The sequence below is a fragment of the Azospirillum brasilense genome (genome assembly GCF_005222205.1).
In the GTDB taxonomy this organism is placed as follows: domain Bacteria; phylum Pseudomonadota; class Alphaproteobacteria; order Azospirillales; family Azospirillaceae; genus Azospirillum; species Azospirillum brasilense_G.
Map to the genome: position 1 here is coordinate 2,433,407 of NZ_CP032345.1, position 57,671 is coordinate 2,491,077.

Sequence of the window (57,671 nt, forward strand, 5' to 3'; positions counted from 1 at the left end):
CACGCGGGCGACGGCAACCTGCACCCGCTGATCCTCTACGACGCCAACAAGCCGGGCGAACTGGAGCGGGCGGAGGCCTTCGGCAACGACATCCTGCGCCTGTGCGTCGAGGTCGGCGGCGTGCTGACCGGCGAGCATGGCGTGGGGGTGGAGAAGCGCGACCTGATGACCGACCAGTTCGACGAGGTCGACCTCGACCAGCAGCAGCGCATCAAATGCGCCTTCGACCCCGACGGGCTGCTCAATCCCGGCAAGGTCTTCCCCAAGCTGCACCGCTGCGCCGAGCTGGGCCGCGTGCACATCCACAAGGGGGAGCTGCGCTTCCCCGACATTCCCCGTTTCTGAGCCCCCGCTTCTGAGGCCACCCGCATGACCGTGACCACCATCAAGCCCGACTCGGCGGCCCAGGCCGCCGACGCGGTGCGCTGGGCCTTATCGGAAGGGACGCCGCTGGACGTCGCCGGTTCGGGGTCCAAGCGCGGCCTCGGGCGTCCGATCCAGACCGCCTGCACCCTCGACCTCTCCGGCCTGTCCGGTGTCATCGCCTACGAGGCGGAGGAGCTGGTGCTGACCGCCAAGGCCGGCACGCCGATGGCCGAGATCCTGCCGATGCTGGCGGAGCGCCGGCAGCAGCTCGCCTTCGAGCCGCAGGACCTCGGGCCGCTGTTCGGGCAGCCGGAGGGGCAGGGGACGCTGGGCGGCGTAATCGCCAGCGGGCTGGCCGGGCCGCGGCGCATCAGCGCCGGCTCCGCCCGCGACCACACGCTGGGCATCGAGGGGGTGAACGGGCGCGGCGACCTCTACAAGGGCGGCGGCAAGGTGGTGAAGAACGTCACCGGCTACGACGTGCCCAAGCTGATGGCCGGGTCCTTCGGCACGCTGACCGTCCTGACCGAACTGACGGTGAAGGTGCTGCCGGCGCCGGAGGATGGCCGGACGCTGCTGCTGGCTGGGCGTGAGGACACCGCAGCAGTGGCGGCGCTGACCGCGGCGCTGCAGAGCCCCTACGATGTGTCCGGCGCCGCCCATCTGCCGGCCGCGGTGGCGGCGCGCTCGCAGGTGCGGGCGATCGCCGGGGCGGGCGGGGCGGTCACGCTGGTGCGGGTGGAGGGCTTCGGCCCGTCCGTCACCGCACGTGTCGCCGCGCTGAAGGACGAGCTTGGCGCCGACGCCGTGCTCGACCTGGACGAGTCGCGGGCGGTGTGGAAGGAAGTCAGGGACGTGGCGTATTTTGGGCCCACTCCCTCCCCTGCGTCAGCGGGGGAGGGCCGGGGTGGGGGCGACGACTCCCGCCACGTCTGGAAAATCTCCGTCCAGCCCTCCGAAGGGCCGCGCGTGGCGGAGTCGATCCGCTGGGCGCTCGACGCGGAGCTGTATTTCGACTGGGGCGGCGGTCTGATCTGGGCGGCGGTGGCGCCGACGCCCGACGCCGCCTCCGCGATCCGCGGCGCGCTGGGCACCGCCGGCCACGCGACTCTGGTGCGCGCGCCCGAGGACGTGCGGATCATGGCGGAGGTGTTCCACCCGCTGCCCGACCCGGTGATGGCGCTGAGCCGCCGGGTGAAGGAAAGCTTCGACCCCTGCGGCATCCTGAATCCCGGCCGCATGTACGCGGGAGTGTAAGCCATCCATGCAGACCAACTTCACGCTCACCCAGCTCGCCAACGCCGATTACCGGGATTCCGAAGCGATCCTACGCAAGTGCGTCCATTGCGGCTTCTGCACGGCGACCTGCCCGACCTACGTCCTGCTGGGCGACGAGCTGGACAGCCCGCGCGGCCGCATCTACCAGATCAAGGACATGCTGGAGAAGGGCGGTCCGCCCACCGAGCATCAGGTGAAGCACATCGACCGCTGCCTCTCCTGCCTGTCCTGCATGACGACCTGCCCGTCGGGCGTCAATTACATGCATCTGGTCGACCACGCCCGCGCCCATATCGAGGCGACCCACGCCCGCCCACCTGCCGACCGCGCCATCCGCGATCTGCTGGCCCGCGTGCTGCCCAACCCGCGGCTGTTCCGTCTGGCCCTGATCGCCGCCTGGTTCGGCAAGCCCTTCGCCGGGCTGCTGCCGGGGCGGCTGGGCGCGCTGCTGGCGCTGGCGCCGAGGTCGGTGCCGGGGCCGAGCCACAGCGACCGTCCAGGCAGCCATCCGGCGGTCGGGCCGCGCCGCAAGCGCGCCGCCCTGCTCGTCGGCTGCGCCCAGCAGGTGCTGGCCCCGCAGATCAACGAGGCGACCATCCGCCTGCTGAACCGCCACGGGGTCGAGGTGGTGGTGGCCAAGGGGGCCGACTGTTGCGGCGCCCTGACCCATCACATGGGCAAGACCGATCTCAGCGACTCCGCGGCGAAGAAGACCATCGACGCCTGGATCGCCGAGATGGACGGGGAGGGGCTGGACGCCATCATCGTCAACACCTCGGGCTGCGGCACCACGGTGAAGGACTATGCCTACCAGTTCCGCGAGGATGCGGAATACGCGCCCAAGGCGCTGCGCGTGGCGGCCATCGCCCGCGACGTGACGGAGTTCCTGGCGGAGATTGGTCTGTCCGATCCGGTGATCGAGACGGGGCAGGCCATCGCCTACCACTCCGCCTGCTCCATGCAGCACGGCCAGCGCATCAAGGACCCGCCGCGGACTCTGCTGCGCGGCGCCGGCTTCGAGGTGAAGGAGATCCCGGAGGCTCATCTCTGCTGCGGCTCCGCCGGCACCTACAACATGCTCCAGCCGGAGATCGCCGTGCAGTTGCGCGACCGCAAGGTGCGCAACATCGAAAGCACCAAGGCCGCCGCCATCGCCGCCGGCAACCTCGGCTGCATCACCCAGATCGCCACCGGGACCGGCCTGCCCATCGTCCACACGGTCGAGTTGCTGGACTGGGCGACCGGCGGCCCGAAGCCCGAGGCGCTGAGGGACAGCCCGGACTTCGCCGGTCCCGCCCAGGCGCCGGGTGCTGCGCCGCGCGCCGCAGAGTAGGTTGCCGGGAACCCTCTCCCGTCCCGGGAGAGGGGAGGGGCCCGCGCGAAGCGTGGGAAGGGTGAGGGGGCCGGCAATGGGCAGGCACATGATCCTTGAATGGACCCTCACCCGGCGCCTTCGGCGCCACCCTCTCCCGGGGCGGGAGAGGGCCCCCGCACTGTGTGCCGGCCTCCAACACCGACCCACTTGGACTTTTCGCGCCGTATGGCTAGGTTGGCGCCAACGGGACGATGAGGCGCTCAGTGGACAGCGGGTTCAAGGACGACAGCGACGGCGGTTACGGGATCGGGCGGCGGCTGTCGGCCTGGGGGGTGCACGCCTTCACGGGCAGCGGCGTCGTGCTGGGGCTGCTGGCCCTGCTCGCCGCGGTCAACGGCGAGGCCAAGGCGTGCCTGGGCTGGTTGGGGCTGGCGCTGGTCGTTGATGGGGTGGACGGCACGCTGGCCCGCCGCGCCTCGGTGAAGGAGGTGCTGCCGGGCATCGACGGGTCGGCGCTCGACCTCGTGATCGACTATCTGACCTACGTCGTCGTCCCGGCGGTCTTCCTGTACCGCTTCGGCCTGCTGCCCGACGGGTTCGGCGTGGCGCTGGCCGCCTTCATCATGATGACCTCGCTCTACTGCTTCTCCAACACCGGGATGAAGAGCGGCGACAACTACTTCGTCGGCTTTCCGGCGATCTGGAACGTGGTCGCGCTCTATCTGTGGCTTCTGGCGCTCGACCCGTGGGTCAACACCGCCGTGGTGCTGGTCCTCGGCCTGCTGACCTTCACGACGGTGAAGTTCCTGCATCCCTTCCGGGTGCGCCGCTGGATGCGCCTGAACCTTCTGGTCAGCGGCGCGTGGCTGGCCTCCAGCGCGGCGCTGGTGGTCCTGTATCCGGACCGTCCCGACGCCGTCTGGTATGTCTGGCTGGCCAGCAGCGCCTATTACGCCGCAATCTGCGCGTGGCGGACGCTGCGCGGGCCGGCTGAGGCTTAAGGGGCGCCTCAGGGCTTCCCTCAGGGCTTTTCGGGAGCGGTCTCCCGATTGATGTCGTCCTTGGCGTCGCGGGCCTTCTGCTGGATGGCCGCGCCGGCGTCCTGCATCATGCGGCCGGCCTCGGCGCCGATGCCCTTGGCGGCCTCGCCCACGCGCTCCGCGGTCTGGTCCACCGCGCGCCCGATCTCCTGGCCGGTCTTTTCCGCCGACTGCTGGTCGTCGCAGGCGGCCAGCAGCGGCAGGGCCAGGAGGGGAAGGGCAAGGACGGCGGTGCGAATCCCGTTACGACGAGCCATGGGATGGTCTCCACAGTTGATCCATGGAGGCGTAACGGTTCACGGGGGCGTTTGGTGCCCGCTTTCCATCAAAAGGGGAGCCTTCCTCAAAAGCGGTAGGAGGCGGTGATGGCGACCACCGGCCAGAAGCGGGCGGCGCGGATCGAATCCTCCACCTCGCGGCGCTGGTCCTCCAGCACGGCGGCGATGGCCGGCGTGGTCGCCACGCCGGGGGCGCTCAGGCTGACCCGCGGCTTGCCCTGGAACAGCACGCCGAGATCCACGCCGACGCTGAAGTTGGGGCTGAACACCGTGCCGTTGTAGCCGATGCCGGCATAGGGGGCGAAGCGGTCGAACTTGGCCTCGCCGTCAAGCTGGCCGGCCTGCTGCGGCGTGACCACCACCCCGCCGAAGCTGCGCGGGCCGGACAGGGTGCCGGTCAGGTCGGCCTTGTTGTAGTTGATCCGCGCGCCGCCGCTGATGCGGAAGCCGGTGCCGGCGACCGGATAGAGATCGAGCACCGCGCCGAAGCTGCGCAGCTTCACGTCCAGGTTGTAATCGACGCCGGAGATGCCGCGGTCGGTGCTGAAGGTGAACATGTTGCCGCCCAGGCGCAGCCCGAACATCGGATTCACCCGGTAGCCGGCCTCCAGCCCCAGACCCAGCGTGCTGGCCTGCGCGCCGACATGGAAGGGGGAATCGACCGGACCATCCATGGTCTGGGCGGTGGCGGCGGAGGCTCCGGCAGCGGCGAGGGCGAAGGCGAGAAGGGCGGCGGTGCGCATGCGGCGTTTCCCCTTGAGGCGTCTCGATCGAGCGGGGAACGCGGACCAACCGCAAAAGTTGCGGCCGGCGTGGGGCGCCGGCCGCGTTTCAGCTAACTGTGGCCAAACCGCCACAGCGACAGGGGTGTGACCTTGCTTAGAACTGGTCCTCGCTCAGCGCCATGACCGTGCGGTGGGCGGTCAGGATCGGCAGCAGCAGGCCCGGCCCCTGGGCCAGGATCTGCTCGGCGTAGAAGCGGGCGGTGACCAGCTTGGCTTCCAGGAAGGGCGCGTTGGCGCCGGGCTGGCGCAGCCCCTCCAGCGCCTTGGCGGCGGAGCGGGCGAGCATCCAGCCGCCGGCCACCGTGCCCCACAGCTTCAGATAGTTCACCGCCCCCGCCGCGGCGGCGCGCAGGTCGCCGTCGGCCTGGGTCTTCACCACCCAGGCCACCGCCTGCTCCAGCGCGTCCAGACCGGCGGACAGGTTGGTGCGGATGGCCTCCATGTCGTCGCCGGGGATGCTCTCCAGTTCCGCCACGGTGGCGCGCATCTCGGCGATGAAGGTCCGGGCCGACTCGCCGCCGTCGCGGCCAGTCTTGCGGAAGGTCAGGTCGTTGGCGTGGATGCCGTTGGTGCCCTCGTAGATCGGGGTGATGCGGGCGTCGCGGTAATGCTGGGCGGCGCCGGTCTCCTCGATGAAGCCCATGCCGCCGTGGATCTGCACGCCGGTCGAGGCGACGTCGCAGCCGATGTCGGTGCTCCACGCCTTCACGATGGGGGTCAGGATGTCCACGCGGGCGGTGGCGGCGGCGCGCACCGCGGCGTCCTCGTGGTGGCGGGACACGTCGAGCTGGGTGCCGGCGTAGAGCGCCAGCGCGCGGGCGGCCTCCGTCTTGGCGCGCATATCCAGCAGCATCCGGCGCACGTCCGGGTGGCGGATGATGGCGACGCCGGAGCCCTTCGGGTCGGCCAGATCCTTGCTCTGCACGCGGCCCTTGGCGTAGTCGCGGGCCTGCTGGTAGGCGCGCTCGGCGATCGCCACGCCCTGGATGCCGACGCCGAGGCGGGCGTTGTTCATCATGGTGAACATGTATTCGATGCCGCGGTTCTCCTGGCCGACCAGGAAGCCGACGGCGCCGCCGTTGTCGCCGAAGGCCATGACCGCGGTGGGGCTGGCCATGATGCCCAGCTTGTGCTCCAGGCTGGCGCAGCGCAGGTCGTTGCGCTCGCCCGGCGTGCCGTCCTCGTTCGGCAGGAATTTCGGCACGATGAACAGGCTGATGCCCTTGATGCCCGGAGGCGCGTCGGGCAGGCGGGCCAGCACGAGATGGACGATGTTGTCCGTCAGGTCGTGCTCGCCGTAGGTGATGAAGATCTTCTGGCCGGTGATGCGGTAGGTCCCGTCGTCGGCCCGCACCGCGCGGGTGCGTACGGCGGCGAGGTCGGAGCCGGCCTGCGGCTCCGTCAGGTTCATGGTGCCGTTCCACTCGCCGGCGATCATCTTCGGCAGATAGAGCGCCTTCTGCTCCGGGCTGGCGTGCTCGGTCAGCAGATCGACGGCACCCTGGGTCAGCAGCGGGCACAGGCCGAAGGACAGGTTGGCCGCCTGCCACATCTCGTTCACCGCGAAGGCCACGGTCCAGGGCAGGCCCTGCCCGCCATAGTCCGGCTCGAAGGGCAGGCTGTTCCAGCCGCTCTCGATGAACTGGCTGTAGGCGTCCTTCCAGCCGGTCGGCGTGCGGACCACGCCGTTCTCCAGCACCGAGCCTTCCTTGTCGCCGACCCGGTTCAGCGGGGCGAGAACGCCGGAGGCAAACTTGCCGGCTTCCTCTAGCACGGCGTCCACCAGATCAGGGGCCGCCGAATCGCAGTTCGGAAGCGCGGCGACCGTTTCGAGGCCGACCACCTCGTTGAGGACAAAGCGGAGGTCATCGACCGGAGCGGTGTAGGGAATCATGGATGGAGCGGCCTCCCGTGACCCGATTGTGCGTGCGTTTCTGCGTGCCCGATTGCGCGTGAACACGCCTTGGGCGGTTTACGTGCGCGTCACCATACCGTACCGAATGGTGCATGGCGAGCCTCACTGTCGGACAGGAATATTGGCATCTGGGTTGCGGTGCGAACAGCGCGCCTGCGACGCAGGAGAGGGCGCCAGACTTGGCATCGCGGTTGCAAGAGTGGGGCAGCACCGCTCACAGGGGTTCCTCCCATGACCATCGCCTCCGCCCTTGCCCGTCAGGCCGAATCCGCCGTTCAGGCCGCGAAGACCAGCCGCGGGCCGGAGACTGTCGAGGCGGCGGTCCGCAACGCCAGCGCCAAGACCGGGGTCGATTTTTCCTACCTCATGGAAAAAGCTGCCGTGGAGAGCGGGTACCGGACGGACGTGAAGTCCTCCTCCTCCTCGGCGACCGGGCTCTACCAGTTCATCGACAGCACGTGGCTGGCGACGATGCGCGACCATGGTGCGGACCACGGCTACGCCAAATACGCCAACGCGATCCAGACGCGCGGCGACGGGCGCCCCTACGTCACCGATCCCGACCTGAAGCGCGAGATCCTGGACCTGCGCAAGGACCCCAACGCGTCGGCCCTGATGGCCGCGGAATACACCCGCGACAACAAGGAGTATCTGGAGGACACGGTCAAAGGGAAGGTCGGCTCCACCGAACTCTACATGGCGCATTTCCTCGGGGCGGGCGGGGCGTCGAAGTTCCTGAACGCCATGCAGGACAACCCCAACCGCGCCGCCAAGGAGCTGTTCCCCGACGCCGCCTCGGCCAACAAGGCGGTGTTCTTCGACAAGGACACCGGGCGGGCCAAGTCGCTGAAGGACATCTACGACCGCTTCGCGACGAAGTTCGCGGAGTCGCCCAACGCCGACTTCGCCCCGGCCCAGACCGCCATCGACCGGGTGCGCCGCCAGGACATGCCGGACGGCTTCACCACCCAGGTGCCCAGCATGCCGCAGAAGGCGCTGAACGGCACGCCGCTGTCGATCTACCATGTTCTGGCCCTGAACGCGCTGGAGACGCCGGACGAGGTGGACAGCATCTCCGGCAGGCCCGCGCGTGGCCGCCGCCCGGACGGCGAGGACAAGGACAACCGCCGCATGCGCGACCAGCCGGTCCGCACGGATCAGAACGAGCACACCGGGCTGGGCCTCGGGCTGGGCCTGTCCAAGGTGGTCGGGCAAGGGACGGCCGCTGGGGCTGCGGCTGGTACGGAGACAAGCAAGGCGGCTTGATCGGCTGACGTCCGGGCTACATGTCCGTGAGCCGCTCGCAGGCCTCCGCCGCGATGGCCGCGAACACCCGGCGATCGCCGGGCAACAGCGAGTCGGCGGTCAGCCGGCGGTGCGGCTCGAACCGCAGGCCCGCCCGGTGCGCCGCCGCGGCGCTTCCCCAGAAGGCCGGCGGCCGATGGCTCAGGCCCGCCGCATGGCGCGGTTCGCGCAGCCGGACCTCCCGCAGCACGTTGGTCAGATCGAAATCGATCAGGAACCGCCGCCCGCCGGGGCCGGTCAGGCGAATCCAGGCATGGAAGGGAAAGGATTCCGTCTTCTGCCGCCGCTGCGCCGGATCGGGAGGACGAACGTCGGCGGGTGCCGCCGGGTAGCCGAGCCAGCGCGCCCGGCCGTGGGGTTCGGATTTGCGGAACGCCACGCGGCCCAGCGCGACCTCGGCCCGCCCGTGGCCCAAGGACTCCAAAAGCATCGCCCCGGCGAAGGCGTAATACTGGCAGCCGCCCAGCCGGTGGGTGTGGACCAGCTCGCGGTGCAGCGGATGGGCGGTCACGGCGTCATGCACCGCCTGCCGGATGCGCTCCCGCTCCGGCGGCAGGGCGCCTGTGGTGGACGTGCCGGGCACCGGCGCCGTCTCGGCCTCGCCCAGCATCAGGCGCATCCACGCCGACATCGCGAGAAGCATCGCCGCCTCCGTTCCGCGGTTACCGACCTGCACGACGACGAACAGGCCGGAACCGTGAAAGGTTGCCCGAGGCGGGCAGGGGACCTCTTTCGGGTGGCGCCCCTTACGGCAGCATCTTGCCGGGATTCAGCAGGCCCTTGGGGTCGAGCGCCGCCTTCATGGCGCGCAGCAGGTCGAACTCGACCGGGCTCTTGATGACCGGCATCTCGTCCTTCTTGAAGCGGCCGACGCCATGCTCGGCGGAGATCGAACCGTCCAGGGCGAAGATCACCTCGTTCACCACGTGGCAGATCTCGTCCCAGCGGGCGAGGTAGGCGGCGGTGTCGGCGCCCTGCGGCTGGCTGAGGTTGAAGTGGATGTTGCCGTCGCCGACATGGCCGAAGGGGGTCGGGCGGATGCCGGGGCAGGCCTGGGCCACCGCGGCCTCGGCGCGCTCGATGAACTCGGCGACGCGCGACACGGGGACCGACACGTCGTTCTTGATCGAGCCGCCCTCGAACTTCTGCGCCTCGACGATGGCCTCGCGGATGAACCAGAGCTGGTTGGCCTGGGTCTCCGACTGGGCGATGGTGGCGTCGGTGGCCAGTTCCGCCTCGAAGGCCTCGCCCAGCGCCGCCTCGACCGTCTCGCGGAAGGCGTCGGACTGGGTGCCGGCGGTCAGCTCGGTCAGCACGTACCAGGGCGACGGTTCCGACAGCGGGTCGATGGTGCCGGCGACGTGCTTGAGCGCGAACTCCAGGCAGCGGCGCGACATCAGCTCGAAGGCGGCCACGGCGTCGCCCGACGCCTCGCGCAGGCGGGCCAGCAGCTCGATGGCGGCGGCGGGGCTGGGCACGGCGATGAAGGCCGTCTCCGCCTGGCGCGGGCGGGGGTAGAGCTTCAGCACCGCGGCGGTGACGATGCCCAGTGTGCCCTCCGCCCCGATGAACAGGTGCTTCAGGTCGTAGCCGGTGTTGTTCTTGCGAAGGCTGCGCAGGCCGTTCCAGACGCGCCCGTCGGCCAGCACGACCTCCAGCCCAAGCACGAGGTCGCGCATGTTGCCGTAGCGCAGCACGTTGATGCCGCCGGCGTTGGTGGAGATCAGCCCGCCGATCTGGCAGGTGCCCTCCGCCCCCAGGCTCATCGGCAGCAGGCGGTCCTTGTCCTTCGCGGCCTCCTGCGCGGTCTTCAGCACGACGCCGGCCTCCACCGTCATGGTGTAGTTCAGCGTGTCGATGCCACGGATCCTGTTCATCCGCGACAGGCTGATGACGATCTCGCGCCCTTCCTCATAGGGAATGGAGCCGCCGACGAGGCTGGTGTTGCCGCCCTGCGGGACGACCGGGATGCCGGCCTCCGCGCAGATTTTCACCACCGCCGCGACTTCCTCGGTGCTGGCCGGGCGGACCACCGCCGGGCTGTTCCCCTTGAAGCGCCCGCGCCATTCCGACAGGTAGGGGGCCATGTCCTCCGGCGCGGTGAGAAGGCCGTTCGGGCCGACGATGGCGCGGATTTGGTCGAGGGTGGCAGCGAGGCTGGCGGAGGTCATGGGCGGACGGTCCGGGGGCTGGAGAGGGCATCGCCCCCACCCCGACCCTCCCCCGCTGTCGCAGGGGAGGGGGCTTTCTGTCCCTCCCCTGCGACAGCGGGGGAGGGAGGGACCCGCAGAGCGGGAGGGTGGGGGCTCGTTGCGAGACTCTTATCGCCTCGCCGTCCGTTTTTCCACTATGCCCGCGGCGCGGCCGCCCGCCGCAGCCGGTCGTTGATGGCGACGCCCAGCCCCTCGTCGGGGATCGGCATCACGGCGATGGCGCGGGCCCCCTCCTGGTCGAGCGCGCGGAGGTGGGCGAACAGGTTCGCCGCCGCCTCGTTCAGGTCGCCCTGGAGGCTGAGGTTCAGGCGGGCCTTGCCGCCGCGGATGAAGCGGTCGGGGCCGAAGGTCAGGAAGGCCTCGTCGTCCTCGGCGCTCGTGGCGTTCAGCCGCACCGGGGCGTTGGGGGCGTAGTGGCTTTCCAGCTGGCCGGGCGACTTCGGAGCGTCCGGGTTGCCCGCGGAGACCTGGATGGGACCGATCAGCCGTTCGATCTCCTCGCGCAGCACGGCACCGGGGCGCAGCAGCACGGGCGTCTCGCCGGTCAGGTCGAGCACGGTGGACTCCACCCCGACCTGGCACTTCCCGCCGGCCACCACCATGCTCACCCGGTCGCCCAGGCTTTCGATGACGTGGTGGGGGGCGGTCGGGCTGACCGCGCCGGAGCGGTTGGCGCTGGGGGCGGCGATCGGCTTGCCGGCGGCCTTGAGCAGGGCCTGCGCCACCGGATGGCCGGGCACGCGCACCGCCACGCTGTCCAGCCCGGCGGACACCAGCAGCGACAGCCCGGCCTCCGGGCGGCGGGGCAGGACCAGGGTCAGCGGGCCGGGCCAGAACTGGTGGGCCAGTTCCACCGCCCGCTCGTCGAGAACGGCGATGGCCTCGGCCGACTCCAGGTCCGGCACATGGGCGATCAGCGGGTTGAACTGCGGGCGGCCCTTGGCGGCGAAGATCGCGGCCACGGCCCGGTCGTCGGTAGCGTCGCCGCCGAGGCCGTAGACGGTCTCGGTCGGGAAGGCGACCAAGTCGCCGCTGCGCAGGGCCTCGCCGGCGCGGGCGAGGCCGGCGGGCGTGGCGGGGATGATGTCGGGATGCTTGTCGGTCACGGGAGGATTTGTAAAGCGTCGGGGGATGAAGTCAATTCGCGCGGTTGCGCCGGCACTGTCCAAGCCTTATGACGGGTGTGCACGATAAACAACCAAATGATGGGTGTGGGCATGGCGGGCAAGGTCTTCACCGTGGCTCAGCAGAAGGGCGGGGCCGGCAAGACCACGCTGGTCGCCCATCTCGCCATCGCCTGGATGCAGCTCGGGCGGTCGGTCGCCACGGTGGACATCGACCCGCAGGGCAGCCTGACCCGCTGGCAGGCGGTGCGGGCGGAGGCCACGGGCGGGGAGCCCGGCTTCACCCATGTCCAGATCACCGGCTGGCGCACCCAGACCGAGGTCGAGAAGCTGGCCCGCGACCACGACATCGTGCTGATCGACAGCCCGCCCCACGCCCAGACGGAAGCGCGCATCGCCGTGCGTGCCGCCAGCCTCGTCCTCGCCCCGGTGCAGCCCAGCCCGATGGACCTGTGGGCGGTGCAGCCCACCCTGGACCTCGCCGCGCAGGAGAAGCGCCGCCTGCTGCTGGTTCTGAACCGCGTGCCGCCGCGCGCCCGCATCGCCGACGAACTGATCGCGCGGGTGCGCGACCTCGTGAACCCGCCGGCGGTGGACATCGCGGAGTCGCAGATCGGCAACCGCACCGCCTACGCCGGGACCCTGCTGTCTGGCCTGTCGGTGACCGAGGCCGCCCGCAAGACCCAGGCGGCGGCGGAGATGCAGGCGCTGGCCGAGGAGATCCTGCGCCGGGCGGCGTGAGGGGGAATGGCACTCGTGCCGAGTGTAACGATACGCGCAACCCCCTCACCCTAAAGCGAACGTCCGTTCGCTTTAGACTCACATCGCCTCACTTGCCGGCGGGCTTCGGCCACATGTGCGGCCGGGACCGCCGTCGCGGTCCAAAGCGGATTGCAATCCGCTTTAACCCTCTCCCCTGAGGGGAGAGGGGACATCATTACAGCGCCTGCAGCGCCTTCAGCACCGCCGCCACATGGCCGGTGACCTTCACCTTGCGCCAGACGTTGCGGACGATGCCGTCCTTGTCGATCAGGAAGGTCGCGCGCTCCAGCCCCATGTACTTGCGGCCGTACATGCTCTTCTCGACCCAGACGCCGTAGGCCTCGGCGACGCCGGTCTCCTTGTCGGAGGCCAGGGTGAAGGGCAGCTCGTACTTCGCCTTGAACTTGTCGTGGCTGGCGACGGTGTCCTTGGACACGCCGATGATGACGGCGTCCAGCCCGCTGAAGTCCGGAAGCTGGTCGCGGAAGCCGCAGGCCTCCGACGTGCAGCCGGAGGTGTCGTCCTTCGGGTAGAAGTACAGGATCACCGGTTTGCCCCGCAGTGCGGACAGCGTGACGCTGCCGCCGCCGTCGGTCGGCATGGTGAAGTCCGGGGCGGGGGTGCCGGCCTCGATGGCGGGCGCTTGGGTATCGCTCATGGGAGTCTGGCTTCTTCGTTGGTCTCTGGGGGAGGCAGCCTTGACGCCGGCTCCTCGACCAGCGCCACGAAATGGCGATGGGCGCGGGCGGCGATGTCCCGGATTCTGCTGTCGAGCGCGGCGAAGTCAACCGCCGGCTCCTCGTCGGGGAAGGCGGCGCGGGACAGTCCCTCCAGAAGCGTCGGCGAGACCTGCCGCGGATCGAGCACCCCGTCGGTGGTCAGCCGCAGGAAACCCTGCACGCGGCGCCACAGCTTCAGCGTCGCCACCAGTTCCTCCGCGACCTCCGGCGCCAGCAGCCCGGCCGCGGCGGCGTTGAGCAGGGCGCGGCTGGTCGCGATGGACAGGATGTCCGGATGGGCGTGGCCGTGGCGGAGCTGGAGATACTGAGCGGTGAACTCGATGTCGATCAGGCCGCCGCGGGCGTATTTGACGTTCCACGGGTTGGTGGTGCCGAATTCCTTGTCGATGCGGCGGCGCATGTCGGCGACGTCCCGCAGCACCTTGGCCGGGTCGCGCGGGCCGGTCAGCACGCCGCGGATCGCCGACTCGACCTTATGACCCAGCGCCGGATCGCCGCCGATGACGCGGGCGCGGGTCAGGGCCATGTGCTCCCACGTCCAGGCGTCCTTGGTCTGATAGGCGGTGAAGGCGTCCAGCGCGGTGGCGAGCGGCCCGGCGTTGCCCGACGGGCGCAGCCGCATGTCCACCTCGTACAGCCGCCCGTCGGCCATCGGAGCGGTGATGGCGTTGGTCAGGCGCTGCGTCAGCTTGATGTAATACTCGTTGGGGGCCAGCGGCTTGGTCCCGTCCGACTGGCGGGTGCCCGGCGGCACCTCGTAGACCACGATCAGGTCGATGTCGGAGGTGATGGTGAGCTGCCGGCTGCCCAGCTTGCCCATCGCCACCACCACCCAGGCGCCGCCGGGGATGCGGCCGTGGCGGGCGGCGAACTCCTCCTCCACACGGGCGGCCAGCTCCGGCACCACCACGTCGGCCAGATCCGCCAGGAAGGGGCCGCAGCGGTCGCCGTCGGTGATGCCGCGCAGGATGTGCGCCCCGGCGCGGAAGCGCTGGTCGTTGGTCCAGCGCCGCGACAGCGTCAGCACGTCCTCGAAGTCGCGCGCCCCGGCGATGAAGCGCTGGTATTCCGGCGTCAGCCCCGCCGCGTCGGGCAGCGGGTCGAAGAAGTCGGGCGACAGCACGGCGTCGAGCAGCGACGGGTTGCGCGACAGCGTCTCGGCCAGCTGCGGTGCCGTGCCCATGATCTCCGCCACCAGGGCGAGCAGCCAGGGGTTGGCGATGAACAGCGAGAACAGCCCGACCCCCGCCGGCAGCCGCTCCAGGAAGCTGTCGAACTTGACCAGCGCGTCGTCCGGGGCAGGGGTCTTCGCCAGCTCGTTCAGCATGGCCGGAACCAGCTCGGTCAGCAGCTCCCGCGCGCGGCCCGAGCGGGTGGAGCGGTAGCGCCCGCGGTGCCAGGTGGAGACCACCGCGATGACCCGGCTGGGGTCGCGGTAGCCCATGCCGGCCAGCGTCTTCACCGTGCCGGGGTCGTCGTCGGTGCCGGTGAAGACGAGGTTGCCGGGGCCGGACAGCGACGGCGCTTCCTCGAACAGCTCGGCGTAGCGGTCCTCCACCCGGCCGAGCTGGGCCAGCAGGTCGGCGCGGAAGTCCTCCACCCGCCCGTAGCCGAGGAAGGTGGCGAGGTGGGCCACCCCCTCGTCGTCCGCCGGGATCTGGTGGGTCTGCCGGTCGTCGGTCATCTGGATGCGGTGCTCGACCCGGCGCAGGAAGCGGTAGGCCTCCTCCAGCTCCTCCACCGCCGCCTCCGGCACGCGGCCGACCGCGCACAGCGCCTTGTTGGCCAGCAGGGTGGGGGCGATGCGCACGCGGATGTCGCGCCCGCCGAAGATCAGCTGCTGGGTCTGGGCGAAGAACTCGATCTCGCGGATTCCGCCACGGCCGACCTTGATGTCGTGGCCGTTCACCGTCACTTCACGATGGCCCTTGTGGGCGTTGATCTGACGCTTGATGGAATGGATGTCCTGGATGGCCGCGAAGTCGAGGTGGCGCCGCCACACGAACGGTTCGAGGAAACGCAGGAAATGCGCCCCGGCCTCGGGATCGCCGGCGATGGGGCGGGCCTTGATCATGGCCGCGCGCTCCCAGTTCTGCCCGACGCTGCCGTAATAAATTTCGGCCGCCGAGACCGACACCGCCAGCGGCGTGGCCCCGGGATCGGGGCGCAGCCGCAGATCTGTACGGAAGACGTAGCCGTCCTTGGTCCGTTCATCCATAATGCGGACAAGATCGCGCGCGATACGAATGAACGTGCGGGCGAGGTTGTCCGGCTGGGGCGTTTGAACGACGGCGTCGTCGTACAGGACGATCAGGTCGATATCGCTGGAATAGTTGAGTTCGCGCGCACCAAGTTTGCCCATGCCAAGCACGATCAGGCCCGACCCGACCCATGGCCGCTGCGGTTCCGGCAGCGTCAGCGTCCCCGCCTCCGCGGCGCGGCGCAGCAGGTGGTTTGCCGCCATCCGCACCGATGTCTCGGCGATGTCGGACAGCGCGCCGGTGACCGCCTCCAGCTCCCATGCGCCGGTGATGTCGGCCATCGCGATCAGCAGCGCCGCCCGCCGCTTGGCGACGCGCAGGGCGGTCATCAGCCGGTCGATGTTGCGCTCCTCCGCGCAGTCCTCTTCCAACCGGCGCAGCAGCGCCGCGAAGGCGGCGTCGTACCCCTCGCTCACCATCTCGCGGACGAAGGGCAGCTCGCGCGTCAGGATCTGGCCGAGATACGGGCTGTTGCCGCACACCGCGTCGATCAGCGCCCGGCCCTCGGCCGAATCGGCATACGCCTCGGCCCAGGCGCCCAAGTCGTCGTCGCTGGTGTCGTCTGCGGCGTTCGCCGCCTCGGCGCGCCAGCGCTCCAGGCCGCGTTCGGCGAGGGCGGTGTCGAAGGGTTTCGGCAGCGTGGTGGTCATGGTCGCGGCTATCCCTGCACAAGAACTGAGCAGGAAGGTGCGCGGTCGCGAGGGTCCGGTCAACTGTGACAACGCGCGGGCATCGTCGCCGGGACACCATCCGTGATCCGGCGCACCGCGAAGCTTCTCGCCTGGACCACCGCGGGCGCGATCGTCGTCGTCGGCGCGGCCGGTGGGCTGTTCGCCTGGCGGCTGGCCCAGGGACCGATCGCGCTCGACCCGCTGACCCCCTATGTGGAGCGGGCGCTGAGCGATCCGCAGGGCCGCTACCGCGTCGATGTCGGCCAGCTCGTCCTGTCCTGGGTGGACGAGGAGGAGAGCGACGGGTTGACCCGGCTGGACCTGCGGGCCATCGACGTGCACGCGGTCAACGCCGAGGGGGACGAGCTTGCGGCGGTGCCAGAGCTGGGCGTCGGCTTCTCCGTGCGCGCGCTGTTCCAGGGCAAGCTGTCGCCGACCCGGCTCGACCTCGTGCGGCCGCGCCTCCAGGTGGTGCGCCGGGCCGACGGCAGCCTGGATTTCGACGTCCGCTCGATTCCGTCTCCCGGCGAGCCGGAACCGCAGGAGCCGGACGGGGGCCCGGACTTTGCGGGGGAGATCGTCTCCACCCTGATGCAGCCCCCGGACATCGCCCGTCCGTTGGGTCTGCTGCGGCGGCTGACCATCATCGGCGCCGACCTGACGGTGACGAACCGCATGCTGGGCCTGTCCTGGCACGCCAACCGCGCCGACATCGTTCTGACCCGCGACGGGACGGAGATCGTCGGCGGGGCGCAGCTTCTCCTCGACCTCGACGGGCGGACGGCGGCGGTGGAGGCGTCGGGCGTCCATCGCATGGCCGACGCGCAAACCGCGCTGTCCACCCGCTTCGACGGGCTGCAGCCGGCGGCGCTGGCCAAGATCGGCCCGCTGCTGGCGCCGCTGTCGGCGGTGACCGTTCCTTTCGGCGGGCGCATCGACGCGACCCTGGATTCGCGGTTCGAGCCGGTGCGTTTCAGCTTCGACCTGCAGGGCGGCGCCGGGGAGGTCAGCCTGCCCGCGCTGCGGCCCGACCCCTACCGGGTCGATCGTGTGCGGCTGCGCGGCGGGCTGGACGTGCCGGGCCGGCGGGCGGAGCTGGAGCGGCTGGACCTCGCGCTCGACGGGATGGCGATGGCCGGGCGGGGCGACCTGCGGGAGCAGGGCGGACAGCGCGGCGGCAGCCTGCGTCTCGACCTGACGGCGGGTGGCCAGCGGGCCTCGCTCGACCTTGACGGCACGCAGGTTCCGGACAAGGGCGCGTCGCTGGCCGCGAAGCTCGACGGGCTGGTGCCCGCCGCCCTGGCCGGGCTCGCCCCGGCGCTGGCGCCTCTGGCCGCGGCGCAGCTCCCCCTGTCCGGCACGGCCAGCCTGGAGCTGGACCCCGACGGACAGCCGCGCAGCGGCCGGGCGGAGCTGAAGGCCGGCGCCGGCCGCGTCGTCCGGCCGGACCTGTTCCCGGAGCCGCTGCCCGTCGCCTCCGCCGCCCTGACGGTGGCCGGCGACCGCGCCTCGGGCCAACTGAACGTGGAGCGGCTGGCGGTCGATCTCGGCGGGCCGACCGTGGAGGGAACCGCGCGGGCCACCATCGACCGGCTCGGCGCGCCGGACGCCCGCCTGTCGGTGGAGGCCGCCGTGACGGCCAAGCGGGTGCCGGCGGACGAGCTGCCCCGGCTGTGGCCGCTCGGGGTGGGCAAGAACCCGCGGGAGTGGGTGACCACGAACCTGTCGCACGGCGTCGTGCCGGAGGCGACGGCGACCGTCCGGGCCAGCGGGCCGCTGTCCGACCTCGCGGCGATCGACGTGACGCATTTCCAGGCCGGCATCCAGGCCGAGGACATGACGGTGGATTACTTCCACCCGCTGCCCAAGGTCACCGGGGTGGGGGCGGAGGTGTCCACCGACGGCAAGACCTTCACCATCCACACCAAGGGCGGGCGGATCGACGACGTCCAGCTCGGCGAGGGCACCATCGTCATCGGCGGTCTGGACACCGGCAAGGAGACCATGGACATCCGCGTCCCGGTCCGCGGGCCGGTGCGCACCATCCTGACCGTCCTGGACAGCCCGCCGCTGGGCTATCCCAGCCGCCTCGACCTCGACCCCAAGCGCACCCAGGGGCAGGCCGACGCGCAGCTCCATTTCCAGTTCCCGCTGCTGGTCGACCTGAAGGTGGAGCAGCTGAACCTGGACGTCGCGGCGAAGCTGCGCGGCGTCGGGGTGGAGAAGGTGGCCGCCGGGCTGACCGCGACCGAGGGCGACCTGACGCTGGCGCTCGATATGAACGCCATGACGGTGAAGGGCAACACCAAGCTGGACGGCATCCCCGTCACCATCGACTGGAAGGAGCAGTTCACCTCCACCGCCAAGGGGCCGCGCACCCGCATCGCCGTGAAGGGCGACGTGGATGCCCAGGACCTGCGCAGCCATGGCATCGACCTCGGCGAGCATGTCGCGGGGCCGCTGGGGGCGGACGTGCTGTTCACCGTCGACCAGCGCCGCCGCTTCGGCCTGACCGCCGGGCTGAACCTGGAAAAGACCCATCTGCGCATCGACGAGCTGGGCTGGGAGAAGAAGCCCGGCGTGCCGGGCACCGGCAAGCTGGCGCTGGAGTTCCAGAAGGACCGGGTGACCCGCATCACCGGCCTGTCGGTCGATGCCGGGGGGCTGCGCGCCCAGGCGGTCGTCGACCTCGCGCCGCAGACCATGGCGGTCACCAAGGTGGCGGTCAGCCAGATGTCCGTCGGCCAGACCGACCTGAAGGCCGACGTGACGGTGCATGACGGCGGCAAGAGCGGCTATTCCGGGACCATCACGGGCCAGAGCCTGGACGCCCGCGTCCTGGCCGGCAAGGCCGACCCGCCCGGCGGCAAGAAGCAGGGGCCGAGCGACGAGAAGCCGCTGCCGCTCGATTTCGACCTGAAGCTGAACCGCGTCGTCTTCGGGGACGGCCGCCATCTGTCCGATGTGGCCGGGCGGATCAAGCGCGACCGACTGTCCTGGACGGCGCTCGACGTGACGGCGAAGGCGGGGCGCGACGGGGCGGTGTCCCTGCGCTATCTGCCGGGCGCCCAGGGCTTCTATGACGTGGCCATCTCGGCCAGCGACGCCGGCGCGACCTTCCGCGCGCTCGACATCAACGACCGGGTGCAGGGCGGCGCGCTGGCGATCACCGGCCGAACGGTCGAGCCGCGGGCCGACGCCGCCATCGAAGGCCGGATGGAGCTGACCGATTACGCGCTGGTCGATGCGCCGGTGCTGGCCCGCATCCTGAACGCCATCTCCCCGTCCGGCTTCGCCGAGCTGATGGGCGGCGGCAAGGGCATCCGTTTCGGGCGGGCGGTCAGCGACTACCGCAAGGACGGTCGCCTGCTGACCGTGAAGGACCTGCGCACCTCCGGCTCCGCGCTCGGCCTGACCCTGACGGGGGAGGTGGACATCGAAACCGACACCGCCAACCTGCGCGGCACCATCGTGCCCATCTACGGGCTGAACCGGCTGATCGGCCAGATCCCGTTGCTGGGCGACGCGCTGAGCGGCGGCGAGGGGCAGGGCATCTTCAGCGCCACCTGGCACGTCCGCGGCCCGCTGGGCGACCCGGACGTGACGGTGAACCCGCTCGCCATGCTGGCGCCGGGCTTCCTGCGCAACCTGTTCTTCCTGGGCGAGGGTGGCGACGGCAAGGAAGCGCCGTCGCCGGGGACTTTCGAGAAGTAAGGAGGCAGGGTCGGGGGCGACACCATCCCCTCAGCCGTCCTTGGCCGGCCGAGGGCTTTGGGGAATGGATCAGGCGAGGGTGAAGGCAAGATAGCTTGCGTCACCGACCTGCCCGGGCATGGCGAGGACCGCGGCCGAGTATTTGGAGGAGATGGTCATGCTCATATCGATGCTGCCATTGGCATCCAGGTCGATGTGTGCCGTAGCCCCCTTGTATCCATCCGCACCGGCCATCTCAGCCCAGGTCAGCTTGGACGTCCCCTCCTTCCAGCCCCAGCAGGTGACCCATTCCCCTTTCTCGAGATCCGTCACCGTGGACCAGGTGACGCCGTTGCCACGCCCGTCCACGAAGAAGGTGTCCACGCCCGAACCGCCGGTCAGGAAGTTGGAGCCGAGCCCCCCGTCCAGCACATCGTCGCCCTTGCCGCCGTCGATCGCGTCGTCACCGCCCAGGGTGTTGATGAAATCGGCGAGATCGGTGCCGTGCATGGCCTCGCTGATGTCGGCCCCGATGTGCATGTTCTGAAGCCAGGACACCGGTCCGGAGTAGGCCTGCATCTCGACTTCGCGGCTTGTTCCGCCGGAGGTGATGGCGAGGCGGCGTGTCGGCTCGATGTCGTCGTTGACGATCGTGCCCGTGGCGGTCGCGGTCGCGATGGGCGCGTATCGCAGGTTCGTCAGCGTAACGGCGAAGGTCTCGTTGCCCTCGAGGGTGGAATCGCCGGAAACGTTGATGGTGATGACCTTGCGGGTTTCGCCGGGTGCGAAACTGACCGTGTCGGATGGCAGCGTGCCGCCGAAGTCGGCGGCATCCGCCGGATTCGCCCCGGTCCCGGTCACCGCATAGCTGGCGGTCGAATTGCCCTCGATGTTTCCGGCGCGGGTGACCTCGAAGGTGTAGGCGGTCGAGCCGCTGCTGCCTTCCGCCTTCGTCGCATCCAGGGCGGCGATGGAGAGCGTGGTGTCGTCGTTGCGGATGGTCCCGGTTGCCGTGGTGGTGCCGAGAGCGACGCCGTTCGGGTTGGACAGGGTGATCGTGTAGGTTTCGTCCGGCTCCACCGTGGTGTCGCCGGAAAATTCCACCATGAACATCCGCGTCGTCTCCCAGCCCACGAGGGTGACGGTGCCGGACGGCAGCGTGCCGCCAAAGTCGGCGGCGTCCACCGGGTTCGCGCCGGTCCCGGTTAGCGCCCAGTCAACCGAAACGGGTTTTCCTGTGCTGGTTGACAGTTCTATGTAAAAGTAAATAAATTTATTACCGCTATCGCCTTCCGGAGAATCTCCGTTGAGCGATTTGATTGACGCCAATGCATCGTCGTTGCCAATCGTCATCCTGACGGGGTTGTTTATTAAATGATCGGATAGTGTGTCTCCGATCGGATCGTAAAATATAACTTTAAATTCCTCAGATGGTTCAATGATGTCGTCATCATGAATTGGAATGTCGAGAATTGCGCTTTGAAACGGGGCGAACTCAAGCGTGCCGCTTGGAAATGTTCCACCAAAATCATCGGCATCAGCCGGATTGAGGCCAGTGCCCTCGATCCGCCATTTTACGGAGGCAGGGGAGGATGTGTTTCCGTCGCGGCTGAGGATGAGGCGGGTCTTGCTGAGCACCGCCTGCCCACCTCCCTCGTAACCGCCTTGCGTATAACTGACCCAAATCGCCATGACGCCCCCAATTCGAAGTTCTGAAAATAGAACATCGACAATTCGAAGTTGTCAACGATATGCGGCTATCTGCTTTGGGCTGAGTTGAATGGCTGGCCTCCACCTTGAATGGGGATGCGAATGAGGCCTCCATGTCTCCAGCGACGGCATCCGCCACGTGACGTCCCGCTCCAGGAAGAGTGGGGGCGTCACGTGGCGTCAGAGGTGTCTCACACCGCCTTGACCAGCGCGTGGCGCTTCTTGCCGGCGCTCAGCTTGATGACGCCGTCGGCGTTCAGGTCGGCGGCGGTGGCCTTGGCGGCCTCGTCGGGAATGGCGGCGTCGTTCATCTTGGCGCCGGCGCCCTTGATGAGGCGGCGCGCCTCGCCCTTCGACGCGGCCAGCCCGGCGGAGACCAGCAGATCCACCAGCGCGACGCCGGCCTCAAGCTCGGCGCGGGGCACGTCGATGCTGGGCAGGCCTTCGGCGGCGGCGCCCTGTTCGAAGGTGCGGCGGGCGGTCTCGGCGGCCTCCAAGGCGGCCTCCTCGCCATGGGCGAGCTTGGTCACCTCGTGGGCGAGGATCTTCTTGGCCTCGTTGATGCCGGCGCCCTCCAGGGACTCCAGCCGCGCCACCTCGTCCAGCGGCAGCTCGGTGTAGAGGCGCAGGAAGCGGCCGACGTCGGCGTCCTCGGTGTTGCGCCAGTACTGCCAGAAATCATAGGCGCTGAGCTTGTCGGCGGTCAGCCAAACCGCGCCCGCCGCCGTCTTGCCCATTTTGGCGCCGGAGGAGGTGGTCAGCAGCGGCGTCGTCAGGCCGAACAGCTCCGCCCCGTCGGTGCGGCGGCCCAGCTCGACGCCGTTGATGATGTTGCCCCACTGGTCCGACCCGCCCATCTGGAGCAGGCACTTCTCGCGCCGGAACAGCTCCACGAAATCATAGGCCTGGAGAATCATATAGTTGAATTCCAGGAAGGTCAGCGGCTGCTCACGATCCAGGCGCAGCTTGACCGATTCGAAGGTCATCATGCGGTTGATCGTGAAGTGCCGCCCGATGTCGCGCAGCAGCGGGATGTATTTCAGCTCGTCCAGCCAGTCGGCGTTGTTGACCATCACCGCGTCCGTGGGGCCGTCGCCGAAGGACAGGTAGCGCCCGAAGATGCGCTTGATGCCCGCCATGTTGGCGTTGATGGCCTCGTCGGTGAGCAGCTGGCGTGCCTCGTCCTTGCCCGACGGATCGCCGATCTTGGTCGTGCCGCCGCCCATCAGGACGATCGGCTTGTGACCAGTCTTCTGCAGCCAGCGCAGCATCATGATCGGCAGCAGGCTGCCCACATGCAGGCTGTCCGCCGTGCAGTCGAAGCCGATGTAGGCGATGATCGGCCCCTTCGCCGCGCGCTCGTCGAGCCCGGCGAGGTCGGTGCACTGGTGGATGAAGCCGCGTTCCTGCAGCGTGCGGAGGAAATCCGATGTCAGCGTCGTCATGGCCGCGATCCGGCTGTCGTGGTAGGGTCCAGGGTCGCGTCTGTTAGCATGGAACGCGCGGCCCCACAATTCTCGGGGCTGATTCGATAGGGGATTGGGGCAAGGAATGCAGACGGTCGTCGGGCTGATGAGCGGCACCTCCATGGACGGGATCGACGCGGCGCTGGTCCGCACCGACGGCGAACGCCGGGTGGAGCCGCTGGCCTTCGTGACCATCCCGTACGAGGACGGCTTCCGCGCCGACCTGCGCTCCTGCCTTGGCGGCAAGGGGCCGGTGGAGGCGGTCGAGCGCGCCCTGACCGACGCCCACGCCGACGCCGTGCGCCGCCTGCTGGCGGAGGCCGGGACGGAGGCCGCCGCGGTGGATCTGATCGGCTTCCACGGCCAGACGATCTTCCACGACCCGGCGCAGCGCCGCACTTGGCAGATCGGCGACGGCGCGCGGCTGGCGCGGGCGACCGGCATCGCGGTGGTCAACGACTTCCGCACGGCGGACGTGGCGGCGGGCGGGCAGGGCGCCCCGCTGGTGCCGCTGTTCCACCGCGCGCTGGCCGACGCCCTGCCGCGGCCTCTGGCCGTGCTGAACATCGGCGGCGTCGCCAACGTCACCTGGATCGGCGAGGGCGCGGACGACGTGATCGCCTGCGACACCGGGCCTGGCAACGCGCTGGTGGACGATTGGGTGCTGTCCGGCCAGGGCGCCCGCTACGATTCCGGCGGGGCGCTGGCGGGGCGTGGCGTGGTGGACAAGGGTGCTTTGGCGGCGCTGCTGGCCCATCCCTATTTCGACCAGCCGGCGCCGAAGTCGCTGGACCGCGACGCCTTCGATCCGGCGCCCGTCCGCGGGCTGTCGGTGGAGGATGGCGCGGCGACCCTGACCGCCTTCACCGCCGCGTCGGTCGCCCGCATCGTCCCGCATCTGCCGGAGGCGCCGCGGCGCTGGCTGGTCTGCGGCGGCGGGCGGCACAACGCGACGCTGATGGGGATGCTGGCCGACCGGCTGGGCGTGCCGGTCGATCCGGTGGAGGCGGTGGGCTGGAACGGCGACGCGCTGGAGGCCGAGGCCTTCGCCTATCTGGCGGTGCGCAGCCGCCAGGGCCTGCCGCTCAGCCTGCCGTCCACCACCGGTGTCCCGCAGCCGATGAGCGGCGGGCGCTTTCACCCGGTGGGGTGAGACCGAGGCGGTTACGGACGCGTCCGGCTGTTGTCGGTGCAATTGTCGGCGTGCTTGCACCAATTGCCGAAGGTCCTGGCGAGCTGGGCGTTGCTGCAGCCGGACAGCAGGAGCGCCGCGAAGCCGGCGACGAAGGTGAGGCGAAGGGGCTTCACGACGGCCGCTCCGCCACTCATTCCGCCACGGCGGCGACGGGGTTGCCCATTGCGCGGTCTAGATAGTCGTCCACCTGCACCGCCAGATCGTCGCTGCGGTTGGCGAAGAAATGGTTGGCGCCGGGAACGACGCGGTGGTCGATGCGGATGTCCTTCTGGTGCGACAGCTTGGTGACCAGCTTGTTCACCGCCGCCCCCGGAACCAGCTCGTCCTTGTCGCCGTGGATGATCAGGCCGGAGGAGGGGCAGGGCGCCAGGAAGGAGAAGTCGAACAGGTTGGCCGGCGGCGAGACGGAGACGAAGCCGTCGATCTCCGGGCGGCGCATCAGAAGCTGCATGCCGATCCAGGCCCCGAAGGACACTCCGGCGATCCAGCACACCGGGGCGTTCGGGTTGTGGGTCTGCAGCCAGTCCAGCGCCGCCGCCGCGTCGGCCAGTTCGCCCTCGCCCTTGTCGTAGGCGCCCTGGCTGCGGCCGACCCCCCGGAAATTGAAGCGCAGGGCCGAGTAGCCGCGCTTCGTGAAGGACTGGAACAGGGTGAAGACCACCTTGTTGTTCATGGTCCCGTTGTGATGCGGGTGTGGATGCAGCAGCAAAGCCACCGGCGCGTTGGGGATCGTGCCGTGTGTGTAGCGCCCTTCCAGCCGTCCGGCCGGACCGTTGATCATCACTTCAGGCATGGGAACGGCGATCCTGACGCGAATATAAGGTGATCCGGACCACCGGCGGAGCGGTGAGCGGACGCCACGGCAAGCGGACGTGGTTGCCCATGGACAAGCATGGATTTTTCGCACACAATTCTTGACCGTTTTGCTTGGTCATCATATATGCGTCGATGCGTCCTTACAGGGCAACCCGCGCGACCGGCGAGGCACGGGTCGAGGGCTCTTGCGAAAGATCACCTCTTCCGGCAAGAGGGCGGACTATACCACGGCGGGTGTTCCGGTGTTCAAGCATCTTCGCGAAGAGATCGACGGTATCATGGCCCGCGACCCGGCCGCGCGGTCACGGGCCGAGGTCGCGCTGTGCTATCCGGGCTTCCACGCCATCGTCCTGCACCGGGTCGCGCGCTATTGCTGGGATCGCCGCTGGCACCTGATGGCCCGTGCCGTCTCGCAGATCGCCCGCGCGCTGACCGGCATCGAAATCCATCCGGGGGCGACCATCGGGCGCCGCTTTTTCATCGACCACGGCATGGGCGTCGTCATCGGCGAGACCGCCGAGATTGGTGACGATGTGATGCTTTATCATGGGGTTACGCTGGGCGGCACCTCGCTGAACCAGGGCAAGCGCCACCCCACGCTGGAAAGCGGCGTGATCGTCGGCGCGGGGGCCAAGGTGCTGGGGGCTATCACCATCGGGCGCGGCGCCCGCGTCGGCGCCAACGCCGTCGTGGTGGCGGACGTGGCGCCGGGCATCGCCGTCGTCGGCATCCCGGCCAAGGCGGTGGTGACGCGCGACCGCGTCGAGACGCAGAAGTTCATGCCCTACGGCACGCCCTGCGGCGACATCCCCGATCCGGTGGCGCGCGCGCTGAACGGCCTGCTCGATCAGGTGTCGACCCTGCGCCGGCGCGTCGAGGAACTGGAATCGGAGCGCGGTGACGCGCATAATTCGTCCGTATACGAAACATCGGGCGTTCCCAACGGGAAAGCCCGGCCCGACAATGGGGTGCGCGAGCCGGTGTCCGTCGACGGCGGTCCGGCGGCGTCCTGTTGAACCAAACACAAACACGAGGCTTGGCGCCGATCCGCTGGACGGTCGGGCCGGGGTGAAGGAAGGGTAAGGAGGGTAAAATGAGACTCAGCACCAAGGGACGCTATGCCGTCATGGCCATGGTCGATCTTGCTGCCACCAGCCAGGGGAGCCCCGTCGCCCTTGCCGACATCGCCGACCGGCAGGAGATTTCGCTCTCCTATCTGGAGCAGCTGTTCGCCAAGCTGCGCAAGGGCGGTCTGGTCAAGAGTGTGCGCGGCCCCGGCGGCGGCTACCTGCTGGCCCATCCGGCGGACGCGACCCGCGTGTCCGACATCATCCTGGCGGTGGACGAGCCGATCCGCACGACGCGTTGCGCCAACGGCACGCCGCAGGGTTGCCGCACCAACCGCTCGCGCTGCCTGACCCACGACCTGTGGGAGGAACTGGGCAACCAGATCCACATGTATCTCAGCTCGGTCACCGTGGCGGACGTGGTGGAGCGGCGGATCATCGGCACCAGCAGCCTGACCATCCGCGGCCCGCAGCCGGCGGACGAGGGCGCTGCGGTCGCGGCGGAGTAAGGGAGCGCCCTCCGGCCCTTCGTTCCGATGACGCGCGTCTATCTCGACCACAACGCCTCGGCGCCCCTGAAGCCGGCGGTGAAGACGGCGATGATCCAGGCCATGGATCTCGCCGGCAACCCGTCGTCGGTGCACGGCTTCGGCCGCACGGTCCGCCGCGCGGTGGAGGAGGCGCGCGCCCAGGTCGCCGCCCTGGCCGGGGTGCGGCCCGCCCAGGTCTTCTTCACCGGCAGCGGGACGGAAGCCAACAATCTGGCGCTGCGCGGCTTTCCCGGCCGGGCGGTGGTCACCTCCGCCATCGAGCATGATTCGGTGCTGGAGGCGGTGCCCGGCGCCACCCGCGTCCCGGTCGACCGCGACGGTGTCGCCGACCTCGCCGCGCTCGACCGCCTGCTCGCCGACGCAGATGGTCCCGTGCTCGTTTCCCTGATGCTCGCCAACAACGAGACCGGCGTGATCCAGCCGGTGGCCGAGGCGGCGCGGATCGCCCGCGCGCACGGCGCGCTCCTCCACTGCGACGCCGTCCAGGCGGCAGGGCGGCTGCCGCTCGACCTCGCGACGCTCGGCGCCGACCTGTTGACCCTGTCGGCCCACAAGATCGGCGGCCCCGCCGGTGTGGGCGCCCTGATCCTCGCCGACGGGCTGGAGCCGGAGGCGCTGATCCGCGGCGGCGGGCAGGAGAAGCGCCGCCGCGCCGGCACCGAGAACGTCGTCGGTATCGTCGGCTTCGGCGCCGCCGCCCGCATCGCGCGGGAGGAGCTTCCCGACACCACCCGCCTGACCGCCCTGCGCGACGCGCTGGAGGCGCTGGCGCTCGCCGCCGTTCCGGCTGCGCGGGTGATGGGGGCCGGCGCGGCGCGGGTCGGCAACACCAGCAACCTGCTGCTGCCCGGCGTGGCGGGGGAGACGCAGGTGATGGCGCTGGACCTCGCCGGGGTGGCGGTCAGCGCCGGTTCGGCCTGCTCCAGCGGCAAGGTGAAGCCCTCCCACGTCCTGGCGGCCATGGGCGAGAGCGCGGGTGACGCCGCCTGCGCCATCCGGGTCAGCCTGGGCTGGGACAGCGACGACGCGGCGGTGGAGCGTTTCGCCGCCGCCTACGCCGCCATGGCGGCAAGGCTGGCGCGTGCCCCTGCGGCGTAATCGCCTCTCCATGACCTCCTCCTCCCGCCGCGGGCCGTGTAAGGTTGCGCGGCGCCCCGCTTCTGGGTATCACCCGGCCGAAGGGACGGCGGCGACCCGCCGCCCTCACGGCCGACCTGTGCAGCGTTTCAACGGACGGCAAGCATGACGATATCCGATTCCGGCCCGCCGCGCTTTCCCAAGGGCGAGTCCCCCAAGGGCATCGCCGGGACCATCGACGGCGATCTGGAGCCGTGCTGGCTGTGCGGCCGGTCGGTCGCCGCGCGCGCGATGTTCTGCCATTCCTGCGGGGCGGTGCAGGCGCCGCGCCCGCTCGACCATTTCACCCGGCTGGGTCTGGAGCGCCGCTTCGACATCGAGCCGGAGGCGCTGGCCCGCCAGCACGCCGGCTTCTCCCGCGCCATGGACCCGGAGCGCTTCGCGGCGCGCGGCGCGCGGCAGCAGGCCAACGCCCGCGCCCAGGCCGACGCGCTGGGCGAGGCCCATGAGGCGCTCCGCGATCCGGTGCGCCGCGCCCGCTATCTGCTGGAGTTGCTGAACGCCCCCGCCGCCGTCCTGTCCGCCGAAGAGGACGAGGAGGTGACCGCGCTCGCCGACCGGCTCGACGGCGCGCCGGACGCCGCCGCGGTGGACCGGCTGGCCCAGGACATTGGGCAACGGGTGGAAAGTTGCATCAAGTATCTTGCCATTGCCTTCCGCAACGGGCAGACCGACAACGCCGCGCGCATCCTCGCGCGGCTGGAGCGGTTGGAGGCGCTGGCGGCCGAATCCCGGACGCGGCGTGCCGGCCTTGCCCCGAAGTCACCCTAACCATCGCCACCGCACACCGACGCCTTTGTTCAGGAGAGCACCCCAATGCCCAAGATGACCTTCATCGAGCCGAACGGCACCCGCCACGAGGTGGACGCCCCGCTCGGCCTGTCCGTGCTCGAGGTCGCGCACAAGCACGGCCTGGACCTGGAAGGCGCCTGCGAGGGCTCGCTCGCCTGCTCGACCTGCCACGTCATCGTGGAGCCGGAGTGGTTCGACGTTCTGAACGAGGCCTCGGAGGACGAGGAGGACATGCTCGACCTCGCCTTCGGCCTCACCAAGACCTCGCGCCTGGGCTGCCAGATCATCATCAGCGAGGAGCTGGACGGTCTGGCCGTGCGCCTTCCCGGCGGCACCAACAACGCCATGCGCTGACCCACCGCCGCGGCGCCCTGGGGCGGCCGCGGTCTGCACCCGCCACCGGGAAACCGGCGCGCCAGCCCGCTCACGGGCGCGGCGCCCCCGGTTCCCCGGTGGTGAATTTTTTGGGAACCAGCCCATATAGGGCGCCATGATCTCCTACGCCAACTCCCTCGGCATCGCCAAGCGTCCCCAGGACACCCGCGTGGTCGTCGCCATGTCCGGCGGCGTCGATTCCTCCGTCACCGCCGCCGTTCTGCGGGAGGAGGGCTACGACGTGGTCGGCATCACGCTCCAACTCTACGACCACGGCATCGCCCTGCAGAAGCCGGGCGCCTGCTGCGCCGGGCAGGACATCTACGACGCCCGTCAGGTCGCTGACCGCATCGGCATCCCGCACTATGTGCTGGATTACGAGGGCAAGTTCTCCCAGGACGTGATCGACGACTTCGCCGACACCTATCTGCGCGGCGAGACGCCGATCCCCTGCGTGCGCTGCAACCAGCGGGTCAAGTTCCGCGACCTGCTGAACACCGCCCGCGACCTCGGCGCCGACGCGCTGGCAACCGGCCATTACGTGCGCCGCGTCCAGGGGGCGGGCGGGGCGGAACTGCACCGCGCCATCGATCCTGGCCGCGACCAGAGCTACTTCCTGTTCGCCACGACGCGCGAGCAGCTGGAGTTCCTGCGCTTCCCGCTGGGCGGCCTGACCAAGCCGGAGACCCGCGCCCTGGCCGAGCGCCACGGGCTGGAGGTGGCGGCCAAGCCGGACAGCCAGGACATCTGCTTCGTCCCCAACGGCTCCTACGCCGACGTGGTGGCCAAGCTGCGCCCCGGCTCGGTCGAGCCCGGCGACATCGTCCATGTCGACGGGCGCGTCCTGGGCCGCCACCGCGGCGTGGTCCATTACACGGTGGGCCAGCGCAAGGGGCTGGGCATCGGCGGCATCCGGGGCGAGGAGGAGCCGCTGTTCGTGGTGCGGCTGGAGCCCGGCCAGCGCCGCGTCGTCGTCGGCCCGCGCCGCGAGCTGGCGCGCAGCGTGGTGACGATCCGCGAGGTCAATTGGCTCGGCCCCACCCTCGCCCCTGGGGAAGGGCTGGAGGTGGAGGTGAAGCTCCGCTCCGCCCAGCCGCCGGCCCCGGCGGTGTGGCGGATGGGTGCGGACGGCACCGCGCAGGCCGAACTGCACGAGCCGCAATACGGCGTGGCGCCCGGCCAAGCCTGCGTCGTCTATCAGGGCGACCGGGTGCTGGGTGGGGGCTGGATCGCCGGAACGGGCGCCTGACGAAAACTTCGCAAAAAGTGAAATTTCAGCGTTGACACCCCAGTCCCCCTGGAATACATAAGCGGCCCCGGCACGAACCGCGGCGGCCAACACCGAAACGGACCGCGCCGGGAGATGATGGTAAGCACGATGGCAGCGTAGCTCAGTGGTAGAGCAGGGGAATCATAATCCCTTGGTCGGGGGTTCAAATCCCTCCGCTGCTACCATCAAGAAAGCCCCCAAACTTCCGCTGCGAAGTTCGGGGGCTTTCGCTTTCAGGACAACGCTTCCCAAGCGGCGCGGCTGGACGCGCGGAGCCGGTCATAGTAGTTACCGGTGCGGGAGGGGAGCATGCCGACTCCGTTGCCGCCGTTCGATCTCGATCTTCTGCGCACCTTCGTGACCATCGTCGATTGCGGCGGCTTCACTCGGGCCGCCGAGCGGCTGGGGCGCACCCAATCCACCATCAGCCTCCAGATCAAGCGGCTGGAGGATGGGCTTGGCAAGCGCGTCTTCGAGCGCAAGGGAAGCGGGCTCGTCCTCACACCCGAGGGTGAAATCCTGTTCGCCTCGGCGCGGCGCCTGCTGCAGATGGCCAACGAGACCTGCGCCCGTCTCATGGAGCCGGACGTCGGTGGCACGGTGCGTCTGGGGACGCCGGAGGACTTCGCCACGGTGCATCTGCCGGATGTGCTCTGGCGTTTCGCCCGCGCTCATCCCCAGGTCAATCTGCAGGTCAATTGCGACTTCACCGCCAACCTGCTCGACGGCTTTTCCCGCGGCGAATACGACCTGATCCTGTGCAAGCGCGAACCGCAGGGGACTTCGGTCGGGACCCGTGTCTGGCGGGAACCCCTGGTCTGGGCGGGGTCCACACGCCTTCTCATCGACGAGGGCGGTCCGATCCCGCTGGTGCTGGCGCCTTACCCGGACATCTACCGCAAGCGGGCGCTCGACGCCCTGGATGCCGCCGGGTGCCCGTGGCGGATCACCTACACCAGCCCCAGTCTGGCCGGCGTCCAGGCGGCGGTGCGGGCGGGACTGGGAATCACCATCCTGCCCAAGGAGATGGTCGTGGCCGGATTCCACATTCTCGGCGCCGAGCGCGGCCTGCCCGATCTGGCGGACACGGAGGTCGCCCTTTACCGCGCGCCGGGAACCCTGCCCAAGGCCGCCGACCTGCTGGCCGAGCACATCGTCCGGTCCCTTGAAAGCGTCCACGGAAGCATCGCCGGCTGATCCGTCCCGGGCGCAAGGCCCATCGGAAAATCCAATGGGCCGCATTGAGCGCAGCTGGTTGAGCCGATGGGAGCCGGTGGCCACATGCCGGCCAAGGCGGCAAGCGCCGCCCTTGGCGCATCGGGGGACGAGTCGGAAGACGACGACGCGACCAGCCCACGGCGCCAAACCGACGCACATTGAGCAGGAGATGTTTCCGATGGACGTGCGACTGCCCCGTGCTGGGACCAACCCGCGATACGACACCCTGTACGACAAGCATGTGCTGGCGAACTGGATTGCCTTGATCGCCGAGGATCGGGACCTCGACGCCGTCGGGATCGCCTCCCTCGCCGGACTCGAGGTCGGGACGGCGCAAGCCATGCTCGACGGCGATGTCAGGGAGCTTTCCGTCCAGGTGCTGGATGACGCGCTTCGGGCGGTGGAGGGGCGGCCAAGGTGCGGCACACTGGTCGGCGGGACCGTCGCGGCGCGTCCGCCGCATGCCGCCGCCAATGAGGTCACCAACGGCATCGCCGTCTGACGGGCGCGCCGAGGCCCTGGAAAGGGCGGCCTTTCCGGGGCCTCGGCGATGGCTGGGGATTCGAACCGGGTGTCAGCCCAGCAGGGCGCGGCTCATCGCCACGTAGAGCGGGATGCCGACGAGGATGTTGAAGGGGAAGGAAATCCCCAGGCACAGCGGCAGCGACAGGCCAGGGTCGGCGGTAGGCAGTGCATGGCGCAGCGCTGCCGGCACGGCGATGTAGGACGCGCTGGCGCACAGAGTGACCATCAGCACCGCATCCCCGAGACCCAAGCCGAGAGCCGAGGCGGCGGCGAGGCCGATGACGGCGCCCAGCAGTGGCATCACCAATCCGAAGGCGATCAGCCGGGCGCTGAGTGACGCGGCTTCCCGCAGCCGGGACGTGGCGAGATAGCCCATCCCCAGCAGGAACAGGCTGAGCGCTCCGTCCCAGGGGGCCACGAACAGGCCGCTCAATTTCTCCAGGCCGGGCTTGCCGATCACCAGACCGACCAGAAGCGACCCCGCCAGCAGCAGGACCGATCCGTTGAAGGCCGCTTCCCGAACCGCCTCGCGCAGCGAACCGCCGCGCTCCTCGTCACGGCCCTCATCACGGCCATCGTCGATGGGCATGGACATCGTGCCCCCGCCGGCCCCGGCCGCCACGGCGGTCACCCCCGTGGCGCCGGCAAGCAGCAGCCCGGTGATGATGGCCGGCCCTTCCATGATCGCCAGCGCCGCGACCATGTGGCCGCCGAACGGTACGCCGCTGCTCTCCAGAACCTTGGTGGCGGTGACGAAGGTGACGAGGCTGACGGAGCCGTAATGCGCCGCGACCGCTGCGGCGTTGACGCGGTCCAGTCCGACCGCCGAGCGCAGCAGGGCAAATCCCAGGAGCGGCATGAGCAGGCTGATCAGCCCGGCCGTCAGAAGGAGCGGCAGGACGGTGGCTGTGTCCGCCGTCGTCAGTGCGACGCCCCCCTTGAGGCCGATGGCAACGAGCAGATAAGCGGCCAGCGCCTTGTCGAAGCCCTCGGGAAATGGGATTCGCGCGCCCGCCAGCGCGATGATCGAACCAAGCATGAAAAACAGAATGGGTGCGGACAACAGCGTGTCCATATCGCAATTCCCTCGTCACGGTTGCCGGGCATCACGGTTGCCGGGCGGGGCATAGGCCCGCCCGGCAGGACGATACTGGCGCGAGGTTCTGATTAGAAATTGATAGGATCAAAAGCATCCATTAAGATTTTCAATGGGCGAGGTGGGCGGGATAGGGAGAAGCGCCCGTTGTCAAATCAGTCCTCCGTCAACGCGTGGGCCATGGCGTCCTGCAACGGCGCCAGCACATAGTCGATGGCACGGCGCTGGCCGGTCGCGATCAGCACGTCGGCGGGCATGCCCGGATGCAGGGCCGCCGGGCCGAGGCGCTCCAGCGAGCCGGGCAGGGGACGGACGCGGGCCACGAAGTAGGGGGCGTGGGTCGTCGGGTCGGTCAGGCGGTCGGCGGAAACGTCGACGACGGTGGCGTCGATCGATGGCGTGCGGCGCGGCTTGAAGGCGCTGAGACGCACCTGCGCGGTCTGGCCGGCCTTCACCACGTCGATGTCCAGCGGGTCGATGCGCGCCTCGATGGTCGGCGGGCCGCTGTCCGGAACGATGTCCATCAGCGGCTCACCCGGCTTCACCACGCCACCCACCGTGAAGACGGTCAGCCCGACCACGCGGCCCGGAACGGGGGCGCGGATCTCCGTGCGCTCCACCGCGTCGCGGGCGGCCTTCAGGCGGGCGGCGGTCTGGTCCAGGGCATTCTGCGCCTCCTCCATCTCCGCGGCGATGTCGGAGCGGCGGGCCGTCTCCTTGGCGTGGAGCTGGGTGTTGGCGACCGTCACCGCCTGCTCGGCCAGCAGGGCGCGGGCGCGGGATTGATCGCGGGTGCCGGCAAGGTCGGCCATGGCGCGCTTCAATGACAGGACGCGCAGCTTGCGTTCCAGACCCTTGTTGAAGAGGTCAAGCACGCCGGCCAGTTCCTCCTCGATGTAGACGATCTGCTCGGCTGCCGCGCGCTCCTGGGCGCGGTGGGCGGTCACCTCGCGCTCGGCCTGGAGGCGTTGCTCGCGCAGCACCGCGATGTCGCCGTCGTGGCGGGTCCAGCGGGCGGCGAACAGCTGCTGCTGCACGGCCAGGGCGCGTCGGGCGGCGGGTGCTCCATCCACCAGCTCTGCCGGGACGGAGAAGGCGCGCTGCCCGGCGTATTCGGCGCGCAGGCGGGCCATGCGGACCAGGGCGGCGGCCTGTTCGTTCGTCAGCTCCTCCAAGGTGGCGCGGCTCTGCGTCCCTTCCAGGCGGAGCAAGGTCTGGCCGGCGGCCACCGTGTCGCCATCGCGCACCGCCAACTCGGCGACGATGCCGCCTTCCAGATGCTGGATGGTCTTGCGGTTGCCGTCCACCACCACCGTGCCCGGCGCGTGGGCGGCGCTGTCCAGCGGGGCCAGGAACCCCCAGCTGAGCCCGGCGCCCAGCGCCAGGGCGATCACCGCGCAGCCCGCCCGCACCGCCCCGCCGATGGAGGGCTCGGCGCGGCGCGGCTCCGCCGGGATGGCGTGGCGGCTCAGGATCATGTCGGTTGCCGTCATTTCGAAAACTCCGGTCAGAGGGTGGCAGCGGCGGGAGCAGGGGCAGTGGCTGGGGCCGGGGTGGCGCCCATGCGCCGGACCATTTCGGCACGCGTGGCGGTCTGGTCGATCATGCCGTCGCGAAGCACGACGATGCGGTCGACCGCGTTGAGGACGGAGGCGCGGTGAGCGATCACCACCACGGCGGCACCGCCGGCCTTGGCCTCCGCGATGGCTTGCAGGAGCGCCGCCTCGCCGGCCTGGTCCAGGTTCGCGTTGGGCTCGTCGAGTACGAGCAGGCGGGGATCGCCGTAGAGGGCGCGGGCGAGGGCGATGCGCTGCCGCTGCCCGCCGGAGAGCCGGGCGCCGCCCTCGCCGATTGCCGTTTGGTAGCCGTCGGGGAGGCGGCCGATCATCTCATGCACGCCGGCCTGCCGCGCCGCCGCGGTGACCAGCGCCGGGTCGGGCTCGCCCAGCCGGGCGATGGCGTCCTCCACGGTGTCGCCGAGCAGGCCGACGCCCTGCGGCAGGTAGCCGACATGCCGGCCGCAGTCGTCGCGGTGCCAGCGCCACACATTGTGGCCGTCGAGATAGACGCCGCCCTGGGTCGGCTCCAGAACGCCGACCAGCAGCCGGGCCAGGGTGGACTTGCCCGCCGCCGAGGGACCGACGATGCCCACCGCCTCGCCCGGCTCCACCGAGAAGGACAGCCCGCGCAACGTCGGGCGGTCCGACCCCGGCGGGACGTAGGTCACGCGGTCCAGCAGCAGGGAGCCGCTGGGGCGGGGCAGGGGGGCGCCCGGCGCGGGCACGGCGTCCGCCGTGAACAAGCCGCGCAGGCGGCGCAGGCTCTCGCGGGCCGAGGACCAGTTGCGCCAGGAGTCGATCAACTGCTCGAAGGGCGCCAACGCACGGCCCATCAGGATGGAGGCGGCCAGCATGCTGCCGGGCGACACCTGCCGGTCCAGCACCAGCATCGTGCCGGCGGCGAGGATCGCCACCTGGGCGGTCATTCGGCAGACCTTGGCGAGCGAGGCGACGGCCTGTGCCCGTCCCGCGGTTTGGTTGACCAGACGCAGATGGTCGTCCTGGACCGCCTGCCAGCGGCGGCGCAAGGTGCCCATCATGCCCATGGCGGCGACGGCCTCCACCCCAAGGGACGCCGCCTCGACCTCGGCGCCATGACGGCACAGGGCGCGGTTGGCCTCGGCGGCGCCGGGCATGGTCAGCAGCCGGCCGAGCAGGCTCACCCCGACCAGACAGAGAATGCTGCCGCCGCAGACGAGGCCGTAGAGCGGGTGGATCAGCGTCAGGAACAGCAGGAAGACGAGGCTGAGCGCGGCGTCGAGCGGGGCAGTGAGGCTTGGCCCGGACAGGAACTGACGCAGCTCGTTGAGGTCGCGCAGAACCTGGGCCGGGCGGCTGGGACCGCCGCGCAGCAGGCCGCCCATCGACGCCTCCAGCGCGTCCATGGTCAGGCTGCGCGCCGCCAGATGGCCCATGGCCTGGGTCAGCCGCCCGCGGATCGCCTCGACCAGCCCGAACACGGCGAAGCAGCCCAGCGCCAGCAGCGACAGGGCCACCAGGGTCTCCACGCTGCGGCTGCCCAGCACGCGGTCGTAGACCTGCATGGTGTAGAGCGGCATCGCCAGCTGGATGAGGGCGAGAAAGACGCTGAAACCACCCGCGGCGGCAAGGCCGGTGGCGATGCGCCGACGGATCGTGCGCAGGGCGGGCGGGCCTGCCGGAGACGTATCGCGGGTTTCCCGTGCGGCCATGGGAAGGGCGCTCCTGTCGTCTGGAGAAGGGAAAGGGGCGCGCCGGGAAGGACGGCGCGCCCGGGACCTCGGTCAGGCGGATCAGTAGAAGGAGATGTCGCCCATCGGGTTGTCGCCCTTCACGATCAGGTCGTGGAAGCCGGTGTCGTTGGCCGCGTTCCACGTGACGACGTAATTGCCGTCCTTCTGCCAGATGCTGTATTGGCCGTCGGCGGGCGCGCTGGTCGAGCCGGCGTAGCTGTAGCTGCCCTTCAGCCAGATCTGGTCTTCGTCCTTGAAGTCGGTGATGGTGTCGGCCTGGCCGGCGTAGATGTCGCCGCTGTCCTTCGTCTCGAAGAAGAACCAGTCGGCCCCGGCCCCGCCGGTCATCTGGTCCTTCCCCATGCCACCGTAGAGGTCGTCGAAGGTGTCGCCGCCGCTCAGCGTGTCGTCGCCCTCGCCGCCGTAGAGCTTGTCGTACCCGCTCTCGCCGTAGAGCTGGTCGTTGCCGCTGCCGCCATAGAGCGTGTCGGTGCCGTAATAGCCCAGCAGCAGGTCGTTGCCCGACTCGCCGTAGAGCACGTCGTTGCCGTTCCAGCCGTCCAGCGTGTCGTTGCCGGACCAGCCGAGGATGGTGTCGTTGCCGTCATAGCCCTGCACGTAGTCATTGCTGACGCCGTACTTGATCATGTCGAGGTAGTCGGCGTTGTTGGTGCCATAGACGTTTGCCATGATGCGTTTCCTTCGGATCAGGGGATTGTGCCGTGCAAGGAGAGATGCTTCATTCGGCTTTATTCTTGCCGGTTCGCTCTGAAGACCTCGCCCTTGCACAGCCATTCTTCCCGGATCGGGCATCCGGCACTGTTGTCTACTTCACAGTTTTGAACAGGAGAGAAAAAACGCCGCGATCAGCGCCGCCGGTGCAGGATCATCCCGCCATGGTGCAGCACCCCGTCGATGAAATCGCCGTCGGCGGTGAAGCCGGTGTCGTCCCAATAGTCGATGTGGTCGCCGGTGACCCGATAGCGTCCCTGGTACGCCTTCTCCCGGCTGCCCCGCGCCTCGACGTAGCGGTTGTTGGGGAGAAGCTCGTGGCGGACGCGGCCGTCCTCCGTCACCCACAGGCCGACATAGGGGTGATCCGCTTGCTGCACTTCAGACCGGTCGGCGGTCTGGGCGAGCGCCTTGCGGTCGGGCAGGGCCTCGGCGCCGGAGGCGAGCAGGGCGGCGGTCAGGGTGGCGGTCCGGGCGAACGCGCGTTTCATGGCGTGCCTCCTTCCGACGGGCGGCGCTCGGCGAACAGCTCCGACAGGGTGCGCGCGGCGGAGATCGCGCGGGGGAAGCCCGCCGGGACGGTGACCATGTAGATGATCTCCTTCAGCTCGTCCTCGGAGATACCGGCGTTGAGCGCGTAACCGGCATGGATCTTCATGAAGGCCGTCTCGCCGATGGCAGCGAAGGCGGCGACCGCCGCCAGCTGGCGGGTTCGCGTGTCCAGCCCCGGCCGCGACCAGACGTCGCCCAGCGCGTAAGCCTCGGTGGCCTCCGCCAGGAAGGGAAACTCCTCGCGCATCCGCTCCAGGGTGGGCTGGGGCTGGCCGTTGTTCAGGCGGCTGATCACCTCGCCGCCGCGCTTGGCGCGCTCCTCCGTGGTCAGGGCGCTGGCCAGGGCGGGGGCGGGCATCGCCGGAACCGCGGCGAGCAGCCCCGCCGCGACGAGGGTGCGCAGGCGCGCCGGCTGACGGGTGAGAGTATCGGTGCCGTGGGTCATGCTTGGCCTTCTCCTCGATGGTGGGCTCAATGGCTGGCCGTGGGACGGACCACGATCTCGTTGGTGTCGACGTCGTCCGGCTGCTCGATGGCGTGCAGGATGGCCCGCCCGATGGCGTCCGGCTTGATGGAGACGGCGCGGTAGGTCCGCATCAACTCCTCGGCCTCCGGGTCGGTGATGGTGTGGGCCAGCTCCGATTCCACGACGCCGGGGCAGATGCAGGTGACGCGCAGCCGTTCGTTCTCCTGGCGCAGCCCGTCGGAAATGGCCCGCACCGCGTACTTCGTCGCGCAGTAGACGGCGGCGGTCGGCGAGACGGCGAGCGCCCCGATGGAGGCGATGTTGATGATCTGGCCGAAGCCCTGGCCGTTCATGACCGGCAGCACCGCGGCGATGCCGTAGAGGACGCCGCGGATGTTCACGTCGATCATGCGGTCCCATTCCTCGACCTTCAGCGAGGCCATGGGGGAGAGCGGCATGACCCCGGCGTTGTTGACCAGCACGTCGATGCGTCCGAACCGCTCCTGCGCGAAGGCTGCGAAGGCGGCCATGTCCTCGCGGCTGGTCACGTCCAGCGCACGGACCTCGGCAATTCCGCCCCCGGCCCGGATGTCGGCGGCCAGGGCCTCCAGCCGGTCCGTCCGCCGGGCGCCGAGCACCAGCTTCGCCCCGGCGGCGCCGAGGACGCGGGCGGTGCCCTCGCCGATGCCGCTGGAGGCGCCGGTGATGAGGATCGTCTTGTCGGTGATCGCGGTCATGGTCTGCTCCTCTCCGTCGATCGTTGCGGTGACGGAGAAAAGCTATGTCTTGCGGGTGGAATGTTCGAGTTGCCAATCATGAACGGGCTGGTTAGCATTCCTAACCAATGAACGATCCCTTCGAAGGCATGGCGGCGTTTCTGGCGGTCGCCGAGACGCTCAATTTCCGCCGGGCGTCCGAGCGCCTGGGCGTCACCCGCTCCGCCGTCAGCCAAGCGGTCCGCCGGCTGGAGGACCGGATCGGCGTGCCGTTGCTGCAGAGGACGACGCGCAGCGTCCGGCTGACCGACGCGGGCGCGCATCTGCTCGCCGCGACGCGCCCGGCGCTGGCGGAGGTCGGCACGGCACTGGAGAGCATCGCCTCAGCGCACGGTGCACCGGCCGGCACGCTGCGGCTGGCCGTCTCGTCCATCGCGGAAAGCATCCTGGAGGGGGAGGCGCTGGCCGGCTTCCTCGCCGCCTACCCCTCCGTCGGCATCGACATCCTGGTGACCGATGAAGAGTTCGACATCGTCGCGGCGGGATTCGACGCGGGCGTCCGGCTTGGCGAAGCCATCGAGCAGGACATGATCGCGGTCCCGGTCTCCGCCCCGCAGCGGCAACTGGTGGTGGGTTCACCCGCCTATCTGGCGGAGGCCGGCCGCCCAACCCATCCGCGCGACCTGCTCGCCCACCGCTGCATCGGCTGGCGTCCGGCGCCGGACGTGGCGCCCTACCGCTGGGAGTTCACCGAGGACGGCCGCGACTTCGACATCGCGGTGAACCCGCGGGTCGCCACCAACGACATGGGCATGATGGTCCGGCTGGCCCTGGCCGGTGCCGGGCTCACCTGTGGCATGGAGGAAACCTTCCGGCCCCATCTGGAGCGCGGCGCGCTGGAAGCCGTCCTGGAGGGCTTTTGCCCGCCGTTTACCGGCTTCCACCTCTACTACCCCAGCCGCCGGACGGTGCCGCCGCGGCTGCGCGCCCTCATCGACCATTTGCGGGCGCGGAACGGCGCATCGCCGGGGGCGTCACGTCAAGGGTGAGTCGAGGCTTTGCCGTGCCATCAGCGCAAACGGAAACGGCGGGTGCCGGAGCCCGAAGGCCCCGGCACCCGCCGTTCCGTCTGGCGTTATGCCCGCCTCAGCCGAACCAGGCGGCGACGTTGCCGGTCTGGCCGAGGATGGTGATGCGGTTGCCCGCCCCGATGTCGAGGGTGGTGCTGCCGCCCTCCACCCGGGCCGAGCGGATCACCGCGCCGAGGTCCATGGTGGCGTCGTAGAGCGCCAGACGGTCGACCCCGGCCTGGAAGTCCATCACCACCGACCCGCCCGAGTTGCGTCCGAAGGCGAAGACGTCCGCCCCGGCGCCGCCCCACAGCGTGTCCGCACCGCCGTCGGCGAACAGCACGTCGTTGCCCGCCCCACCGTTCAGCAGGTCGTTGCCCGCCCCGCCGAACAGCGTGTCGTTGCCCGCCTCGCCGAACAGCGTGTCGTCGCCGTCGCCGCCGCTGGCCAGGTCGTCGCCCGCGCCGAGACCGATCAGGTCGCGCCCCGCCCCGCCCAGCGCCACGTCGTTGCCGTCGCCGCCGCTCAGCGTGTCGTCGCCGTCGTCGCCGATCAGGAAGTCGTGGCCCGACCCGCCGAACAGCAGGTCGTTGCCCGCCCCGCCGGACAGCGTGTCGTCGCCCTCCTCGCCGGTCAGCGTGTCGTCCCCCGCCTCGCCGAACAGGATGTCCCGGCCCGTCCCGCCGAACAGCGCGTCGTTGCCGACCCCGCCGCCGACCAGGTCGTTGCCCTCGCCGCCGAACAGCCAGTCGTCGCCCTCGCCGCCCATCACCACGTCGTCGCCCTCGTCGCCGTACAGCGTGTCGTTGCCGCCGGCGCTGGCGATCGTGTCGTTGCCGCCGCCGCCGTGCAGGATGTCGTCGCCGGCCCCCAGGTACATGTACTGCTCGTGGTCGTCGCCGTAGACGATCTGCTCGCCGTCGCCGCCGACCAGCGTGGCGTTGCCGACCACCGCGGCGAACTCGACGTTGTCGAGCTGGATGGTCACCGCCCCGGCCAGCGCCGTGGTGTTGAGCACCACCGCGGTCGGCGCCGTGCTGGCCACCCCGGTGCCGCCCAGCGTGTTGCCGGTCACCTTGGTCTGCACCGCCTGGCCGGCGGCCACCCCCGGCGCGCTGAAGTCGATGGCGCGCACCAGAAGCTGGGCCTGGGCCGACAGCACCGAGAGGAAGCTGTCGCCGCCGCCGGTCAGGTTGCCGCGCGAGGCCGTGCCGGCGTCGGTGCGCGCCTCGATGGCGGCGATCAGCCCGGCCACCCCGGTCTGGGCCTCCGCGGCGGTCTGCCGCTCGGCGCTGCCGCTGGTGGTCACGGCCACGCCGGTGGAGACGCTGACCGTCAGGGTGGTCATCGTCGAGACCTGGCCGGTCTGCCGATCGACCACCTGCTCGCGCACCACCGGCACGTCGGCGAGGTCGGCGTTGGCGGTGTTGCTGTCCTCCACTCGCTCCTCGTTGCTGGCCGCGATGGTCACGGTGGTGACGCGCTTGCCGTCGCTGCCGGTGGTGACCGCGCCGCTGACGGTGGCGCCGTCCACGGTGGCGACCGGGGGCGGGGCGACGGGGGCGGGCTTCTCCACGGTGGCGGTGAGCTTCTGCGTCGTCGCGGTGACGGGGACCGAGGCGTTGCCCGCCGGGTCGGTGAGGCCCAGCGTCAGAGTGAGGGTGCCGTCGCCCAGGGCGGAGAGGTCGAGCCCGGTCACCTGGGCGGTCGGTCCGCTCATCACGCCGCTGCCGGTGACCTGGCCGCCGCCGGCCGAGGTGATCGTCCAGGTGAAGGCGGTCCCGGCCTCGCCGCCGCTGATGGTGAAGGCGGCGCTGGACTGCTCGATGGCGTCGATGCTGTCGTCCTCGAACCGCACGGTGGCGGTGGGGGCCGTGGTGTCGACGGTCAGCGACTGGGTGCCGGCCGAGGACATGTTGCCCGCCGCGTCGGTCGCCATGGCCGAGACGGTGTTCATGCCGTTGGCGTCGAGGCTGAGCGTGCCGGTCACCGGTGTGGCCGTGGCGAGGTTGAGGCTCCAGGCGCCGCCGTTGGTGGCGGTGGTGGTGTAGGTCGCCCCACCCACCGTGACGGTGACCGTCGCACCGGCTTCCGCCGTGCCGGTGAGGGTGGGCCTGGTGCTGTTGGTCAGCGCCGCGCTGGTCACCGACGGGGCGTTCGGAGCGGTGGTGTCGATGGTCAGCGTCTGGGTGCCCGGTGCCGAGACGTTGCCGGAGGCATCGGTGGCGGTGGCCGACACCGGGTTGGCGCCGTTGGCGTCCAGGCTCAGCGACCCGGCGGTCGGCGTCGCGGTGGCGAGGTTGAGGCTCCAGGTCCCGTTGGTTGCCGTGGTGGTGTAGGTGGCGCCGCCCACCGTGACGGTGACCGTGCTGCCGGCCTCCGCCGTGCCGGTGAGGGTCGGGGTCGCGCTGTTGCTCAGCGCCGCGCTGGTCACCGCCGGGGCGTCGGGCAGCGTGGTGTCGATGGTCAGCGACTGCGTGCCGGCGGTGGACGTGTTGCCCGCCGCGTCGGTGGCGGTAGCCGACACCGGGTTGGCGCCGTTGGCGTTGAGGCTGAGCGTGCCGGTCACCGGAGTGGCCGTGGCGAGGTTGATGGACCAGTTTCCGCCGGTCGCCGTGGTGGTGTAGGTGGCACCGCCCACCGTGACGGTCACCGTGCTGCCCACTTCCGCCGTGCCGGTGAGGGTCGGGGTCGTGCTGTTGCTCAGAGCCGCACTGGTCACCGCCGGCGCGTTCGGCGCCGTGGTGTCGATGGTCAGCGACTGCGTGCCCGGCGCTGAGACGTTGCCGGCGGCGTCGGTGGCGGTGGCCGACACCGGGTTGGCGCCGTTGGCGTTCAGGCTCAGCGTGCCGGTCACCGGAGTGGCCGTGGCGAGGTTGAGGCTCCACGTCCCGTTGGCCGCCGTGGTGGTGTAGGTCGCCCCACCCACCGTGACGGTGACGGTGCTGCCGGCTTCCGCCGTGCCGGTGAGGGTGGGCGTCGTGCTGTTGCTCAGCGCCGCACTGGTCACCGCCGGGGCGTTGGGCAGCGTGGTGTCGATGGTCAGCGACTGCGTGCCGACGGTCGAGGTGTTGCCGGCCGCGTCGGTGGCGGTGGCCGACACCGGGTTGGCGCCGTTGGCATTCAGGCTGAGCGAGCCGGCGGTCGGCGTCGCGGTGGCGAGGTTGATGGACCAACTGCCGTTGGTGGCGGTGGTGGTGTAGGTGGCGCCGCCCACCGTAACGGTGACCGTGCTGCCGGCCTCCGCCGTGCCGGTGAGGGTCGGGGTCGTGCTGTTGCTCAGCGCGGCGCTGGTCACCGCCGGCGCGTTGGGCGCCGTGGTGTCGATGGTCAACGACTGCGTGCCCGGCGCTGAGACGTTGCCGGCGGCGTCGGTGGCGGTGGCCGACACCGGGTTGGCGCCGTTGGCGTTCAGGCTCAGCGTGCCGGTCACCGGAGTGGCGGTGGCGAGGTTGAGGCTCCAGGTCCCGTTGGTCGTCGTCGTGGTGTAGGTCGCCCCACCCACTGTGACGGTGACGGTGCTGCCGGTCTCCGCCGTGCCGGCAATGGTCGGGGTCGTGCTGTTGCTCAGAGCCGCACTGGTCACCGCCGGCGCGTTGGGCGCGGTGGTGTCGATGGTCAGCGTCTGCGTGCCGGCCGAAGAGACGTTGCCCGCCGCGTCGGTTGCCGTCGCCGAGATGGCATTCGTGCCGTTGGCGTTCAGGCTGAGCGATCCGGAGACCGGCGTCGCGGTGGCGAGGTTGAGGCTCCAGCTCCCGTTGGTCGCCGTCGTGGTGTAGGTCGCCCCACCCACCGTGACGGTCACCGTGCTGCCCGCCTCCGCCGTGCCGGCAATGGTCGGGGTCGTGCTGTTGCTCAGCGCCGCGCTGGTCACCGACGGCGCGTTGGGCGCCGTGGTGTCGATGGTCAGCGTCTGCGTGCCGGCGGTCGAGGTGTTGCCGGCCGCATCGGTGGCGGTAGCCGACACCGGGTTGGCGCCGTTGGCATTCAGGCTGAGCGAGCCGGCGGTCGGCGTCTCGGTGGCGAGGTTGAGGCTCCAGGTCCCGTTGGTTGCCGTCGTGGTGTAGGTGGCACCGCCCACCGTGACGGTGACGGTGCTGCCGGTCTCGGCCGTGCCGGTGAGGGTCGGGGTGGCGTTCTTGGTCAGCGCCGCGCTGGTCACCGCCGGGGCGTTGGGCGCGGTGGTGTCGATGGTCAGCGTCTGCGTGCCGGCCGTGGAGTTGTTGCCCGCCGCGTCGGTCGCCGTCGCCGACACCGGGTTGGTGCCGTTGGCGTTGAGGTTCAGCACGCCAGCGGTCGGCGTCGCCGTGGCGAGGTCGAGGCTCCAGGTCCCGTTGGTCGCCGTCGTGGTGTAGGTCGCCCCACCCACCGTGACGGTGACCATGCTGCCGGTCTCGGCCGTGCCGGCAATGGTCGGGGTCGTGCTGTTGGTCAGCGCGGCGCTGGTCACCGACGGCGCGTTGGGCGCCGTGGTGTCGATGGTCAGCGTCTGCGTGCCGGCCGAAGAGACGTTGCCGGCCGCGTCGGTGGCGGTGGCCGAGATGGCATTCGTGCCGTTGGCATTGAGGCTGAGCGAGCCGGCGGTCGGCGTCTCGGTGGCGAGGTTGAGGCTCCACGTCCCGTTGGTCGCCGTCGTGGTGTAGGTGGCGCCGCCGACGGTGACCGTCACCGTGCTGCCGGTCTCGGCCGTGCCGGCAATGGTCGGGGTGGCGTTCTTGGTCAGCGCCGCGCTGGTCACCGCCGGAGCGTTGGGCGCCGTGGTGTCGATCGTCAGCGTCTGGGTGCCGGCGGTGGACGTGTTGTTGGACGCGTCCTTGGCGGTGACGGACACCGCGTTGGTCCCGTTGGCGTTCAGGTTCAGCACGCCGGAGGCCGGCGTCGCCGTGGCGAGGTTGATGGACCAGTTTCCGCCCGTCGCCGTCGTGGTGTAGGTCGCCCCACCCACCGTGACGGTCACCGTGCTGCCCGCCTCCGCCGTGCCGGCCAGGGTCGGCGTGGCGCTGTTGGTCAGCGCCGCGCTGGTGACCACCGGAGCCGCCGGCGGCGTCACGTCGGCCACGCTCACCACCGCGCTGACCCCGGAGATGGTCGCGGCTCCGGTGGCGCCGCCGCTGTCGGTCAGGCTGGCGACGGCCACCGTGCGGTCGCCCAGCGTCGCCGACGCGCTGGTGTTCTTGTAGGTGACGCCGCCCAGAAGCGCGCTCATCTGCGCGTCGTTGCGCTCCAGGCCGGTGACCGTCACCGTGGCGACGCCGCCGACCACCGACACGCTCACGCCGGCGTTGCCGCCCGCGGCGCCCAGCCCGCTCAGGGTGGCGGTGGCGCCGTTGGTCAGGGCGACGTCGGTGCCGCCGATGGTCAGGACCTCGGTGGCGTCGACCACGCCGCTGACCGTGAACACCGCGCCGCGGAAGCTCTGCCCGGCCTCCACCGTGGAGGCCGCCACGCCGCTGAACAGGCTGGTGGTGGCGCTGTCCACCCCGACGCCGAAGGTCTTGGCTCCGCCGGTCGCGGTCAGGGTCGGCACGGCGTCGACGGTGATCGTCGCGGTGGCGCTGCCCGCGCTGAAGGCGTCGGCGGTGGTGGTGTCGGCGGTGGCGCCGGCCGTGCCGCTGGTGCGGTCCCACGCCTTGAAGGTCAGGCCGCCGGTGTCGGTGTTGGTGAAGCCCGAGCCGCTCGGCACGAAGCGCACGCGGTCCGACCCGGCGAGCAGCAGCGCCGAACCGTTGGACGAGGCGGTGGGGATGTCGGTCCAGGCGCCGCTGCCGACCTTGTACTGCCAGGTGCCGTTGGTGTTGGTCACCCCGGTGACGGCGATGCCCAGCGGGAGCACGGTGACCATCGGCACGGGGCTGTCGTACTCGGCGTCGCTGGCGGTGCCGGCGGAGGCGAGCAGGGCGGTGACGGTGGTGCCGGTGTTGGCGGCGTCGGCGATGCCCTGGTCGATGGTGGTCAGGCTGCGGGCGTCGTTGGACAGGATGGGGCTGTCGTTGGCGCCGGAGAAGTTGAGGGTGAGCTGCTGGGAGACGGTGCGGTTGCCGTCGGAGACGGTGAAGGTGCTGGTGCCCTGCATCGGCCCGGCGGGGACGCCGTTGAGGAAGGCGGCGTCGAAGACGTAGGCGTAGTGGCCGGTCTGGCTGTTGACGTAGGCGGTGCCGCCCGGGCCGGTGGACCAGGTGTCGTAGGTGACGCCGTTGCTGAGCGTGACGCTGCCGTGCTGGACCGGGGAGGCCTGGGATCCGGCGAGGGAGTAGGTCAGCGTGCCGCCTTCCAGGTCGGTGGCGGAGAGCTGGCCGTCGATCAGCGGGAAGCTGTCGGCGGCGGCGGTGTCGACCAGCGTCGGCGGGGTGGCGGGGACGGCCAGGACCGGCGGGGCGTCGGTGTCGATGCGGTCGTTGGTCTGGCTGATCGGGGTGGTGTAGGGGGTGTTGGCGTTGCTGGCGCCGTCGACCAGGACGATGTTGACCGGGATGTCGTCGCCGGCGGCGCGATTGCCGGTGCGCAGGCCGTCGGCGGTGACGGTGAAGGTGGCGGTGTAGGTGGTGGCGCTGACCTTGGTCAGGTTGGCGAGCGCGAAGCCGTTGACCGTGCTGCCGTTGCCCAGCGTGTAGGTGTCGCTGTCCGAGGCCACGGTGATCGTCACCGTCACCGTGTCGCCGACCTGGGCCGGCTGGTTGGGGATGGTGACGTTGGTGATCGAGGGCGGCGTCGTGTCCGGGGTGTTGTTCGTCACCGACTGGTTGGTGACGCTGGCCGCGTCCGCGCCGCCGCTCGCGTTCTGGATCGCCGCCGCGTCGTTGCCGTTGGTGGGATCGGTGTAGCTGACGGTGACCGTCTGTCCGTGCTGGACCGCCTGGGCCAGCGTCAGAGTGACCGTCTTGGCGGCGCTGTCCACCGCGACGCCGGAGACGGTGGCCGTGGTGCCGCCGACCTTGACCTCGAAGGCGCCCACCCCCGGGCCGTTCACGGCGTCCAGCGCGACGTCATAGGTCAGGACCAGCGACGTGCCGTTGACCGCGGCGCCTTGCAGGACCGGGGCGGGCGGGGCGAGCGTCACCATGACGGATCCGGACGAAAACGCCGCCAACGTGGGATTGGGTATCCCGTCCTGCGACGCGAAGATGCTGATGGGGAAAACGCCGGTGGTGTCTGTTCCAGACGCCGTCACATCAAACGTCAGCGTCAGGGTGCCGACCGGGAAGATGCCGGTCAAAAGCGCGTTCTGTTGGTTGTCCAGCTTGAGATTTGCGATTGTCCAACCGGCGGGAGCGGCGACATCGAAGTAGACCGAGGTGCCGATCAGCACGATCGGAGACGGTATGTTGACCGTGAAGGAAAGTTGGGTCGGGGTACCGGCGATGAACGTGGCCGTCGGGTTGTCCGGCGTCACCGACACGGTTCCGAAGGTGGAGATTTGCGTGCCGAAGGACGCCGTGGCGACTTTGTTCACCTCGGTGGTGTTGTTGGCCGAGCCGCTGTCGGTGATGGACCGCAGGACGACCGGGCGCGTTTCGCTGAGGCCCGGCCGATATTGGGCAAGGCTGGTGATCGTCGTCGATGTGGTCTTGTAAGCGATGCCGTCGATCAGCGTGTTCATCGCGCTGTTGCTCAGCGCCATGCCGCTGATCGCCACCGTGGCGACGCCGTTCACCAGCGTCACCGCGTAGTTGCCGCCGGTGAAGCTGCCCGAGGTTCCGTTGCTCAGCGTGATGTCGGTTCCGGCGATCGTCAGGAATTCGTTGCTGCCGGTTCCCGCGACATTGTGGACGGTCAGCACCATGCCGGTGAAGGTCTGCCCGCTGTCCATCGTGGAGGCGCTGACGCCATTGAACAGGTCGAAGATGGGGTTGCTCGCCACGACATAGGCGTAACCGTCGACCGGCGTGAGCGCCAGCGTGGGCGGGGTGCCGTTCGGGTCCAGCGTGTTGTTGATGACCGGCTGGCCGGCAATGGTCGCGGCATCGATGCCGCCCGAGGCGGATTGAACGGCGTTGACGTCGTCGCCCACGCTGGGATCGGTGTAGGAGACGGTGACCGCGCTGTTGAAGGCGACCGGCTGGGCGAGCGTCAGCGTCACCGTCTTGTTCGCGCTGTCCACGGCGACGCCGCTGACGGTGACCGGGCTGCCGCCGGCCGTCACGGTGAAGGCGCCGGCCGCCGGCGGGTTGGCGGAGTCCAGCGCCATGTCGTAGGTCAGCACCAGCGTCGTGCCGTCCACCGCCGCGCTCTGCAGCACCGGCGCGGGCGGAGCGAGGTTCACCATCACGGACCCGGACGAGATCACCGCCGCGGGGGTCAAGCCGTCGTACGACGCATAGATGCTGAGGGGGAACGCGCCGGAGGTGTCCGTGCCGGCCGACATCACGTCGAAGGTCAGCGTGTAGGTTCCCTGCGCGATGACCCCCGAGAGACCGCCATTGGGGACGCCGTCCAGCTTGAGGTTCGAGACCGTCCAGCCGAACGGTGTGGCGACATTGAAATGAAGCGTGCTCCCGACCAGTGTCAGGGCGGGGGTGGTCACCGTGAACGAAACCTGGGTTGGGGTGCCCGCCGAGAAGTTGGCCGTCGGGTTGTCCGGGGTCACCGTGACGTTGGGGAGGGAAACGTCCTGGAGATTGATCGCCACGGTGGCGACCTGATTGATCTCGGTGACGTTGTTGGAGGTTCCACTGTCGGTGATGGAGCGCAGGACAATGGGGCGTGTTTCGCTCAGGCCGAACTGCGAGTTCGGAACCGGGCTGTTGATGAATGGCATCCCGTAGGTGTTTTTGTAGCTGATGCCATCGATCAACGCGCCCATGTCGCTGTTGCTGAGCGACATTCCGCTCAGCGTCACTGTGGCAACGCCGTTGACCAGCGAAACCGTGTAGTTGCCGTTGCCGAACGCGCCCGAACCCGAGGAGAGCGGAATGGAGAAGCCGCCGATCGTAAGATAATTGTCGAAGCCGGGCCCGATGATGTTGTGGACCGTCAACACCATGCCGGTGAAGGTCTGTCCGCTGTCGACGGTCGAGGCCGTCACCGAATCGAAGAGGTCAAATCCACCGCTGCCGTTGCCACCCTGGAAGACCGGATTCTCCGTGGTGAGCGCCAGCGTCGGCGCGGTCGGCCCGGTTGGCGCGGTCGGCCCGGCGACGTTGACGGTGGTCGAGACGCCGGTGAGGGTGGCGGTGTTGTTGCTGGCGCCGTCATCGGTGACACTGGTGATGGTGACGACGCGGTTGCCGGGCGTGACGATGCCGTTGACGGTGTCGCCGGAGTTGACGTAGGCGATGCCGTCGATCAGCGCCGCCAATTGGGTGCCGGTGAGACTGAATCCGCTCAGGGTGACGGTCGCCGTCGTTCCGCTGTACGACGTGGTGAGGACCGCCCCCGTCAGCGTCGGCGCCGTCACGGGCGTCCCGGCGGCGTTGGTGGTCAGGGAAATGGGCATGACGCCGGTGAGGGACAGCCACTCGTCGTCGACGACGTTGGTGACCGTCAGGGTCACGCTGGTGAAGACCTGTCCGATGTCGTTGGTGTCGGCGGACACGCCGGAGAACAGATCCACGGGCGGATTGTTCTGAGCAAAGGTCGGCGCGGTGCTCGTCGCCGTCAGGGTAGGCAGGCTCGAAGCCGGCGCACCAATGTTGATGGCTGCGGAAACGCCGGTGATGTCGCCGGTGTCGACGCTGCCGCCGTCGTCGGTGAGGCCGGTGACGGCAATGATGCGCTGGCCGTTGGATGGAGTGCCGGCCGCGTTGTAATAGGTGATGTCGTTGATGAGCGAGGCCATCTCGGCATCCGACAGGGCCATGCCGGAGATTCTGATGGTCGCTGTGCCGTTGCTGACGGACACCGTCCCGGTGACCCTTGTCGCGCTCATCTGCACGGGGTCCACAAAGTGGGACGCGCCGTCGACCAGGTAGAGTTCCAGCGGACCCATCATGCCGGGCACGGTGAAGTACAACGCTTCGTTGGCGCCATCCAGCATGCCGGTCACGGTGACCGTCATGGCGGTGAAGATCTGCCCGCTGTCGTTGGTGCTGGCCGTGGCTGATGAGAACAGGGGCTGCGTCTGGGAACCGCTGTAGGTCGGCGTGCCGCCTGCGGCGCTCAACGTGGGGGCATGGAGTTGAACCGTGAAGCTGGTTCTGAAATCCGGAATATCGACGCCGGCCTGGTTCTGGATGGCCGTGGTGCTGTCCACGGTGTCCCCGTCGTAATAACGGAGGGAGACCGAATCCCCGCTTTGGAAGATGTAGCCGTTGCCGACCTCAACGATGACGTTGCTGCCAATGACGTCGACGCCGGAAACAGTGTAGTAGACGCCGTTGATGCGAATCTGTCCCGACGTCGACGAGGAGCCGAAGAACTGCTGGATGGACGGGGGATTGTTTTCATCCAGCGCCTGATCGAAGGACAGGACGACCTTGTTGCCTCCGCTTTGCGCGGATGAGGAGACGAATGCCGGAGGGCGGGAGGACAGGACCGTAACGGAGACGTCCACCGAAAAGGTGTCCAAGCCGTAGGGAGCCTGGATGACGCCGGTCGCGTCGTCACCCGCCGGGTCCTCGTAGCGGAAGGCGATGCTGTCGTTCAGCTGGAACTGGTGGCCGACGGTGAGGGTCACGTATTTGTCGGACACCACGGCGCTGATCAGGGGGACCGCGATGCCGTTGAGCAGGATGGAACCGGTGCCCGCGCTCACGGTGCCGTCGGTCGCCACGAAATGAGTCAGCAGCGGGTTGCTCGTGCTGTCCAGGCTGTCGTCGTAGATGAGGGTGATGGTGTTCTCGCCGGTGTAGGCGACCGCTTTATCGAAGAACGGTGCGGCCAAAACCCCGCGATACCGGTCGATCCGCAGGGCTTCGGCCCGCACCGTGCCGCGCGTCCAGGCGAGATCCCAATCGCCACCCAACTCCGCGGCACCCGTCAGGGTCCGGGACGCCGCCATGGCGGCGCCGGTGATGCCGGCCAGCGCGTCGAGGAACGACTCGCCATGGCCGCTCGCCACGTTGCAGCCGTACAGAAGAATGTCGCCATCGTCCGCGAGGCAGGCGCCGATGGCCGCCAGTTCCGCGGTGCGCACGGTCAGCGCCGCTTCGTCGAGCCGCGCCGTGCCGAGCTGCAGACCGCCCTCGAAGCCGTGGCACAGCACATGGAGCGCCCGGATGCCGTGACGCCCGGCCAACGCCTCCGCCATTGCCGCCACACCGTCGCGGCCTTCGCCGATCAGGACGGCCTCCATCCCGGAGGGAAGGCCCGCCTGGAGATCCCGCCAACCGTCGAGGGCGGTGTCGATGACGGCGATCTCGCTTGCCGTGCGGGGGAAGCGACCTGAGGTGGTGACGCGCGTGGTGGGGGCGGCGGACGCTTCGGTCATGGCGGACATTTCCTGAATGGGGCGCAATCCGAAGTAGCCACATCTCGAAAGAAATGGGTACTTCCTTTGATTTGACATACCCAAAACCGGACGTCCGGGTCAATGAAGACGACGCCAGATCACTGCATTTGACACAGAGGATTTATTGTCGATAGCAAGCATAAATCGTCATTCTAATGTTACATATTGCGGCATATCGTGTCATCCGCTGCATTAATGTATCGTTAATCTTTGGGTGATTGCCAATGTAGTCATGAATTGATTGGTTTTTATTTTGTAACATCGCAAGACATCCTGCGTTTCATCAGTAAGGATGGCGGAAAAGAGAGTTTCGTTGGCAAGAGACACCCTTGGTTTTCTGCTCCGCGCATTTTGGCACGATGCAACGATGAAGCGCGGCGCGGCCGCCTACCCTGGGTTGGGCTTCCACGGCTCTTCGCTCGAAGGTGCCAAGCCCTTCGTTCTATTCATCAGAGAAATTGCGGGAATTTTTTTCTGAACCAGCGCTATCCGGAGGCGGTCGACTCCCGCACCCGGTCGGAGGTGAAGGGCAGATCGCGCAGGCGCCGGCCGGTCGCCGAGCGGATGGCGTTGCCGATGGCCGCGGCGGTCGGTCCCTGCGCCGCCTCCCCGGTGCCGAGGAAGGGGTCGCCGGGCCGCTCGACGATGTGGACGTCGATGCGATCGGGCACGCTGGCGAAGCGCAGGATGGGGTAGCTGGCCCAGTCCACCGAAGTGACGCGGGTGTCGTCGCAGGCGGCGCGCTCGAACAGGGTCCAACTCATCGCCTGGATGATCCCGCCTTCCGTCTGGTTGCGGATGCCGTCGGGGTTGACGATCTCGCCGCTGTCGATGGCGGCGGTGGCGCGGGTCATCCGCACCCGTCCGCTGCCGCGGTCCACCGACAGCTCCACCGCCAGCGCCAGATAGGCGGCGTGATTCTTGTAGCGGGCGAAGGCGAAGCCGTGGCCGAAGCCCGGCGCCGGCGCGGCGCCCGTCCAGCCGAAGCGCTCCGCCGCCAGTTCCACCACCCGGCGGGCGCGCGGGTCGTCCAGATGGCGCAGGCGGAACTCCACGGGATCGGCCCCGGCCAGCAGCGCCAGATCGTCCATCATGCTTTCCAGCGCGAAGACGTTGGCGTAGGCGCCGAGCGACCGCAGCGCCGACACCCGCAGCGGCATGTCGGGCAGGAAATGCCAGAGGACGCGGGTGTTGGGAATGGCGTAGAGCGGGATGGCGTTGCGGTCGCCGTTGCCGGCGGGGGTGATCTGCATCGCCGCCGGTTCCGCCGGGAAGGGGTTGGCCAGATGGCGGGCGGCCAGCAGGGCGCCGGCCCCGCCGGGCCGGGTGGTGTGGGTGTTGGACCAGACGTCGAAGGTCCAGCGCTCGATCCGCCCGCTCCCGTCCAGGGCGGCCGCGGCCTCGATCATCATGGCCGGGCCATAGGGCTCGTTGGCATGCTCCTGCTCGCGCATCCACTGCACCCGCACGGGACGGCCGGGCAGCTTGCTGGCGATCAGAGCGGCGTCCGCCGCCGCGTCGTCGGCGCCGTTGTGGCCGTAGCAGCCGGACCCCTCGGTGTGGATCACCCGCACCCGTTCCAGGGGCAGGCGCAGCATCGCGGCGATGGCATTGCGGTCGGGATAGACGCCCTGGGTGTGCGACCAGACGGTCAGCCCGTCCTCGGCCATCACCGCCACGGCGCAGGACGGCCCGATCGAGCCGTGGAGCTGGTAGGGGCGGGTGAAGCGGGCGCGCAGGCTGCGTGGGCCCTCCGCGATGGTGCCGGCCTCGCCCTTGGCGTCCACCGTGCCGACCTCACGCTCCAGCCCGCGCAGCAGGTCGGGGATCGGGGTGTCGCCCGGCAGGGTCGCCGTCTCCTCCCAGCGGGCGGCGGCGGCGAGGGCGCGCATCGCCTTGACCGCCCGGTATTCCTTGTCGGCCACCACGGCGAGGAACTCGCCGTCGCGCAGCACGGCGACCACCCCCGGCATCGCCTCCACCCCGGCGCTGTCCAGTGCGGTCAGCCGGGCGGCGGAGCTGGGCGGGCGGACGAGGCGGGCGTGCAGCATGCCCTCCAGCCGCAGGTCCTGCACATAGGCCGCGCCGCCGGTCACCTTGGCGGGAATGTCGACACGGGGCAGCGGCCTGCCCATCACCGACAGGCGGTCCGGCGCGGTCAGCGGGGCGTCCGCCGGCACCTCCACGGTCAGGTCGAGCGACGCGGCCAGCTCCCCGTAGTCGAGCGCCCGTCCGTCCGGCGCCGTCACCCGCCGGTCGGCGAAGCCCAGCGCGCCGGCCGGCGCGCCGAGGCGCCGCGCCGCTTCCTGCGCCAGCAGGGCACGGGCCTGGGCGGCGGCGGCGCGGATGGCGGTGCCGCTGTTCTGCATGGACTGGCTGCCGGCGGTGTAGCCCTCGTTCGGGGTGCGGGCGGTGTCGGCGGTGACCAGCGTGATGGCGGCGGGCGGGACGCGCAGCTCTTCCGCCGCGACCTGGAGCAGGGCGGTGCGGATGCCCTGGCCGAGTTCGGCCTTGCCGGTGAAGACGGTGATGGCGCCGTCCGCGCCGATGCGGACCCAGGCGTCGAGCCGGGGCGTCTGGGCGAGGCTCCCCGGCGCGGGTTTGGCGGGCTGGGTGCTGCCGCCGGTCTGGGCGAGGAGAGGGCGGGACAGCGACACGGTGACGACCAGGGCGCCGCCGGTGGCCAGCAGGCCGCGCCGGGTCAGGGGAAAGGAGGACGGATGGAAGGGAATGTGATCGCTCATCAGCCGGCCCTCCCGTCAGGCTTGCCGGTTTCCGCGTGGCGCATGGTGTCGGCGGCCCGGCGGATGGCGCGCAGGATGCGCATGTGGGTGCCGCAGCGGCACAGGTTGAACTCCAGAGCGCGGCGGATCGCGGCGTCGTCGGCGTCCGGCCGCTCCTGAAGCAGAGCTTGCGCCCGCATCATCATGCCGGGGATGCAGTAACCGCATTGCGCCGCCTGCTCCTCGATGAAGGCGCGCTGCATGGGGCCGGGAGCCTCGGCGGTGCCAAGCCCCTCGACCGTGGTGACGGCGCGCCCCTGCATCAGCAGCACCGGCGTGACGCAGGAGAGCACGGCGCGCCCGTTCACCATCACCGTGCAGGCCCCGCATTGGCCGAGCCCGCAGCCGAACTTCGCCCCGTTCAACCCCAGATCGTCGCGCAGCACGTAGAGCAGCGGCGTGTCCGGGTCCGCCTCCACCCGCTGCGGGGTGCCGTTCACCGTGAGGTCGATCGCCATGATGCGCTCCGTTGAAATCAGTCCGCGGCGCCGACGTTCCGCGGCGCCCGTTCGATGCCGTCGGCGGGGCGGACGGCGACGTGGCGCGCGCCGCTGCGCGTGTCGGCCACCAGCCGCTCCAGCCCGTCCCATGGCGGCTGCTCGCTGAAGCGGCCGCGCAGATAGCGCAGCAGGGCCACCATGTCGGCGTCGGACAGCGCGCCGCCGAAGGCCGGCATCACCGCGCTGACGGTGCCGTCGCCGGGCGGCAGGCCGAACAGCGTGACGTTGACCATGTTCTGCGGGTTCGCCGCCTGGACCGCCGTGCTGAGCGCGAAGGGCAGCCCGCCGAACGGCAGCGGCCGTCCGGACTCGTGGCAGGTGGCGCAGGCCGTGCGGTAGATCGCCTCGCCCCGCTCGTCCACCCCGGGCGCGGCCCCCCCGGAGCCCGCGGCGGGAGGCCGGGTCAGACCGTCGGCGGCGGGCAGGCTGGCGCCCGGCGGCGTCCCGGCGTCGGCGGTGAGGCGCGGAACCAGGGCTTGCAGGGTCTCGCCGCGGCGCCGGCGCTCCGCGCTGGGAGTGCCCATGCGGTCGGCGACGTAGGCGGCGATGGCGGCCACGTCGGTGTCGGGCAGCCCGGCGAGGTTGCCGGTGACCTCCGCCATCGGCCCGCGCGACACGCCGTGCGCCGGGTGCCAGCCGTGCCGCAGGTAGAAGGCCAGGCTGTCCGCCGTCCAGGGGACGGGCGCCGGGGAGTCCTGGTTGATGGGGTAGGCGGTCCAGCCTTCGGCCTCGCCGCCGGCCCAGGCGCGACCCTCGTCCACCGCGCCCAGCGCGTTGCGCGGGCTGTGGCAGGCGCCGCAATGGCCCAGCCCCTCCGCCAGATAGGCGCCGCGGTTCCAGACCTCCGTCTTGGCCGGGTCCGGGGTGAAAGCGCCCTCGCGGAAGTAGAGCAGCTTCCACCCGGCGACCATCATCCGAATGTTCAGCGGGAAGGGCAGAGCGTTGGCCGGCGCCTCCGCCCGCACCGCGGTGCGGGTCATCAGATAGGCGTAGAGCGCGCGGTTGTCGGCGTCGCTGACCCGCGTGTAATGGTCGTAAGGGAAGGCGGGGTACAGGTGCCGCCCGTCGCGGTCCACCCCGCGCCGCATGGCGCGGGCGAAGGCCGCCTCGCTCCAGCGGCCGATGCCGGTGTCCTCGTCGGGCGTGATGTTGGTGGAATGGATGGTGCCGAAGAGCGTCGGCAGGGCCAGTCCCCCGGCGAAGGACCGTCCGCCCGGCACCGTGTGGCAGGCGATGCAGTTCCCCACAGCCGCCAGTCGCGCCCCTTCCGCCACCCGCTCCGCCGGAAAGGAGTCCGCCGCCGGGCGCGGCTGCGGCGGGATCGCCGCCTCCCATGCCCAGGCGGCCGCCCCGGCGCCGAGCGCCAGCAGAACGGCGGCTCCGCCCATCAGCCCACGCCGTATCCTCCACCGCCCCATGCGCGCTCCTCCCCCGATGCGAACAGGCGGAGCGGGCAATGGTTCTGGACGCTCACCCTTCCATGACGTCGTCGAGCGTGGCGGCGAGGTCGCCGGGCTCCACCGGCTTGTGCAGCAGGCGGCAGCCGATGTTGCGGGCCTCGCGCAGCCGCTCCGGCGCCGTATCACCGGTGATGATGACGACCGGGACGTCCCAGCGGCGCCGCACCAACTCCGCCACGGTGCGGCCGGTCTGTCCGCGTGGGAGCCGGTGGTCGGCGAGGACGACGTGCGGGCGGCTGCGCAGCCGGGGCAGGCGGTCGGCCAGCTCCTCGGCCGAGCTGACGGCGGTCACCCGAACGCCCCAGCGTTTCAGCAGCATGGTCATGGCGTGGCGCACCCGCTCGTCGTCCTCCACCAGCAGCACCCGCCGGCCCTTTATCCGGTCGGACGGGGATGCCGTCGCCGCCGCGCTGGTGGCCGCGGCCGCCATGGCGCGGGCGGCGGCGGTCAGGCGGCGGTCGGAGTCGGAAAGAACCTCGGCGCGCGGAACCGTGACCGTGAAGACCGTGCCCCGCCCGACCTGCGACCGCAGGTCCAGCGTCAGGCCGAGCAGCCGCGCCGTGCGGGCCACCAGCGGCAGGCCGAGGCCGAAACCCTTGGCCGCGCTGCGCTCCGGGTTGTCGAGCTGGTGGAACTCCTCGAAGATCGCGGCGCGGGCGTCGGGGGGAATGCCCCGACCGTCGTCCCACACCTGGAACTCCACCGCGCCGGGGCGCCGCCGGCAGCCCAGAAGGACGCGCCGGCCGTTCCCTCCGCCGTGCCGGATGGCGTTCGACAGCAGGTGGGTCAGTATGCGTTCCAGCAGCCGCGCGTCGGTCCGCACCGTCACGCCGCAGAGATGGACGTGCAGGCTTGTCCCCTCGCTGGTCGCGCTCTCCCGGAACTCCTGGGCCAAGCGGCGCATCAGCGCGTCGGGGCGGAACTCCGTGACAGCGACGTCCACCGCGCCGGCCTCCAGCCGGGCAAGGTCCAAGAGGCCGCTCAGCATGTCGCTCAGGCTGTCGATGGAGGCCTGGAGCAGGTCCGCCGCCTCCCTCGCCGCCGGGTTGGCGCCGACCGCGCCGCGCAGGATGTGGGCGTAGAGCGCCGCCGCCTGGATCGGCTGGCGCAGGTCGTGGCTGGCCGCGGTCAGGAAACGCGCCTTGGCCCGGTCGGCGCGCTCCGCCGCCTCTTGGGCGCGGCGCAGTTCCTCCTCCCGGGCGGCGCGGCTGTCCTCGGCGTGGTGCAGCCGGTCGCGAAGCCGGCCCATCTCGCGGCGTTGCTCGACCAGCTCGGCGGCCAGACGCGCGCTTTCCTGGACGAGGCGGCTGGCGTCGCGCTGCAGGCGGTCCGCGGTGCGGAGCCCTTCGGAGAGGTTGCGGTTCAAAGCCCCCAGGCATTCCCGCAACCCCTCGCCGTTGGTCGGCTGAATTTTGTCCGGTTTCTCCGAATCCGGTTTTTCTTTTGGCATGGATGTCTCCACGATGGCCCCCGCTCACCGCCGCAAAACAATGTCCGGCTCATGAATCCACGTACGTCAGGTCACAACAGCGCAGAACAGGAAATGTTTTCGGGCGGACGACGATTCGCACGCGTGCCGGGAACACGATGATCGCCCTCAGGGTGTCGGTTGCGGAGCGGCGACACGCGGTGCCCAAAACAGTGGCGGATTGCCGCGCATGTGGCGTGTCCTGTGCGCGGCGGAACGCACACCAACGGCACCGGAACGGTCGCCGGTCTGTTGACTCCCAGGGCGCCGTTCCGGTGTCGACACGGGCGCCACAGGCCAACC

41 protein-coding genes and 1 tRNA gene (1 of these 42 cut by a window edge) are annotated in these 57,671 nt (G+C 70.1%); 18 read left to right on the top strand and 24 right to left on the bottom strand.

The annotated features are described in order from the left end of the window. The 4 genes from D3869_RS11660 to pcsA all read left to right on the top strand — a co-directional run. Positions 1 to 345 carry the end of an FAD-linked oxidase C-terminal domain-containing protein gene (locus tag D3869_RS11660; protein WP_137140172.1) on the top strand. 1,143 nt of this gene lie to the left of the window's left edge, so 345 of the gene's 1,488 nt are visible here — the last part of the coding sequence; its start codon lies beyond the left edge, outside the window; its stop codon occupies positions 343 to 345. A 24-nt stretch (positions 346 to 369) separates the two neighbouring features. Then, entirely contained in the window at positions 370 to 1,623 is a 1,254-nt protein-coding gene (glcE, locus tag D3869_RS11665; RefSeq protein WP_137140173.1) for a glycolate oxidase subunit GlcE, read from the top strand. Between the two features lie 7 nt (positions 1,624 to 1,630). Beyond that, positions 1,631 to 2,977, top strand: a complete 1,347-nt coding sequence (glcF, locus tag D3869_RS11670) for a glycolate oxidase subunit GlcF (protein WP_137140174.1) — start codon at positions 1,631 to 1,633, stop codon at positions 2,975 to 2,977. A gap of 245 nt (positions 2,978 to 3,222) precedes the next feature. Beyond that, positions 3,223 to 3,960, top strand: coding sequence for a phosphatidylcholine synthase (gene pcsA, locus D3869_RS11675; protein WP_137140175.1), 738 nt, complete (start codon positions 3,223 to 3,225; stop codon positions 3,958 to 3,960). Between the two features lie 20 nt (positions 3,961 to 3,980). On the opposite strand, the gene D3869_RS11680 is transcribed toward pcsA, so the two are convergent. From D3869_RS11680 to D3869_RS11690, 3 genes are all read right to left on the bottom strand, one after another. After that, positions 3,981 to 4,256: a hypothetical protein gene (locus D3869_RS11680; protein WP_014239820.1), complete on the bottom strand. Its 276-nt coding sequence runs from the start codon at positions 4,254 to 4,256 to the stop codon at positions 3,981 to 3,983. Between the two features lie 86 nt (positions 4,257 to 4,342). After that, complete coding sequence (locus D3869_RS11685; RefSeq protein ID WP_137140176.1) at positions 4,343 to 5,020, bottom strand: hypothetical protein; 678 nt, start codon at positions 5,018 to 5,020, stop codon at positions 4,343 to 4,345. A gap of 136 nt (positions 5,021 to 5,156) precedes the next feature. After that, on the bottom strand, positions 5,157 to 6,956 hold the full coding sequence (locus D3869_RS11690; protein ID WP_137140177.1) for an acyl-CoA dehydrogenase: 1,800 nt from the start codon (positions 6,954 to 6,956) through the stop codon (positions 5,157 to 5,159). Between the two features lie 252 nt (positions 6,957 to 7,208). Between D3869_RS11690 and D3869_RS11695 the strand changes: the two genes are divergently transcribed. Further along, positions 7,209 to 8,243 (top strand): lytic transglycosylase domain-containing protein, encoded by a 1,035-nt coding sequence (locus tag D3869_RS11695; protein ID WP_137140178.1) that lies wholly within the window; start codon positions 7,209 to 7,211, stop codon positions 8,241 to 8,243. A gap of 16 nt (positions 8,244 to 8,259) precedes the next feature. On the opposite strand, the gene D3869_RS11700 is transcribed toward D3869_RS11695, so the two are convergent. From D3869_RS11700 to D3869_RS11710, 3 genes are all read right to left on the bottom strand, one after another. Beyond that, positions 8,260 to 8,925 carry a hypothetical protein gene (locus D3869_RS11700; protein WP_137140179.1) on the bottom strand — a complete coding sequence of 222 codons (666 nt, stop codon included), beginning with the start codon at positions 8,923 to 8,925 and terminating at the stop codon, positions 8,260 to 8,262. 103 nt (positions 8,926 to 9,028) lie between these two features. Then, positions 9,029 to 10,453: an FAD-binding oxidoreductase gene (locus D3869_RS11705; RefSeq protein WP_137140180.1), complete on the bottom strand. Its 1,425-nt coding sequence runs from the start codon at positions 10,451 to 10,453 to the stop codon at positions 9,029 to 9,031. Positions 10,454 to 10,629: 176 nt separating this feature from the next. After that, on the bottom strand, positions 10,630 to 11,601 hold the full coding sequence (locus D3869_RS11710; RefSeq protein WP_137140181.1) for an L-threonylcarbamoyladenylate synthase: 972 nt from the start codon (positions 11,599 to 11,601) through the stop codon (positions 10,630 to 10,632). Positions 11,602 to 11,712: 111 nt separating this feature from the next. On the opposite strand from D3869_RS11710, the gene parA reads away from it, so the two are divergent. Then, entirely contained in the window at positions 11,713 to 12,360 is a 648-nt protein-coding gene (gene parA / locus D3869_RS11715) for a ParA family partition ATPase (protein ID WP_114861477.1), read from the top strand. 196 nt (positions 12,361 to 12,556) lie between these two features. On the opposite strand, the gene bcp is transcribed toward parA, so the two are convergent. Together bcp and D3869_RS11725 are read right to left on the bottom strand one after the other, a co-directional pair. After that, the gene (gene bcp / locus D3869_RS11720) at positions 12,557 to 13,039 is read right to left on the bottom strand and encodes a thioredoxin-dependent thiol peroxidase (RefSeq protein WP_137140182.1); all 483 of its coding nucleotides are present in this window, start codon (positions 13,037 to 13,039) and stop codon (positions 12,557 to 12,559) included. After that, the gene (locus D3869_RS11725) at positions 13,036 to 16,032 is read right to left on the bottom strand and encodes a bifunctional [glutamine synthetase] adenylyltransferase/[glutamine synthetase]-adenylyl-L-tyrosine phosphorylase (protein WP_137140183.1); all 2,997 of its coding nucleotides are present in this window, start codon (positions 16,030 to 16,032) and stop codon (positions 13,036 to 13,038) included. Before D3869_RS11725 ends, bcp begins: the two co-directional genes overlap by 4 nt. A gap of 102 nt (positions 16,033 to 16,134) precedes the next feature. On the opposite strand from D3869_RS11725, the gene D3869_RS11730 reads away from it, so the two are divergent. Further along, positions 16,135 to 19,767 (top strand): DUF3971 domain-containing protein, encoded by a 3,633-nt coding sequence (locus D3869_RS11730; RefSeq protein ID WP_137140184.1) that lies wholly within the window; start codon positions 16,135 to 16,137, stop codon positions 19,765 to 19,767. Positions 19,768 to 19,836: 69 nt separating this feature from the next. On the opposite strand, the gene D3869_RS34450 is transcribed toward D3869_RS11730, so the two are convergent. Beyond that, complete coding sequence (locus D3869_RS34450; RefSeq protein WP_282190167.1) at positions 19,837 to 21,384, bottom strand: Calx-beta domain-containing protein; 1,548 nt, start codon at positions 21,382 to 21,384, stop codon at positions 19,837 to 19,839. A gap of 263 nt (positions 21,385 to 21,647) precedes the next feature. Next, the gene (gene tyrS, locus D3869_RS11740) at positions 21,648 to 22,901 is read right to left on the bottom strand and encodes a tyrosine--tRNA ligase (RefSeq protein WP_137140186.1); all 1,254 of its coding nucleotides are present in this window, start codon (positions 22,899 to 22,901) and stop codon (positions 21,648 to 21,650) included. 106 nt (positions 22,902 to 23,007) lie between these two features. Between tyrS and D3869_RS11745 the strand changes: the two genes are divergently transcribed. Beyond that, entirely contained in the window at positions 23,008 to 24,075 is a 1,068-nt protein-coding gene (locus D3869_RS11745) for an anhydro-N-acetylmuramic acid kinase (protein ID WP_137140187.1), read from the top strand. An 11-nt stretch (positions 24,076 to 24,086) separates the two neighbouring features. Here the strand turns inward: D3869_RS11745 and D3869_RS33065 are convergent, their stop codons facing one another. Both D3869_RS33065 and D3869_RS11750 read right to left on the bottom strand, forming a co-directional pair. After that, positions 24,087 to 24,230 carry a hypothetical protein gene (locus D3869_RS33065; protein WP_175426444.1) on the bottom strand — a complete coding sequence of 48 codons (144 nt, stop codon included), beginning with the start codon at positions 24,228 to 24,230 and terminating at the stop codon, positions 24,087 to 24,089. 17 nt (positions 24,231 to 24,247) lie between these two features. Further along, positions 24,248 to 24,910 carry an alpha/beta hydrolase gene (locus D3869_RS11750; protein WP_137140188.1) on the bottom strand — a complete coding sequence of 221 codons (663 nt, stop codon included), beginning with the start codon at positions 24,908 to 24,910 and terminating at the stop codon, positions 24,248 to 24,250. 265 nt (positions 24,911 to 25,175) lie between these two features. Here D3869_RS11750 and epsC point away from each other — a divergent pair, with 265 nt between their 5' ends. The 9 genes from epsC to D3869_RS33070 all read left to right on the top strand — a co-directional run bounded on the left by epsC (position 25,176) and on the right by D3869_RS33070 (position 31,845). Beyond that, positions 25,176 to 25,949, top strand: a complete 774-nt coding sequence (gene epsC / locus D3869_RS11755) for a serine O-acetyltransferase EpsC (protein WP_175426445.1) — start codon at positions 25,176 to 25,178, stop codon at positions 25,947 to 25,949. Positions 25,950 to 26,026: 77 nt separating this feature from the next. Further along, on the top strand, positions 26,027 to 26,509 hold the full coding sequence (locus D3869_RS11760) for an Rrf2 family transcriptional regulator (protein ID WP_014239836.1): 483 nt from the start codon (positions 26,027 to 26,029) through the stop codon (positions 26,507 to 26,509). A gap of 27 nt (positions 26,510 to 26,536) precedes the next feature. After that, complete coding sequence (locus tag D3869_RS11765; protein WP_137140190.1) at positions 26,537 to 27,649, top strand: cysteine desulfurase family protein; 1,113 nt, start codon at positions 26,537 to 26,539, stop codon at positions 27,647 to 27,649. Positions 27,650 to 27,793: 144 nt separating this feature from the next. After that, positions 27,794 to 28,459, top strand: coding sequence for a molecular chaperone DnaJ (locus D3869_RS11770; protein WP_137140191.1), 666 nt, complete (start codon positions 27,794 to 27,796; stop codon positions 28,457 to 28,459). A 45-nt stretch (positions 28,460 to 28,504) separates the two neighbouring features. Then, a complete protein-coding gene (locus D3869_RS11775) occupies positions 28,505 to 28,834 on the top strand; it encodes a ferredoxin family 2Fe-2S iron-sulfur cluster binding protein (protein ID WP_035672428.1) in 330 nt (109 codons plus the stop codon). 136 nt (positions 28,835 to 28,970) lie between these two features. After that, positions 28,971 to 30,104: a tRNA 2-thiouridine(34) synthase MnmA gene (mnmA, locus tag D3869_RS11780; protein ID WP_137140192.1), complete on the top strand. Its 1,134-nt coding sequence runs from the start codon at positions 28,971 to 28,973 to the stop codon at positions 30,102 to 30,104. A 131-nt stretch (positions 30,105 to 30,235) separates the two neighbouring features. Beyond that, positions 30,236 to 30,310 (top strand) — tRNA-Met (locus D3869_RS11785). A gap of 124 nt (positions 30,311 to 30,434) precedes the next feature. Further along, positions 30,435 to 31,322: a LysR substrate-binding domain-containing protein gene (locus D3869_RS11790; RefSeq protein WP_137140193.1), complete on the top strand. Its 888-nt coding sequence runs from the start codon at positions 30,435 to 30,437 to the stop codon at positions 31,320 to 31,322. A 199-nt stretch (positions 31,323 to 31,521) separates the two neighbouring features. Next, positions 31,522 to 31,845 carry a hypothetical protein gene (locus D3869_RS33070; protein WP_175426446.1) on the top strand — a complete coding sequence of 108 codons (324 nt, stop codon included), beginning with the start codon at positions 31,522 to 31,524 and terminating at the stop codon, positions 31,843 to 31,845. 72 nt (positions 31,846 to 31,917) lie between these two features. Here the strand turns inward: D3869_RS33070 and D3869_RS11800 are convergent, their stop codons facing one another. The 7 genes from D3869_RS11800 to D3869_RS11830 form a co-directional block, all read right to left on the bottom strand. Beyond that, a complete protein-coding gene (locus D3869_RS11800; protein ID WP_137140194.1) occupies positions 31,918 to 32,943 on the bottom strand; it encodes a sodium-dependent bicarbonate transport family permease in 1,026 nt (341 codons plus the stop codon). 176 nt (positions 32,944 to 33,119) lie between these two features. Then, complete coding sequence (locus tag D3869_RS11805; protein ID WP_137140195.1) at positions 33,120 to 34,457, bottom strand: HlyD family type I secretion periplasmic adaptor subunit; 1,338 nt, start codon at positions 34,455 to 34,457, stop codon at positions 33,120 to 33,122. Between the two features lie 14 nt (positions 34,458 to 34,471). Next, positions 34,472 to 36,214 (bottom strand): type I secretion system permease/ATPase, encoded by a 1,743-nt coding sequence (locus D3869_RS11810; RefSeq protein WP_137140196.1) that lies wholly within the window; start codon positions 36,212 to 36,214, stop codon positions 34,472 to 34,474. Between the two features lie 81 nt (positions 36,215 to 36,295). Next, complete coding sequence (locus D3869_RS11815) at positions 36,296 to 36,925, bottom strand: calcium-binding protein (protein ID WP_175426447.1); 630 nt, start codon at positions 36,923 to 36,925, stop codon at positions 36,296 to 36,298. Positions 36,926 to 37,101: 176 nt separating this feature from the next. After that, the gene (locus D3869_RS11820) at positions 37,102 to 37,458 is read right to left on the bottom strand and encodes an Atu4866 domain-containing protein (RefSeq protein ID WP_137140198.1); all 357 of its coding nucleotides are present in this window, start codon (positions 37,456 to 37,458) and stop codon (positions 37,102 to 37,104) included. Then, the gene (locus D3869_RS11825; RefSeq protein WP_137140199.1) at positions 37,455 to 37,964 is read right to left on the bottom strand and encodes a carboxymuconolactone decarboxylase family protein; all 510 of its coding nucleotides are present in this window, start codon (positions 37,962 to 37,964) and stop codon (positions 37,455 to 37,457) included. The genes D3869_RS11820 and D3869_RS11825 overlap by 4 nt, the downstream gene beginning before the upstream one ends. 26 nt (positions 37,965 to 37,990) lie before the next feature. Then, the gene (locus tag D3869_RS11830; protein ID WP_137140200.1) at positions 37,991 to 38,722 is read right to left on the bottom strand and encodes an SDR family oxidoreductase; all 732 of its coding nucleotides are present in this window, start codon (positions 38,720 to 38,722) and stop codon (positions 37,991 to 37,993) included. A gap of 107 nt (positions 38,723 to 38,829) precedes the next feature. Here D3869_RS11830 and D3869_RS11835 point away from each other — a divergent pair, with 107 nt between their 5' ends. Next, positions 38,830 to 39,750: a LysR family transcriptional regulator gene (locus tag D3869_RS11835; RefSeq protein ID WP_137140201.1), complete on the top strand. Its 921-nt coding sequence runs from the start codon at positions 38,830 to 38,832 to the stop codon at positions 39,748 to 39,750. A 97-nt stretch (positions 39,751 to 39,847) separates the two neighbouring features. On the opposite strand, the gene D3869_RS11840 is transcribed toward D3869_RS11835, so the two are convergent. The 5 genes from D3869_RS11840 to D3869_RS11860 form a co-directional block, all read right to left on the bottom strand. After that, entirely contained in the window at positions 39,848 to 51,136 is an 11,289-nt protein-coding gene (locus tag D3869_RS11840) for an Ig-like domain-containing protein (protein WP_175426448.1), read from the bottom strand. A gap of 506 nt (positions 51,137 to 51,642) precedes the next feature. Then, positions 51,643 to 53,901 (bottom strand): xanthine dehydrogenase family protein molybdopterin-binding subunit, encoded by a 2,259-nt coding sequence (locus tag D3869_RS11845; RefSeq protein WP_137140203.1) that lies wholly within the window; start codon positions 53,899 to 53,901, stop codon positions 51,643 to 51,645. Continuing rightward, positions 53,901 to 54,398 carry a (2Fe-2S)-binding protein gene (locus D3869_RS11850; RefSeq protein WP_137140204.1) on the bottom strand — a complete coding sequence of 166 codons (498 nt, stop codon included), beginning with the start codon at positions 54,396 to 54,398 and terminating at the stop codon, positions 53,901 to 53,903. The genes D3869_RS11845 and D3869_RS11850 overlap by 1 nt, the downstream gene beginning before the upstream one ends. A gap of 17 nt (positions 54,399 to 54,415) precedes the next feature. After that, a complete protein-coding gene (locus D3869_RS11855; protein ID WP_137140205.1) occupies positions 54,416 to 55,828 on the bottom strand; it encodes a cytochrome c in 1,413 nt (470 codons plus the stop codon). 82 nt (positions 55,829 to 55,910) lie between these two features. Further along, positions 55,911 to 57,350 (bottom strand): ATP-binding response regulator, encoded by a 1,440-nt coding sequence (locus D3869_RS11860; RefSeq protein WP_137140206.1) that lies wholly within the window; start codon positions 57,348 to 57,350, stop codon positions 55,911 to 55,913. Between the last annotated feature and the right edge of the window lie 321 nt (positions 57,351 to 57,671).

What these genes read in the sequence shown, in the direction of transcription:
- glcE (WP_137140173.1), top strand. Translation starts at nt 370, where the DNA reads ATGACCGTGACCACCATCAAGCCCGACTCGGCGGCCCAGGCCGCCGAC.
- glcF (WP_137140174.1), top strand. Translation starts at nt 1,631, where the DNA reads ATGCAGACCAACTTCACGCTCACCCAGCTCGCCAACGCCGATTACCGG.
- D3869_RS11680 (WP_014239820.1), bottom strand. Translation starts at nt 4,256, where the DNA reads ATGGCTCGTCGTAACGGGATTCGCACCGCCGTCCTTGCCCTTCCCCTC.
- D3869_RS11685 (WP_137140176.1), bottom strand. Translation starts at nt 5,020, where the DNA reads ATGCGCACCGCCGCCCTTCTCGCCTTCGCCCTCGCCGCTGCCGGAGCC.
- D3869_RS11690 (WP_137140177.1), bottom strand. Translation starts at nt 6,956, where the DNA reads ATGATTCCCTACACCGCTCCGGTCGATGACCTCCGCTTTGTCCTCAAC.
- D3869_RS11695 (WP_137140178.1), top strand. Translation starts at nt 7,209, where the DNA reads ATGACCATCGCCTCCGCCCTTGCCCGTCAGGCCGAATCCGCCGTTCAG.
- D3869_RS11700 (WP_137140179.1), bottom strand. Translation starts at nt 8,925, where the DNA reads ATGCTTCTCGCGATGTCGGCGTGGATGCGCCTGATGCTGGGCGAGGCC.
- D3869_RS11705 (WP_137140180.1), bottom strand. Translation starts at nt 10,453, where the DNA reads ATGACCTCCGCCAGCCTCGCTGCCACCCTCGACCAAATCCGCGCCATC.
- parA (WP_114861477.1), top strand. Translation starts at nt 11,713, where the DNA reads ATGGCGGGCAAGGTCTTCACCGTGGCTCAGCAGAAGGGCGGGGCCGGC.
- bcp (WP_137140182.1), bottom strand. Translation starts at nt 13,039, where the DNA reads ATGAGCGATACCCAAGCGCCCGCCATCGAGGCCGGCACCCCCGCCCCG.
- D3869_RS11725 (WP_137140183.1), bottom strand. Translation starts at nt 16,032, where the DNA reads ATGACCACCACGCTGCCGAAACCCTTCGACACCGCCCTCGCCGAACGC.
- tyrS (WP_137140186.1), bottom strand. Translation starts at nt 22,901, where the DNA reads ATGACGACGCTGACATCGGATTTCCTCCGCACGCTGCAGGAACGCGGC.
- D3869_RS11745 (WP_137140187.1), top strand. Translation starts at nt 23,008, where the DNA reads ATGCAGACGGTCGTCGGGCTGATGAGCGGCACCTCCATGGACGGGATC.
- D3869_RS11750 (WP_137140188.1), bottom strand. Translation starts at nt 24,910, where the DNA reads ATGCCTGAAGTGATGATCAACGGTCCGGCCGGACGGCTGGAAGGGCGC.
- D3869_RS11760 (WP_014239836.1), top strand. Translation starts at nt 26,027, where the DNA reads ATGAGACTCAGCACCAAGGGACGCTATGCCGTCATGGCCATGGTCGAT.
- D3869_RS11765 (WP_137140190.1), top strand. Translation starts at nt 26,537, where the DNA reads ATGACGCGCGTCTATCTCGACCACAACGCCTCGGCGCCCCTGAAGCCG.
- D3869_RS11770 (WP_137140191.1), top strand. Translation starts at nt 27,794, where the DNA reads ATGACGATATCCGATTCCGGCCCGCCGCGCTTTCCCAAGGGCGAGTCC.
- D3869_RS11775 (WP_035672428.1), top strand. Translation starts at nt 28,505, where the DNA reads ATGCCCAAGATGACCTTCATCGAGCCGAACGGCACCCGCCACGAGGTG.
- mnmA (WP_137140192.1), top strand. Translation starts at nt 28,971, where the DNA reads ATGATCTCCTACGCCAACTCCCTCGGCATCGCCAAGCGTCCCCAGGAC.
- D3869_RS11790 (WP_137140193.1), top strand. Translation starts at nt 30,435, where the DNA reads ATGCCGACTCCGTTGCCGCCGTTCGATCTCGATCTTCTGCGCACCTTC.
- D3869_RS33070 (WP_175426446.1), top strand. Translation starts at nt 31,522, where the DNA reads ATGGACGTGCGACTGCCCCGTGCTGGGACCAACCCGCGATACGACACC.
- D3869_RS11800 (WP_137140194.1), bottom strand. Translation starts at nt 32,943, where the DNA reads ATGGACACGCTGTTGTCCGCACCCATTCTGTTTTTCATGCTTGGTTCG.
- D3869_RS11805 (WP_137140195.1), bottom strand. Translation starts at nt 34,457, where the DNA reads ATGACGGCAACCGACATGATCCTGAGCCGCCACGCCATCCCGGCGGAG.
- D3869_RS11810 (WP_137140196.1), bottom strand. Translation starts at nt 36,214, where the DNA reads ATGGCCGCACGGGAAACCCGCGATACGTCTCCGGCAGGCCCGCCCGCC.
- D3869_RS11815 (WP_175426447.1), bottom strand. Translation starts at nt 36,925, where the DNA reads ATGGCAAACGTCTATGGCACCAACAACGCCGACTACCTCGACATGATC.
- D3869_RS11820 (WP_137140198.1), bottom strand. Translation starts at nt 37,458, where the DNA reads ATGAAACGCGCGTTCGCCCGGACCGCCACCCTGACCGCCGCCCTGCTC.
- D3869_RS11825 (WP_137140199.1), bottom strand. Translation starts at nt 37,964, where the DNA reads ATGACCCACGGCACCGATACTCTCACCCGTCAGCCGGCGCGCCTGCGC.
- D3869_RS11830 (WP_137140200.1), bottom strand. Translation starts at nt 38,722, where the DNA reads ATGACCGCGATCACCGACAAGACGATCCTCATCACCGGCGCCTCCAGC.
- D3869_RS11835 (WP_137140201.1), top strand. Translation starts at nt 38,830, where the DNA reads ATGAACGATCCCTTCGAAGGCATGGCGGCGTTTCTGGCGGTCGCCGAG.
- D3869_RS11840 (WP_175426448.1), bottom strand. Translation starts at nt 51,136, where the DNA reads ATGACCGAAGCGTCCGCCGCCCCCACCACGCGCGTCACCACCTCAGGT.
- D3869_RS11845 (WP_137140203.1), bottom strand. Translation starts at nt 53,901, where the DNA reads ATGAGCGATCACATTCCCTTCCATCCGTCCTCCTTTCCCCTGACCCGG.
- D3869_RS11850 (WP_137140204.1), bottom strand. Translation starts at nt 54,398, where the DNA reads ATGGCGATCGACCTCACGGTGAACGGCACCCCGCAGCGGGTGGAGGCG.
- D3869_RS11855 (WP_137140205.1), bottom strand. Translation starts at nt 55,828, where the DNA reads ATGGGCGGAGCCGCCGTTCTGCTGGCGCTCGGCGCCGGGGCGGCCGCC.
- D3869_RS11860 (WP_137140206.1), bottom strand. Translation starts at nt 57,350, where the DNA reads ATGCCAAAAGAAAAACCGGATTCGGAGAAACCGGACAAAATTCAGCCG.